The sequence below is a fragment of the Paenibacillus alvei DSM 29 genome (assembly GCF_000293805.1).
Lineage (GTDB): Bacteria > Bacillota > Bacilli > Paenibacillales > Paenibacillaceae > Paenibacillus_B > Paenibacillus_B alvei.
The window spans coordinates 288,358-346,028 of the sequence record NZ_AMBZ01000008.1; the positions used below are offsets into that span (position 1 = coordinate 288,358).

54 protein-coding genes and 4 pseudogenes (2 of these 58 only partly in view) are annotated in these 57,671 nt (G+C 47.2%); all 58 read right to left on the bottom strand.

Translation table 11 applies throughout. From position 1 onward, the window contains the following. On the bottom strand, positions 1-868 hold the 5' portion of the coding sequence (dapA, locus tag PAV_RS24010) for a 4-hydroxy-tetrahydrodipicolinate synthase (RefSeq protein ID WP_005550521.1). It extends 17 nt beyond the left edge of the window; the window shows 868 of its 885 coding nt (coding positions 1-868); the start codon lies at positions 866-868; its stop codon lies beyond the left edge, outside the window. A 59-nt stretch (positions 869-927) separates the two neighbouring features. Next, complete coding sequence (gene dapG, locus PAV_RS24015; protein ID WP_005550522.1) at positions 928-2,145, bottom strand: aspartate kinase; 1,218 nt, start codon at positions 2,143-2,145, stop codon at positions 928-930. 125 nt (positions 2,146-2,270) lie between these two features. Beyond that, positions 2,271-3,311 carry an aspartate-semialdehyde dehydrogenase gene (locus tag PAV_RS24020; RefSeq protein WP_005550523.1) on the bottom strand — a complete coding sequence of 347 codons (1,041 nt, stop codon included), beginning with the start codon at positions 3,309-3,311 and terminating at the stop codon, positions 2,271-2,273. 73 nt (positions 3,312-3,384) lie between these two features. Then, on the bottom strand, positions 3,385-3,978 hold the full coding sequence (locus PAV_RS24025; RefSeq protein WP_005550525.1) for a dipicolinate synthase subunit B: 594 nt from the start codon (positions 3,976-3,978) through the stop codon (positions 3,385-3,387). Further along, positions 3,975-4,874: a dipicolinate synthase subunit DpsA gene (dpsA, locus tag PAV_RS24030; RefSeq protein WP_005550526.1), complete on the bottom strand. Its 900-nt coding sequence runs from the start codon at positions 4,872-4,874 to the stop codon at positions 3,975-3,977. Before dpsA ends, PAV_RS24025 begins: the two co-directional genes overlap by 4 nt. A 158-nt stretch (positions 4,875-5,032) precedes the next feature. Further along, a complete protein-coding gene (gene dut, locus PAV_RS24035; protein ID WP_005550528.1) occupies positions 5,033-5,491 on the bottom strand; it encodes a dUTP diphosphatase in 459 nt (152 codons plus the stop codon). Next, the gene (locus tag PAV_RS24040; protein ID WP_040736661.1) at positions 5,460-6,734 is read right to left on the bottom strand and encodes a M16 family metallopeptidase; all 1,275 of its coding nucleotides are present in this window, start codon (positions 6,732-6,734) and stop codon (positions 5,460-5,462) included. The genes dut and PAV_RS24040 overlap by 32 nt, the downstream gene beginning before the upstream one ends. Positions 6,735-6,810: 76 nt before the next feature. After that, positions 6,811-7,809, bottom strand: a complete 999-nt coding sequence (locus tag PAV_RS24045; protein WP_005550530.1) for a polysaccharide deacetylase family protein — start codon at positions 7,807-7,809, stop codon at positions 6,811-6,813. Between the two features lie 248 nt (positions 7,810-8,057). Further along, positions 8,058-10,262: a polyribonucleotide nucleotidyltransferase gene (gene pnp, locus PAV_RS24050; RefSeq protein WP_005550531.1), complete on the bottom strand. Its 2,205-nt coding sequence runs from the start codon at positions 10,260-10,262 to the stop codon at positions 8,058-8,060. Positions 10,263-10,463: 201 nt separating this feature from the next. Then, on the bottom strand, positions 10,464-10,733 hold the full coding sequence (gene rpsO, locus PAV_RS24055) for a 30S ribosomal protein S15 (protein ID WP_005550532.1): 270 nt from the start codon (positions 10,731-10,733) through the stop codon (positions 10,464-10,466). Between the two features lie 192 nt (positions 10,734-10,925). Beyond that, positions 10,926-11,903 (bottom strand): bifunctional riboflavin kinase/FAD synthetase, encoded by a 978-nt coding sequence (locus PAV_RS24060; RefSeq protein WP_005550534.1) that lies wholly within the window; start codon positions 11,901-11,903, stop codon positions 10,926-10,928. A 172-nt stretch (positions 11,904-12,075) separates the two neighbouring features. After that, complete coding sequence (gene truB, locus PAV_RS24065; protein ID WP_005550535.1) at positions 12,076-12,996, bottom strand: tRNA pseudouridine(55) synthase TruB; 921 nt, start codon at positions 12,994-12,996, stop codon at positions 12,076-12,078. Next, positions 12,993-13,991: a DHH family phosphoesterase gene (locus tag PAV_RS24070; protein WP_005550536.1), complete on the bottom strand. Its 999-nt coding sequence runs from the start codon at positions 13,989-13,991 to the stop codon at positions 12,993-12,995. Before PAV_RS24070 ends, truB begins: the two co-directional genes overlap by 4 nt. A gap of 70 nt (positions 13,992-14,061) precedes the next feature. After that, the gene (gene rbfA / locus PAV_RS24075) at positions 14,062-14,415 is read right to left on the bottom strand and encodes a 30S ribosome-binding factor RbfA (protein ID WP_005550538.1); all 354 of its coding nucleotides are present in this window, start codon (positions 14,413-14,415) and stop codon (positions 14,062-14,064) included. Between the two features lie 53 nt (positions 14,416-14,468). Next, complete coding sequence (gene infB, locus PAV_RS24080) at positions 14,469-17,333, bottom strand: translation initiation factor IF-2 (protein WP_005550539.1); 2,865 nt, start codon at positions 17,331-17,333, stop codon at positions 14,469-14,471. Further along, on the bottom strand, positions 17,311-17,649 hold the full coding sequence (locus tag PAV_RS24085) for a L7Ae/L30e/S12e/Gadd45 family ribosomal protein (protein WP_005550540.1): 339 nt from the start codon (positions 17,647-17,649) through the stop codon (positions 17,311-17,313). The genes infB and PAV_RS24085 overlap by 23 nt, the downstream gene beginning before the upstream one ends. Continuing rightward, the gene (gene rnpM / locus PAV_RS24090) at positions 17,642-17,953 is read right to left on the bottom strand and encodes an RNase P modulator RnpM (protein WP_005550541.1); all 312 of its coding nucleotides are present in this window, start codon (positions 17,951-17,953) and stop codon (positions 17,642-17,644) included. The genes PAV_RS24085 and rnpM overlap by 8 nt, the downstream gene beginning before the upstream one ends. A gap of 88 nt (positions 17,954-18,041) precedes the next feature. After that, positions 18,042-19,139 carry a transcription termination factor NusA gene (nusA, locus tag PAV_RS24095; RefSeq protein WP_005550542.1) on the bottom strand — a complete coding sequence of 366 codons (1,098 nt, stop codon included), beginning with the start codon at positions 19,137-19,139 and terminating at the stop codon, positions 18,042-18,044. A 91-nt stretch (positions 19,140-19,230) separates the two neighbouring features. Next, positions 19,231-19,655: pseudogene (rimP, locus tag PAV_RS24100) on the bottom strand (ribosome maturation factor RimP). A gap of 211 nt (positions 19,656-19,866) precedes the next feature. Next, positions 19,867-24,192, bottom strand: a complete 4,326-nt coding sequence (locus PAV_RS24105; protein WP_051135210.1) for a PolC-type DNA polymerase III — start codon at positions 24,190-24,192, stop codon at positions 19,867-19,869. Between the two features lie 152 nt (positions 24,193-24,344). Further along, positions 24,345-25,793, bottom strand: a complete 1,449-nt coding sequence (proS, locus tag PAV_RS24110) for a proline--tRNA ligase (protein WP_005550545.1) — start codon at positions 25,791-25,793, stop codon at positions 24,345-24,347. Positions 25,794-25,867: 74 nt separating this feature from the next. Beyond that, positions 25,868-27,145: an RIP metalloprotease RseP gene (gene rseP / locus PAV_RS24115; RefSeq protein WP_005550548.1), complete on the bottom strand. Its 1,278-nt coding sequence runs from the start codon at positions 27,143-27,145 to the stop codon at positions 25,868-25,870. A 155-nt stretch (positions 27,146-27,300) separates the two neighbouring features. Then, positions 27,301-28,443, bottom strand: a complete 1,143-nt coding sequence (locus PAV_RS24120) for a 1-deoxy-D-xylulose-5-phosphate reductoisomerase (protein ID WP_005550549.1) — start codon at positions 28,441-28,443, stop codon at positions 27,301-27,303. Positions 28,444-28,522: 79 nt separating this feature from the next. Beyond that, positions 28,523-29,323 (bottom strand): phosphatidate cytidylyltransferase, encoded by an 801-nt coding sequence (locus PAV_RS24125; RefSeq protein WP_005550550.1) that lies wholly within the window; start codon positions 29,321-29,323, stop codon positions 28,523-28,525. A gap of 18 nt (positions 29,324-29,341) precedes the next feature. Beyond that, positions 29,342-30,109, bottom strand: a complete 768-nt coding sequence (locus PAV_RS24130) for an isoprenyl transferase (RefSeq protein WP_005550551.1) — start codon at positions 30,107-30,109, stop codon at positions 29,342-29,344. 97 nt (positions 30,110-30,206) lie between these two features. Next, positions 30,207-30,761, bottom strand: coding sequence for a ribosome recycling factor (frr, locus tag PAV_RS24135; protein WP_005550552.1), 555 nt, complete (start codon positions 30,759-30,761; stop codon positions 30,207-30,209). Beyond that, positions 30,761-31,489 carry a UMP kinase gene (gene pyrH / locus PAV_RS24140; RefSeq protein WP_005550553.1) on the bottom strand — a complete coding sequence of 243 codons (729 nt, stop codon included), beginning with the start codon at positions 31,487-31,489 and terminating at the stop codon, positions 30,761-30,763. The genes frr and pyrH overlap by 1 nt, the downstream gene beginning before the upstream one ends. A gap of 125 nt (positions 31,490-31,614) precedes the next feature. Beyond that, entirely contained in the window at positions 31,615-32,268 is a 654-nt protein-coding gene (gene tsf, locus PAV_RS24145; protein WP_005550554.1) for a translation elongation factor Ts, read from the bottom strand. Between the two features lie 144 nt (positions 32,269-32,412). After that, entirely contained in the window at positions 32,413-33,111 is a 699-nt protein-coding gene (rpsB, locus tag PAV_RS24150) for a 30S ribosomal protein S2 (protein WP_005550555.1), read from the bottom strand. Positions 33,112-33,302: 191 nt separating this feature from the next. Next, positions 33,303-33,491 carry a hypothetical protein gene (locus tag PAV_RS24155; RefSeq protein ID WP_005550556.1) on the bottom strand — a complete coding sequence of 63 codons (189 nt, stop codon included), beginning with the start codon at positions 33,489-33,491 and terminating at the stop codon, positions 33,303-33,305. Continuing rightward, positions 33,484-34,140, bottom strand: coding sequence for a hypothetical protein (locus PAV_RS24160; RefSeq protein WP_005550557.1), 657 nt, complete (start codon positions 34,138-34,140; stop codon positions 33,484-33,486). Before PAV_RS24160 ends, PAV_RS24155 begins: the two co-directional genes overlap by 8 nt. Before the next feature lie 81 nt (positions 34,141-34,221). Next, positions 34,222-34,548, bottom strand: coding sequence for a hypothetical protein (locus PAV_RS24165; RefSeq protein ID WP_238555910.1), 327 nt, complete (start codon positions 34,546-34,548; stop codon positions 34,222-34,224). A gap of 47 nt (positions 34,549-34,595) precedes the next feature. Continuing rightward, positions 34,596-36,002: a DUF342 domain-containing protein gene (locus PAV_RS24170; protein ID WP_040736669.1), complete on the bottom strand. Its 1,407-nt coding sequence runs from the start codon at positions 36,000-36,002 to the stop codon at positions 34,596-34,598. Between the two features lie 61 nt (positions 36,003-36,063). Further along, a pseudogene (locus PAV_RS24175) lies at positions 36,064-36,848 on the bottom strand (FliA/WhiG family RNA polymerase sigma factor). A gap of 15 nt (positions 36,849-36,863) precedes the next feature. Further along, a complete protein-coding gene (locus tag PAV_RS24180; RefSeq protein WP_005550562.1) occupies positions 36,864-37,298 on the bottom strand; it encodes a hypothetical protein in 435 nt (144 codons plus the stop codon). A gap of 1 nt (position 37,299) precedes the next feature. Beyond that, on the bottom strand, positions 37,300-37,794 hold the full coding sequence (locus tag PAV_RS24185; protein ID WP_005550564.1) for a chemotaxis protein CheD: 495 nt from the start codon (positions 37,792-37,794) through the stop codon (positions 37,300-37,302). Then, positions 37,791-38,411 carry a chemotaxis protein CheC gene (locus PAV_RS24190; protein WP_005550566.1) on the bottom strand — a complete coding sequence of 207 codons (621 nt, stop codon included), beginning with the start codon at positions 38,409-38,411 and terminating at the stop codon, positions 37,791-37,793. The genes PAV_RS24185 and PAV_RS24190 overlap by 4 nt, the downstream gene beginning before the upstream one ends. A gap of 4 nt (positions 38,412-38,415) precedes the next feature. Continuing rightward, the gene (locus tag PAV_RS24195; RefSeq protein ID WP_005550567.1) at positions 38,416-38,877 is read right to left on the bottom strand and encodes a chemotaxis protein CheW; all 462 of its coding nucleotides are present in this window, start codon (positions 38,875-38,877) and stop codon (positions 38,416-38,418) included. A gap of 58 nt (positions 38,878-38,935) precedes the next feature. Next, positions 38,936-41,022, bottom strand: a pseudogene (locus PAV_RS24200) (chemotaxis protein CheA). Positions 41,023-41,063: 41 nt separating this feature from the next. Continuing rightward, positions 41,064-42,428: pseudogene (locus PAV_RS24205) on the bottom strand (protein-glutamate methylesterase/protein-glutamine glutaminase). Positions 42,429-42,533: 105 nt separating this feature from the next. Further along, positions 42,534-43,409: a MinD/ParA family protein gene (locus PAV_RS24210; RefSeq protein WP_005550568.1), complete on the bottom strand. Its 876-nt coding sequence runs from the start codon at positions 43,407-43,409 to the stop codon at positions 42,534-42,536. A 4-nt stretch (positions 43,410-43,413) separates the two neighbouring features. Beyond that, positions 43,414-44,799 carry a flagellar biosynthesis GTPase FlhF gene (flhF, locus tag PAV_RS24215; RefSeq protein ID WP_005550569.1) on the bottom strand — a complete coding sequence of 462 codons (1,386 nt, stop codon included), beginning with the start codon at positions 44,797-44,799 and terminating at the stop codon, positions 43,414-43,416. Next, complete coding sequence (gene flhA, locus PAV_RS24220) at positions 44,796-46,829, bottom strand: flagellar biosynthesis protein FlhA (RefSeq protein WP_005550570.1); 2,034 nt, start codon at positions 46,827-46,829, stop codon at positions 44,796-44,798. Before flhA ends, flhF begins: the two co-directional genes overlap by 4 nt. 31 nt (positions 46,830-46,860) lie before the next feature. After that, complete coding sequence (gene flhB, locus PAV_RS24225) at positions 46,861-47,997, bottom strand: flagellar biosynthesis protein FlhB (protein WP_005550571.1); 1,137 nt, start codon at positions 47,995-47,997, stop codon at positions 46,861-46,863. Next, positions 47,994-48,749: a flagellar biosynthetic protein FliR gene (gene fliR / locus PAV_RS24230; RefSeq protein ID WP_005550572.1), complete on the bottom strand. Its 756-nt coding sequence runs from the start codon at positions 48,747-48,749 to the stop codon at positions 47,994-47,996. The genes flhB and fliR overlap by 4 nt, the downstream gene beginning before the upstream one ends. Positions 48,750-48,792: 43 nt before the next feature. Further along, the gene (gene fliQ / locus PAV_RS24235) at positions 48,793-49,062 is read right to left on the bottom strand and encodes a flagellar biosynthesis protein FliQ (RefSeq protein ID WP_005550573.1); all 270 of its coding nucleotides are present in this window, start codon (positions 49,060-49,062) and stop codon (positions 48,793-48,795) included. A gap of 34 nt (positions 49,063-49,096) precedes the next feature. After that, on the bottom strand, positions 49,097-49,849 hold the full coding sequence (gene fliP / locus PAV_RS24240) for a flagellar type III secretion system pore protein FliP (RefSeq protein ID WP_005550574.1): 753 nt from the start codon (positions 49,847-49,849) through the stop codon (positions 49,097-49,099). Between the two features lie 8 nt (positions 49,850-49,857). Beyond that, positions 49,858-50,397 (bottom strand): flagellar biosynthetic protein FliO, encoded by a 540-nt coding sequence (locus PAV_RS24245; RefSeq protein WP_005550575.1) that lies wholly within the window; start codon positions 50,395-50,397, stop codon positions 49,858-49,860. A 4-nt stretch (positions 50,398-50,401) separates the two neighbouring features. Then, entirely contained in the window at positions 50,402-50,764 is a 363-nt protein-coding gene (locus PAV_RS24250; RefSeq protein WP_005550576.1) for a response regulator, read from the bottom strand. 22 nt (positions 50,765-50,786) lie between these two features. Further along, complete coding sequence (gene fliY / locus PAV_RS24255) at positions 50,787-52,043, bottom strand: flagellar motor switch phosphatase FliY (RefSeq protein ID WP_005550578.1); 1,257 nt, start codon at positions 52,041-52,043, stop codon at positions 50,787-50,789. After that, positions 52,033-53,031 (bottom strand): flagellar motor switch protein FliM, encoded by a 999-nt coding sequence (fliM, locus tag PAV_RS24260; protein ID WP_005550579.1) that lies wholly within the window; start codon positions 53,029-53,031, stop codon positions 52,033-52,035. Before fliM ends, fliY begins: the two co-directional genes overlap by 11 nt. Before the next feature lie 48 nt (positions 53,032-53,079). Beyond that, positions 53,080-53,535, bottom strand: a complete 456-nt coding sequence (locus PAV_RS24265) for a flagellar basal body-associated FliL family protein (protein WP_005550581.1) — start codon at positions 53,533-53,535, stop codon at positions 53,080-53,082. Beyond that, positions 53,532-53,756, bottom strand: a complete 225-nt coding sequence (locus PAV_RS24270; RefSeq protein ID WP_005550583.1) for a flagellar FlbD family protein — start codon at positions 53,754-53,756, stop codon at positions 53,532-53,534. The genes PAV_RS24265 and PAV_RS24270 overlap by 4 nt, the downstream gene beginning before the upstream one ends. 96 nt (positions 53,757-53,852) lie before the next feature. Beyond that, positions 53,853-54,674, bottom strand: coding sequence for a flagellar basal body rod protein FlgG (gene flgG / locus PAV_RS24275; RefSeq protein ID WP_005550584.1), 822 nt, complete (start codon positions 54,672-54,674; stop codon positions 53,853-53,855). Positions 54,675-54,818: 144 nt separating this feature from the next. Continuing rightward, the gene (locus PAV_RS24280; protein WP_005550586.1) at positions 54,819-55,217 is read right to left on the bottom strand and encodes a TIGR02530 family flagellar biosynthesis protein; all 399 of its coding nucleotides are present in this window, start codon (positions 55,215-55,217) and stop codon (positions 54,819-54,821) included. Then, complete coding sequence (locus PAV_RS24285; protein ID WP_005550588.1) at positions 55,214-55,753, bottom strand: flagellar hook capping FlgD N-terminal domain-containing protein; 540 nt, start codon at positions 55,751-55,753, stop codon at positions 55,214-55,216. Before PAV_RS24285 ends, PAV_RS24280 begins: the two co-directional genes overlap by 4 nt. Before the next feature lie 47 nt (positions 55,754-55,800). Beyond that, positions 55,801-57,123 carry a flagellar hook-length control protein FliK gene (locus PAV_RS24290; RefSeq protein WP_005550589.1) on the bottom strand — a complete coding sequence of 441 codons (1,323 nt, stop codon included), beginning with the start codon at positions 57,121-57,123 and terminating at the stop codon, positions 55,801-55,803. Positions 57,124-57,150: 27 nt separating this feature from the next. After that, positions 57,151-57,671, bottom strand: partial view of a MotE family protein gene (locus PAV_RS24295; protein ID WP_005550591.1) — the 3' portion only. The gene runs 406 nt beyond the window's last position; the window shows 521 of its 927 coding nt (coding positions 407-927); its start codon lies beyond the right edge, outside the window; it ends in the stop codon at positions 57,151-57,153.

Genomic DNA, 57,671 nt, shown 5'->3' on the forward strand with positions numbered 1-57,671 from the left:
TGATCGATTGTACCAGTTCACGAATAGCTGCCGCTTCTTGTGAAGTCGGTTCTACGAGCGGAAGTCGAACACTTCCTACTTGGAAGCCAGACAATTGAAGCGCATGCTTAACCGCTACTGGGTTCGGACACATGAACAGTCCCTTGAATACCGGGAACAGCTCAAGATGAATACGAGCAGCCTCTTCATGCTGACCAGCCAGATGATTTTCAATCATTGCCTTTATTTGAGCACCAATAATATGGCTGGCCACACTGACAGCACCATATCCGCCTACGGACAAAATAGGCAGCGACAAGGAATCCTCGCCACTGTACACCTTGAATGAGCCAGGAGCGCCAGCGACGATCTGGGATACTTGCTCTAGACCCGCACACTCTTTCGTAGCAACAACATTAGGCAGTTCAGCCAATCGAAGCGTCGTCTCGACTGAAAGGCTGGATGCCGTACGCCCTGGAACATTGTAGAGCATGATCGGCAAAGAAGTAGATTTCGCAATCGCTTCAAAATGTCGATACATCCCCTCTTGCGAAGGACGATTATAATAAGGAACCACGAGTAAAATGCCGTCTACGCCCGCTTCTTCTGCTGTCTTCGTCAAATGGATAGAATGTGCCGTATTATTGCTTCCTGTGCCGGCAATAATGCGTGCGCGTCCGTTGGCTTTCTCGACCGCAAAACGGAACAGCGCCACCTTCTCTTCATCTGTCAACGTAGGAGACTCTCCTGTCGTCCCGCACATAACGATGCTGTCACTCTTCTGTTCCTCAATTAAGTAATTTATCAATCGTTCACATTCAGGCCAATTTACCTCATTCTGACCGTTGAATGGTGTCACCATCGCCGTAATTAATCTACCAAAATCCATAAAGACTCCTCCTCTTGCGACTATATGCGCTCAAGGTTCGCGTTCCTAGCGCTGCGTGATTATCGATTCAGATGGAACTTCGCATGCAGCGCCCGCAAAGCCCGAACCATATCTTCCTTACGTACCAGAACCCAAATCGTTGTATTGGAGTCGGCGGATTGAAGAATCTGAATTTCTTGCTCAGTCAAGGCTTCAACGATGTGCGCCATAATACCTGGCACCCCATTGATGCCTCCACCGATTACAGATACTTTCGCGCAACCCGATAACGATTTCGGCTCGAATCCCATCTCTCCCAGCACTTGCAGCGCTCGCGGCGCGTCACTGTCAAATACCGTATAAACAGCGCCAGATGGGGTTACATTAATAAAATCAACACTAATTTGATTTTGCGCCATTGCCTTGAACACTTTTAATTGTAAATCATACACGCCCTCACGAGATTCCACCGTGATTTGTGTTACATTGCCAACATAAGCAATTCCCGTTACGTAGCGATCAACGATGTCAGGCTGCATATCACGGAATCCTTCCGGATTCGTCACAAGCGTCCCTTCCTCATCGCTGAATGTAGAACGGACACGAACTGGAACCTGAGCTTGCATTGCGATCTCAACAGCACGCGGATGAATAACTTTGGCACCATGATGCGCCATGTTGCATATTTCTGCATAGCTGACGATAGTAAGCGGCTTCGCATCCTCAACAAGACGAGGATCAGCGGTCAATATTCCATTTACATCGGTATAAATATCGACTATTTCTGCGTGCAGCGCCGCACCCAATGCTGTTGCAGACGTGTCACTGCCACCGCGTCCAAGTGTAGTAAAGTCGCCTGTTTCCGTTTGCCCTTGAAATCCAGTTACAATGACAACCTGTACATCTTTCCAGGCATCAATAACTCGATCAGGAGTAACATCCAAAATACGCGCATTATTGAAATGGCTATCCGTCTTAAACCCGGCTTGTGCGCCAGTAAGAACCGTGGATGTGATACCTTCACTATTCAACAAGCTGCATAAAGTGGTAGCGGAGATAATCTCTCCACAGCACAAAATCATATCCTTCTCACGTGATGGCAAACTATCGCCATTCTGACCTATCCAATCAAGCAAAGTATCTGTCGCATATGGCTCTCCCCGTCTGCCCATCGCCGATACAACCACAGCTAATTGGTATCCCTGCGCCAATTCTCTACGGATATGGTGTATGACTCTTTCTCTAGCTTCTGGTGTAGACAAAGAAGTTCCGCCAAATTTTTGTACTAATATTCGCATGTGTTATTTCCCCCAACTAAATGAAAACTGACTGCCAGAACGAATAAAGGCAATTCAACCCATCACATCGTGACCAAGCTGAATACCTTGTCAAGTAAGAAAAAAAGGCAGGAGCGGCCTGCCAATTACTGCCGCTCCGAAGCAATGTACTCTGCGATTTGTACCGCGTTCCATGCAGCGCCTTTCATTAAGTTGTCGGATACGACCCACATATTCAATGCGCGTGGCTGAGACAAATCACGACGCAAACGGCCAACGAATACATCTGGCTTGCCTGCAGATTCGGTAGCGAGCGGGTACTTTTGTTCGGAAGGCTCATCGACGAGCGTCAAACCTGGCGCGTTAGCCAGCAACTCGCGCACATCCTCCATTTGGAAGTCGTCCTTCAACTCAACATATACAGATTCAGAGTGGCCATGTACGACCGGGATACGGACGCATGTTGCCGTCACTTGAAGGCTATCATCATTCATGATCTTTTTGGTTTCACGGATCATTTTCATTTCCTCGAGCGTGAATCCATTATCTTGGAACTTATCGATTTGAGGAATAGCATTGAATGCGATTTGATGCTTCACGGGCAAAGAACCAACTGGAAGAATGTCTGGCTCAACTTCATTGCCTGCAAGCACTTCTGTAGATTGACGCAATAGCTCGTTAATTGCTTTGCTGCCAGCGCCTGACACTGCTTGATACGTAGACACGATGATACGGGAAATACCGTAGCGATCATAGAGCGGCTTCAAGGCTGCTACCATTTGAATCGTGGAACAGTTCGGATTGGCAATTATGCCTTGGTGTTCCTTCACTTTCTCGATGTTCACTTCGGGAACAACGAGTGGCGTGTTCGGATCCATACGGAATGCATTGGTATTATCAATACATACCGCTCCGCGTTCTACTGCAGCTGGAGCCAACTCTTTACTAACATCGCCGCCAGCACTGAACAAGGCAATATCAATACCTTCGAAGCTTTCTGGCTTTGCTTCCTCAACCGTAAATTCTTGACCATTAAACATGATCTTCTTGCCGGCTGATCGTGCCGAAGACAACAGCTTCAAGGATTGAATGGGGAATTGACGTTTTTCTAACAATGCTATGATTTGTTCCCCTACTGCACCCGTAGCGCCGACTACAGCAACATTAAACCGCTTCTGATTCGTCATCTGTCGTTTCTCCCCTCTATACCCACAATCTTTCAACCATCTATATTATGATAATTTGCGTGGTATGCTATGTTCAGTACTGGAACCGTTCAATTAATACCGGTTGAAGCTGCCTGCCCTCTAATGCTGCATAGCAGGCCTCTGGTACCAAGTCCATGCGCGCCACCAATGAATTCGGCTTCTGCTTTGGATTATCTTGGCCGAACGGAACGAAGTATATGTTCTTGGCAACGAGAAGTTTGGCAATATTGGCCGCATTCAAGCCCAGTCCATCATTCGTCGATATCGCCAGCACAAGCGGGCGCTGATTGCGCATCTGTGCCTTCGCCGCCATAAGGACAGGACTTTCTGTCATTGCATTCGCCAATTTACTCGTTGTATTGCCTGTGCAAGGTGCTATGACCATCACATCCAGCAGCTTGGAAGGCCCAAGCGGCTCAGCATCCACAATTGTAGAAATGATATCATTGCCAGTTATTTCTTTCAACTGTTTCTGCCAGTGATCCGATGCTCCAAAACGCGTATCCGTCGTCATCACCGCTTGCGATGCAATCGGAATAACCCGTGCTCCTGCATCTACGAAGCGCTTCACCTGAGGCATTATTTCCTCTAATGTACAGTGAGAACCTGTTACTGCATAGCCGACTGTTTTCCCCGTGAAGTTCATTGTCCACTCCCCCGATTCCGCATGTCCTCAAGCAACAGTTGTGTGATACTCTGTGCCAATATTCGTCCAGCAGATTTCGGTGCGACAATGCCTGGCAACCCTGGTGCCAGCATAGCCTTAATCCCCCGCTTCTCCGCGAATCTAAAATCCACGCCCCCCGGGAAGGAAGCAAGGTCGATAATCACGGCACGGTTAGGGATTTGCGCTATGACCTGCGCTGTGACTATCATAGTCGGTATCGTATTAAAAAGCAAGTCGATATTTGACACCTGTCGTGCGAGATCTGCTATGAAAAAAGGCTTAAATCCCATTTCTACCGCTCTGGCAAAATGTTCGTCTCTGCGCACCCCAATTCGTACATTGGCCCCTAACCCGAGAAGGGTACGAGCCAATGTGAAACCTGTTCTTCCCATGCCAAGGACAACTGATTCAGAACCATGCAGCGTAATGTCTGTGTTCTGTATCGCCATCATAATTGCGCCTTCGGCTGTTGGAATCGAATTGTAAATGGCAACATCGTCCCGATCGAACAGTTCAATTAATGAAATGCGGTATTTTGCGCATAGCTTGCTTAAATACGGTTTGGCCATTCCCGTAAAAATGACACACTGATCCGGAAGTGCCGCAATATGCTCCTCGGTCAGCAACAATTCATCCGACGTAAATATGGCATGAACCTTGCCGCTGTCATCTGTGCCTACCGCAGGAAGCACAAGAGCGTCCGCATGCTTCAGCAGCTCAATAGATAAAGGCTGGCGCTGCACGCCATGGTACGGATTTTGCAGTTGGTCATACCCTACAATCGTGACACTGGCATCTAATTCAGTCAGCTTATGGATGATCTCTAGCTGGCGGGCATCTCCGCCAATAAACACGACCTGAACCCCAGTCAACATCCTCGCTGATCACTCCTTTCACAAACATGCACACAACATATAAAACATCTTATGCCGCCGCCTAAAAAGGGTGCAGCCATAATCGCACCCATCTGCATGCACAAAAAAACGCAGTCGTTTTACCTATTAGGTAAACTCAACTGCGTGATTTATAACTTTTATTTCGTTCCCGTATGTCCGAAGCCGCCTTCTCCGCGCATCGTTTCAGTCAATTCATCCACCTCGACAAGTTCAATAGAAGGAACAAATTGAATGACCATTTGAGCAATGCGCTCATTGCGTTCAATCTTGAAGTGTGTCTGTCCTAGATTGGCCAGCAATACCTTCACCTCGCCGCGATAGTCGGCATCGATCGTACCTGGTGAATTCAAGCATGTAATACCATGCTTATAGGCAAGTCCGCTGCGCGGACGAATCTGTGCTTCTAAGTATCCAGGCATCGCCATGCAGAACCCAGTAGGGACAAGGGCACGATGACCAGGCGCTAATGTAAGCGGTTCTTCTACTGCTGCATATAGATCGAAGCCTGCTGCTAGTTCAGACATTTTCTGAGGAAGCGGGACATCCTCATTGCCTGGCAGGCGCTTAATTTGAACTTGGTGTAATTGCTGTAACAAGTTGATCCCTCCTAAATGCCGATATTGCTTTGTCATTTGCTCCGACCATTGCTCCTGCGAATGAATGGGAAAGCATACGCTTCAATACAAATGTAACATCATCTAACGCGATTGAATCAATGCGCGCGATGATTTCATCCAACGTATAATGCTTGCCAAGCATGAGCTCATTTTTCCCTAACCGATTCATGCGGCTGCCGGTACTTTCTAAGCCAAGAATAAGACTTCCTTTTAACTGCTCCTTGCCCTTGTGCAGTTCTCCCTCAGACAATCCCTTCACCGCCAGTTCGCCTAACATATCCATAGTCAGATCTAGCACTTCTTTCGTCTGCTTCGGCGCTGTACCTGCATAGATCGTAAACAGACCACTGTCTGCATGTGAGGAATGATAGGAGTAGACCGAGTAAGCAAGCCCACGCTTCTCCCGAATTTCCTGGAACAGGCGAGAGCTCATGCCTCCCCCGATCAAGTTGTTAAGCAAGATCATCGCATATAAGCGCGGATCCGTCATTGAACAGCCAGGCAGGCTGAGACAAATATGATTCTGTTCCGTCTTCTTCTTATGATAAATGAATTCACTGTGGAAACTAGGTTCCGATATATTGGCTGCAAGCTCATCATTCGAAAATTGCCCGAAGTGCTTTTCCAGCAGCTCAATGATCGAGTCATCAAAGTTTCCCGCTACAGCAATGACTGTATTCGAAATCGTATAATGGCTCTTCATATAAGCCCGCAAATGATCTGGCCCCATCGGTGTGAGTCGTTCCTTTGTTCCTAAAATCGGATACGCCAACGGATGCGCACCAAAGGCAGCACGAGTAACCAGATCATGTACGGTATCATCTGGTGTATCCTCGTACATCGCAATTTCTTCAAGTATTACATTTTTCTCTTTCTGCAACTCCTCGTCCAACAAAGATGAACGGAAAAACATATCGGATAATACATCGACGGCAATTGGCAAATGCTCATCGAGTACCTTCGCATAGTAACAAGTATATTCTTTGGAAGTGAACGCATTTACATTGCCTCCAATCGCATCAAAAGAGTCTGCGATTGCTTTTGCATCAAACCGTTCCGTTCCTTTGAACATCATATGTTCGATAAAATGGGAAATCCCGTTGGTCGTTTCATCCTCATTTCGAGAACCTGTCTTCACCCAAATTCCAAATGAAACGGAACGGCAGGTTGGGATTTTTTCCATAACGACACGCAGGCCGTTAGACAGCTGCACTTTCTCCACCGGCAATTCCTCCTCGTCCAAGTACATTCCAAGTATGCCTTTCTAATCCTACCAGAAAACTTACTCCCTCTCAACTTCATTTGGAGGGCATTCGCTTCTCCGAAAGCGTCTCCCCAACCGTTCCCGGTGTAATGCCCTTTTCCCTTAGAATCCGTATCATATCGTTCAAGGCAGTACTGGATGGAGCAGTTGGATGCATCAAGATGAGCGACCCTGGCTCCGTCTTCTCTTGAAATCTTCGCAATATTGTAGATACGGCTGGCTTCATCCAATCTCTCGTATCAAATGTCCACAGCACCGTCTTGAGACCAAGTGTACGCGCCGTGCGTACTGTCAGCATATTAAAATCTCCTGATGGAGGAGCAAACCATTTATTTTCTACCCCAAGCGTTTCCTTAAGCAGTTGCTTGGTCTTGTCAATTTGCTGGGTCTGTAGTCCTTCGCTCAGTTCACTCATGTTCGGATGGGAGTACGCATGATTCTCCATCTCGTGGCCAGCCGCCTGAATGCGCTTCGCAATGTCTGGATGTTTTTTCAACCAGCTTCCATCTAAGAAAAATGTCGCTTTCACCTTCTCTTTCTCCAACACGTTAAGCATCGGATCAATGAATTCATTGCCCCATGCAACATTAATCATGAGAGCGGCCATTGGCTTATTCGGATTCCCGCGATATATCGGTTGTGGATCCAGATCATTCAGCGTAATAGCTGGCTTAATCTCCCGCATAACGAATTGAAGCACATCACCTTGCCCCTTACCTTTGTTGGCCGCATAGGTTTGCTCCAGGTCAACTTCTATTCCATTATATCCGGGGATAGCCTTCCATACCCGATCCACGCGGGCATTAATAGGAGCAATATATTGTTTGGCTGCTTCCTGCTTAATTCGGGCCATGAGAGCATCATCTGCAGCCTTATCGTCTTGGTTTGATTGATACGCATAGCTAACGGCGAGCTCAGCCTTTCTTTCCTGTAAATAGCTTCTTACATCTGGCTGCGCTCCAACTGCAAGCACGATGACAATCCCTGCTGTTACGGCAATCCACTTCTTGAAAATTGGCTGCATCAAGTCCATTCCCTTCCATGATAGTCCTTTTGATTCTATGCGTTTTCGGGACGAGTTATGCGGTCAGAATGAAAACCGTTCCATCTTCTACTCTAAAGAAGTTTCTACAGCAGTAAAATTGTCCATAGCCGATGTTGATCACTTCGCTCTGTGATTCATTTTTTGCATCAAAAAAAGAGCCAGAAACCAGTCTGCCTCTTTCCTTGCTACGTATGTTGTGTTGCCTTCTTCAGGCTTGTCTTGCTCTCGTACCCGAATTAGCTTTGCGGCTTAGACGGACGCGGTCCGCGAGGTGGACGATTGCCGCCCCCTTGCGGAGGTCTGCTGCTGCGTGGACGTTCCGTCCCTGCAGCTTCGGAGCTTGCAGAACCTTCTGTCTGCGCAGGCTCAAGCAATACTTTACGGGACAAGTTGATACGGCCCTGTTGATCAATCTCGACAACCTTAACCTCAATCTTATCGCCGATGTTCACGACATCTTCTACTTTCGCTACACGCTCAGTCGACAATTGCGAAATATGCACAAGCCCTTCCTTGCCTGGAAGCACCTCAACGAATGCACCGAATTTCTCAACGCGCTTCACTGTTCCTGTGTATACCTCACCAACGACAACTTCCTTCACGATACCTTCGATAATTTCACGGGCACGCTCGTTGGACTCTGCATTTGTAGATGCGATGAAGATGCGTCCATCCTGCTCGATGTCAATTTTGACACCTGTTTCCTCGATGATTTTGTTGACGACTTTACCGCCGGCACCAATAACATCACGGATCTTATCTGGATTAATATGCATCGTCAAGATCTTAGGCGCATACTGTGACAAGGATTCACGTGGAGTTTGGATAACTTCATTCATTTTACCCAAAATGTGCATACGTCCTGCACGTGCTTGATCCAGCGCTTGCGTCAAGATGCTGCGGTCAATACCATCGATTTTGATATCCATTTGAATGGCTGTAACACCTTCAGCAGTACCAGCAACCTTGAAGTCCATGTCGCCGAGGTGGTCTTCCATACCTTGAATATCGGACAAGATGGAGAAGTGTTCCCCGTCTTTGATCAGACCCATAGCAATACCTGCAACTGGCGCTTTGATCGGTACCCCTGCATCCATCATAGCAAGTGTGCTTGCGCAAATACTTGCTTGCGAAGTTGAACCGTTAGACTCCAACACCTCAGATACGAGACGAATTGTATATGGGAATTCGCTCTCTGGCGGAATAACCTTGGACAAGGCACGTTCTCCAAGTGCACCGTGACCAATCTCGCGGCGTCCAGGCGCGCGAAGCGGACGAGCTTCTCCTACGGAGAATGGCGGGAAGTTGTAATGATGCATGAAACGCTTCGATTCTTCCAAGCCAAGACCGTCCAAAATTTGCACGTCTCCAAGCGCACCAAGCGTACAGATGCTGAGTGCTTGCGTTTGTCCACGTGTGAACAAGCCTGATCCGTGAGTACGAGGCAGCAGTCCTGTATCGCAATCAATCGGACGAATCTCCTCTAGTTGTCTGCCGTCTGGGCGAACTTTGTCATGTGTAATCAAGCGGCGAACTTCTTCCTTCACGATATCGTACAAGGTTTCGTTCACATCGCTCATATTCTCAGGCGTTTCTACATACAATTGTTCGAAATGTGCAACTGCTTCTTGATTGATTGCATCAATCGCGTCTTGACGCGCATGCTTCTCAGGAATACGAATCGCCTCAACAAGACGTTCCTGTGCGAAAGCACGAACAGCAGCATTCACATCCGTATCAACTGCATGCAGCTTTACTTCCATTTTAGACGTGCCCGCGATTGCCGCGAACTCTTCAATCTTCGCAACAATTTTCTTGATTTCTTCGTGACCGAACATGATTGCTTCAAGCATAACCGATTCCGGTACTTCGTTCGCTTCTGCTTCAACCATCATGATCGCGTCTTTCGTACCCGCTACAACAAGGTGAATATCGCTCTTTTCCTCTTGTTCAACAGTTGGGTTAATAATAAATTGACCGTCGATACGTCCAACAATCACGCCCCCGATTGGCCCGTTAAATGGCACATCAGAAACCGTTAAAGCAGCGGATGTCCCGATCATTGCCGCGATTTCAGGTGGGCAATCTTGATCCACGCTCATAACCAAATCCACGATTTGCACATCGTTGCGGAAGCCTTCCGGGAACAATGGGCGAATTGGGCGGTCAATAAGACGGCTGGCAAGAATCGCTTTTTCGCTTGGGCGACCTTCGCGCTTAATGAATCCTCCAGGAATTTTACCTACAGCATATAATCGTTCTTCGTAATTGACAGTCAATGGGAAGAAATCTAGATCTTTAGGTTCCTTCGAAGCCGTTACAGTACACAATACAACGGTGTCGCCGTACTCGACTTTGACTGCGGCATTTGCTTGCTTGGCCAAGCGTCCCGTTTCCAGGATAAGCGTTCTGCCGCCAAGTTCCATCTCGATGCGGTTCATCGGATCCCTCCTTAAGTGATTCACTTTATAATCTTCGGTACTACTCCCATTATTTCCTGCATTTCATTTGAAATACCGTTTCATTGGAAGCTTGTATTCTATGACAATATGTAGCAACTTATGCAATCACTAAAAAGCAACCCGGTTGCATGCCGCTTTATCAGGCGGCGATGAACAACCAGGCTGCTTTGGTTCGTGCTATTAACGGCGAAGACCGAGCTTTGCGATCAATGCGCTGTAGCGTTTAACATCTTTGTTTTTCACATAAGCCAACAATTTACGACGTTGACCTACCATTTTCATCAAACCACGACGGGAATGATGATCTTTCTTGTGTGTACGAAGATGCTCCGTCAAATTAACGATGTTTTCAGTAAGGATAGCGACTTGCACTTCCGGAGAACCAGTGTCCGTAGCGTGCGTCTTATGTTCTTCAATAAGCTGTTGCTTACGCTCTTGAGTCATAGCCATCCTATTCACCTCCTAAAATATGTTAGTTTACGCCATTAGCCTCGTTATCGACGGTGAGATCGAGTAACCAAGCTATGGACAGGTGCCGTTTTCACGACAACGTTATTAGTATAGCATTATCATCTTCAAAAGTAAAACAAGTCTTTGCAATCTATTCATACAAAATAGAAGCTTAGAAAATGGAGCGCAATATTAAACGCCAATTGTTAATGCAGGCGCCTTATCCATCTTGCTCAGACGTTGGCGTGCTTCCTCTGAATCCGCAGTAATCTGCGTAATCAGCTCTTGTATGGAGCTGAACTTGCGCTCTGGACGAATATAGCTCATCAGGGCAACCGTTATGGTCTCTCCATATATATCTTGATCAAAATCAAATAGATGGGCTTCAATCGATTGAACGGTTTCTCCCGTCTTGAACGTCGGCTTTAAGCCGATATTCAGCACCCCATCATACCATGTTCCGTGCACAAGCACCTTCACGGCATATACGCCATTCGCTGGGATGACATATGCTTCTTCTGCCCGAACATTCGCAGTTGGGAAGCCCATCGTACGACCACGGGCGTCACCGTGAATGACCTCGCCACGAATGATATACGTTCGGCCTAGCAGCCGATTCGCATTGACAACATCACCTTGCAATAGACTTTCGCGAATCCGTGTACTGCTTACCTTCACTGCGGTTTCTACGTCGTTATGTGCTGGTATGATATCAACAGTAAAGCAGCCCTTGCCCCATTCCTGCAGCAATTGGGCGGTACCTTCTCCGCCATGACCGAAGCGATAGTCGAAACCGACAACAACATGTTTCACCTTCATACGGCAGATCGCTTCTGCGAACTGCTGCGCTGTTACCTTAGCAAACGACAAATCAAACTGTACAACATACAAGCGGTCAAGCCCAAGCTGACTCAAAATTCGCTTTTTCTCCGACAATGGCGTAATGAATCGTTCATACTCCGGCTTGCCGAATACTCCCTTGGGATGTGGATGGAAGGTCATCAGCCCTACAGGCAATTGTTGCTGCTTCCCATAGTCTAACGCACGTCGAATGACCCTTACATGTCCCTCATGAATGCCGTCAAAATGTCCTAATATTAATACTTGCGGCTGCTCCTGCAGTCGCCAGCTCGAATCATCGAGCGCTGCATGTAATGCTATCGTTTCCATTATAATCAGAGCCCCTGCGTATTATCGATTTGTGATTAAACTACTAATCCAGTTACACGGACAGTCAACAGTAGTGTCTACCTTCTAGTATGTTCTCCCTTTCACAAGAGTAGACAAAAAGCTGGCGCATACCGAGTCACTTGACGCTCGATCTGCGCACTAGCTATGCTTGTTACTCGTTCGGAAGAAATACCTTCACAGGACGCAATACAGTTTGCCCCTGTGGAACTTGGAATATCCCATAGAACGTTCCTTGTTCATCATACAATCGAATCGTACCATTCGTCAAAGGTTTCGGCTGTAAAGCATGAAGGGGAATCGATCGCCCTGTAATTGCATAGTGCGCATACTTCTCAGAAACCTCGATTCTAGGCATATCTGATATCGCATCTTCCACAGATAGCAGCATCTCTTCAAATGTCCCATCCGCGACAGCTTGCTCGATCTGTTCAAAGGTTACACATTGAGACGGCACAAACCCAGCAGATACCGTCCTCGTTAGCTTGGCCATCGTAGATGGAACGCCAAGCTTGCGGCCTATATCAACGCATAGTGTCCGGATATACGTTCCTTTGGAGCACTCGACAAGGAAGCGGATTTCCGGTTCTGCTGCGCCTAACTGCATATCCAGAAGATCAATCTTGTGGATCGTAACCTGCCGCGCTTTGCGTTCCACCGTTTTTCCCTCACGTGCTAGATCATATAGTCGCTTACCATCCACCTTAACGGCTGAATACATCGGAGGAATTTGCTCGATGTCTCCAATAAAGGAATGAACCGCCTCCCGTATCATCTCTGCCGTCAAGTGAGAAGCATCCGATCGCTCCAATACTTCTCCACTCAGATCCTCTGTGTCGGTAGATAGACCAAATCGAAGAACTGCCTCATACTGCTTCGGCATCTCCTGCAAATATTCAACAATTCGCGTTGCTTTGCCAATGCAAAGCGGCAGCACTCCGACAACCTTCGGATCCAATGTTCCCGTATGCCCGATACGCTTCTCCCGAATTAGTCGGCGTACTTTGGCGACTACGTCATGGGACGTCCAGTCCTCAGGCTTCCATACGGGCAATACACCATGATAGTTACTCATAAAGCTTGCTTCACCCGTTCTATTACAATGGTAATGACTTCTTCTAATGTACCAGTAAGCTTGCAGCCTGCTGCACGAACATGGCCGCCTCCACTGAAGGATTGAGCAATCTCAGCCACATTGGCAAGTCCTGCGGAACGCATGCTCACCTTAACTCCTGTGTCATCTACTTGCTTAAATAAGATACCAACTTCTACACCATCGATATTGCGCGGATAATTGACCAAGCCTTCCAGATCTTCATTTAGCGCACCGGTCTCCTGCATATCCTGAGGGGTCACATACAACCAGCCAATTCGATGATCTTCGCTAAATGCCAATCGCGACAGGCCACGCTGTATAAGCTGCATCTGTGCCATCGACATCTTTTCAAGCAATCGATCCGCAATGTCATTACCGTTAACACCTTGCTTCAGCAGCTCAGAGGCTATCGCCATCACATGCGGAGTCGTATTGCTGTACCGGAATCCGCCCGTATCGGTTAACAAGCCGGTATACAGTACTGTTGCTACACCTAAATCGAGTGTGATCCCGTAGGAAGTAATCATATCGAATAATATCTCAACGGTTGCCGCAGCATCCTCGCGGATGACTGCAACTTCCCCATAACGGTCATTCGTTGGATGATGATCAATATTTAAAATACGAGCATCTTTATCGATCCATTCTGCTATTTTGCCGATGCGTGCATAATCCGCACAATCCACACAAATAACGTTATCAAACGGCTTGGCAGCAACGTTCTCGCGATCTTCATGTACATTGATTTGATCAGATCCCGGCAAATAGCTTAGCTTGTTAGGAACTCCATTCTCATTCACCATGACGAAGGATTTGTTCCATTGACGAAGCAGCCAGCCTACTGCCAATGTTGAGCTTATTGCGTCTCCGTCAGGCTGAACATGTGCAACAACAAGAAAATGATTTCCCTCTTGAATAAAGCTTCTAGCTCTCTCGATCTGTTCTGCATAAGATAGCGTCGTTAGTCCTGTCATTAATAACCTCCATACAGACAAGTGAACCGAGCCTAGGCCCGATTCACTTGTGCGTTCTTATGCAGCTGTCTTAGTTATTGTCGCGATCGCGAATTTCACCAAGCAGCTTTTCGATATGGCTGCCGTATTCGATCGAAGAATCGATCTTGAACAACAGCTCTGGAGTATGACGAAGACGAATTCGCTTGCCAATCTCGGAGCGAAGGAATCCGCTCGCCTTCTCCAAGGCTTTCATGGATTGTTCCTTTTGTTCTTCATTACCCATGACACTCAAGTACACTTTGGCTTGTGATAAATCGTTCGTTACATCAACGCCTGTCACCGTTATGAAGCCGATTCGAGGATCCTTAATCTCGGTTTGAATCAACTGGCTAAGTTCCTTCTTCATCTGCTCGCCAACACGTCCGGAGCGAAAGTTCGCCATGGGAAACACCTCATTTCATTTATAACTTACAACATCATCCGAGTGAAACCATTCTATTTGCGTTCGATGGTTTCCATAACAAACGCTTCGATGATGTCGCCTTCCTTCATATCGTTGTACTTCTCAAGCATAATACCGCACTCGTAGCCTTGTGCAACTTCCTTCGCATCATCCTTGAAGCGCTTGAGCGAGTCGATCTTGCCTTCGTGAACAACAATACCGTCACGGACAAGGCGTACTTCTGCAGAACGGGAAATCTTACCTTCTGTAACCATACAGCCGGCAATTGTTCCGACCTTGCTGATCTTGAACGTGTTGCGCACTTCAGCATGACCGATAATAACTTCTTTATATTCTGGGTCAAGCATACCTTTCATCGCTTGCTCGATTTCTTCTACGATCGAGTAGATGACACGGTGCAGACGAATATCAACCTTCTCTTGCTCTGCGGTAATCTTCGCTTGCGCATCTGGACGAACGTTGAAGCCGATTACGATCGCATTGGATGCTGTTGCCAAAATAACATCCGATTCGGTAATTGCACCCGCACCGGAGTGAATGATCTTAACGCGAACGCCTTCCACTTCAATCTTCTCAAGCGAACCGCGAAGTGCTTCTACGGAACCTTGAACGTCACCTTTAATAATCACGTTCAGTTCTTTCATTTCGCCGTCTTTAATATGCTTGAACAGATCATCCAGCGTTACTCGAGTATTCGCACCCAGTTGGCTCTCTCTGTATGTTGTCGAGCGCTTCTCAGCGATGGAACGAGCTTTGCGCTCATCCTCAAACGCGACGAACATATCGCCAGCCTGTGGAACATCTGTAAGACCTGTAATTTCGATCGGTGTGGACGGGCCTGCTTCTTTCAAGCGGCGGCCGCGGTCATTCACCATTGCGCGCACACGGCCGAAGCATGTGCCTGCAACGAATGGATCTCCGACTTTCAATGTACCTTGTTGAACGAGTACACGTGCAACTGGTCCACGACCTTTGTCCAGTTCAGCCTCGAGTACAGTACCGCGAGCATCCTTATTCGGGTTCGCCTTGAACTCGTTCACTTCGGATACGAGCAGGATCATTTCGAGCAATTCTTCTAAACCCGTACGCTGCTTCGCAGAAACGTTAACGAAGATAGTGTCTCCGCCCCACTCTTCTGGAACCAATTCATATTCAGTCAGTTCCTGCTTCACGCGATCGACATTGGCTTCTGGCTTATCGACCTTGTTTACAGCAACGATGATTGGGCAGTTCGCCGCTTTCGCGTGGCTGATTGCCTCAACCGTTTGCGGCATAACACCATCGTCAGCAGCAACGACGATAATCGTAATGTCGGTTACTTGAGCACCGCGAGCACGCATCAGCGTAAACGCTTCATGGCCTGGTGTATCCAGGAACGTAATCTTCTTCGAGTTAAACTCAACTTGGTATGCACCAATATGCTGCGTAATGCCGCCTGCTTCTCCACCCGTAACATTCGTTTTGCGGATCGAATCAAGCAATGTCGTTTTACCATGGTCAACGTGACCCATAATCGTAACAACTGCTGGCCGTTCAACCAAGTCTGCTGCATCTTCTTCTTTTTCTTCTGTTTCCTCGAACGGATCTTCGGATACAGGCAGCTTCAAATCAACTTCAACTTTGAATTCGTCTGCAATCAATTGGATTGTATCCAAATCGACTTCTTGGTTGATTGTTGCCATAACGCCCATGAGCAAGAACTTCTTAATAACCTCGGAAGCGTCTTTATGAAGCAATTTTGCCAATTCACCTACTGTCATTGCACCGCGTACAATAATCTTTTTCGGCGTATTGTCAATTTTCTCACGCTGTACCTGCTGTTGATTATTTCTGCCTCTGTTCTTGCCGCCGCGGCCGCGCATGCCTCCGCCATTACGGTTGTCATCGAAGCGTTTCTTATTATTATTGTTGTTTCTTGATTGATTTCTTCCACCGGAAAAATCATCACTGCGCTCACCGAAGTTTCTGTTCGGACGTTGCTGGCCGCCTTGACCTGCACGCGCTTGATCACCTTGACGCTGTTGACCGCCTTGTGCAAAGCGCGCTTGCCCGCTGCTTTGTTGACTACCTTGACCTGGACGGGATCCACCGCCTTGACCTGGACGCGGAGCGCCACCTTGACCACCTTGACCACCTTGACCACCTTGACGCGGAGCGCCACCTTGACCACCTGGACGCGAAGCACCACCTTGACGTGGTCCGTTTCCTTGCCCGCCTTGACGCGGAGCGCCACCTTGACCTGGACGGGAGTTCCCGCCTTGGCCTTGACGTGGGCCGCCGCCTTGACGCGGAGCACCTTGGCCTTGTCTTTGCTGGCCATTAGATCTGTTACCTTGATTATGCTGTTGTTCACCTGATCGACGTTGTTCTTGTCCGTTCATATTCCCCTGTTGGTTTCCTTGTCTTGTATCCATATTAATGTTTATCTCGCCCTGTCTATTATGGTCTTTTTGACCGTCATGACCTCCACCGCGAGTAATGCGTTCCTGGCGTTCATTACGTCCGCCTCGGTTGCCTTCGCGCTGATGGTCGCGACCGTCACGTTGCATTTGTTGCTGCTGTCCAGCATGTGAGTCACGCTGATCCGCCTGTTGACTTGTCTTTCTTGCCGGTTGGCTAGCAGTTTTATCTGGTACTTCTGATGTTTTCGTCTGGCTAATGTTCACTTGTGGTTGCGAGGTACTATTGCCTTCACGCTTTGCCTGTGCATTTTCCTTAATCGTGCGCATGTACGACTCTACTTTCCCTACAGCATCATTCTCCATAACGCTCATATGATTGTTAACTGGTATGTTAAGACGTTTGAGTATCGTAATAATTTCTTTGCTGCTCATATTAAGCGATTTGGCATATTCATAAACTCTTGTTTTGTCCTTAGTGTTCTCTTGTTTGCTCAATATACTCCACCTCCGACATAGTTTTCAGCCCGTTCGTCATCATGGTCGCAAATCCATCATCCGTTACCGCCAATACTACCCGCTGCAGTTTGCCAATGCTCTCACCGAGCTCGCTGCGCGTAAATCCGATAGCAAGTGGCACTCCGTACGACTTACATTTATCTCGAAACTTCTTCTTCGTGTTGTCAGAAGCGTCCGCCGCAACAATCACCAAGCGTGCTTGCTTATTGCGAATCGCCTTGAGGACAATCTCATCACCAGTCGTCAGCTTTCCTGCCCGCTGGGCAAGACCAAGCTGCGACTTTACCTTACTCATAATCATCCTCCTGCTCCTTCAAGGCGTGGAATTCATCCTCCACCTTAATGAAGTCTTGAGCAAGCTGTTCATAGATGGAAGAATTCACCTGATGCTTCAAAGCCCGATCAAGCGCACGAGACTTATGCGCAAGCTTGAAGCAGGACAATTTCCCGCACAGGTATGCGCCGCGTCCAGACTTCTTCCCTGTCAAATCAATTAAAACCTCATCCTGTGGTGTCTTTACCACACGAATCAGTTCTTTCTTCGGCATCATTTCTTGACATGCGACACACTTCCGAAGTGGAACTTTCCTCGGTTTCATGACTCAATCCCCCCCTTACGATTCGGTCTGACTTCCCCTGCTTGAAAGAAGCGACCGCTTCATATGGCGTTGGTCGCGCCTTCGGTGTTTACTCGCTTACTTCAATGCTGTCGTCAACAGGTCGCTCATCCGAAGTCGCCGGGAATTCTTCCTCATCTGCTTGGGATTCACTCTTAATATCGATTTTCCAACCAGTCAATTTCGCGGCAAGTCGAGCGTTCTGTCCTTTAATCCCGATTGCTAGCGACAACTGATAGTCAGGCACGATAACACGAGCCATCTTCTCAGCCTCTCGCACTTCGACATCAACAACTTTGGAAGGGCTAAGTGCATTTGCTACATACTCGCTCACATCTTCAGACCATCGTACAATATCAATCTTCTCACCACGAAGCTCGTTGACAATCGTTTGTACGCGCATTCCTTTTGGCCCGACGCAGGAGCCTACCGGATCGACTTCCTCGTTGCGGGAGTATACTGCAATTTTGGAGCGTTGACCCGCTTCACGAGCAACTGACTTGATTTCAACGACGCCATCAAAGATTTCTGGTACTTCCAGTTCGAACAGGCGCTTCAGAAGCCCTGGATGCGTACGGGACAAAATAATTTGCGGTCCCTTCGTTGTGTTCTCCACTTTCGTAATGTATGCTTTGGTACGATCACCGTGCTTGAACTTCTCGTTCGGCATCAACTCGTTCAAAGGAAGGACTGCTTCCACTTTGCCCAAATCTACATAAACATTGCGCATATCCTGACGTTGCACGATACCTGTGACGATATCATCGGACTTGTCGATGAACGCGTTATAGATAAGGCCGCGCTCCGCTTCGCGAATACGTTGTGTTACGACTTGTTTCGCCGTTTGTGCAGCGATGCGGCCGAAATCACGCGGTGTAACTTCAATCTCGCAAATATCATCCAGCTGGTAGTTCGGATTATGTTCACGGGCAGCATGAAGTGAAATTTCAAGACGCGGGTCCAACACCTCGTCCACTACGTTTTTGCGTGCATATACCTTAATTACTCCAGTTGCCCGGTTAATATCTACTCGTACATTTTGTGCAGTATTGAAGTTGCGCTTATAGCTCGAAATCAGAGCCGCTTCAATTGCATCAATGAGTACTTCCTTGCTAATTCCTTTTTCTCTTTCGATTTCCGACAACGCGTCAATAAAATCCATACTCATTTGGTGAGTTCCCCCTTTCAGCCGAATCCGGCTTCATTCCAATAATGTTAAAATTCAGCAGGCCGATTCCCAATCTAAGATCACGATCGTCCTAAAAAACGATAGCAAGACGTGCGCTTGCTACCTTCTCAAACGGAATTGCATGTTCTTTTTGCCGACTTGAACAACGACCGTCTGTTCATCGAAGGAAGAGAGAACTCCTTCAAATTCCTTCAATCCGCCTATCGGTTCGTATGTAGTCACATACACATGCTTGCCCACCGCTTTGACGAAATCCTTCGTCTTCTTCAACGGACGTTCCGCACCTGGAGACGAAACTTCCAAGAAGTAAGCGTCTGTAATCGGATCGTTCTCGTCCAGCTTCTGACTCAATACTTCGCTGATGCGGCCGCAATCCTCGATGTCAATGCCGCCTTCCTTGTCCACAAACACGCGCAGGAACCAACTGCTGCCTTCCTTTACGTATTCCACATCGACAAGTTCGAAGTTGTTCTCTTCCAAATAGGGTGTGATCATATTCTCAACTGTCGATTTGATATTGGCTGAGCTCAAATTCAAGAACCTCCTAGAATGTTAGGAATAATGATGTTCCTCTATGTTAGAACCCGATACTAAACATGAAAGAGTGGGTTTCCCCACTCTTTACGTAACGGATTTATCCACATGATTACCAAAAAAATTATATCATAGCCATCTACAATATGGCAAGGGCAACTCCGATCATGCCTTAGAACAGAGACAATTGGTTCGTTTCCGGCAGTCCGCGGAAGCAGCCCATCTGATTAAGCAGCTCGACAATTGTCTTTGTAGCCTTTGAACGCATTTGGAAATCCTCAATGGACAAATACTCCGCCCCATCGCGAGAAGCTGCGATATTGCGAGCCGCATTTTCACCAATCCCCTGCACAGCAGAGAATGGCGGAATGAGCGAGTTGCCATCAACGAGGAATTTCGTCGCATCGGAACGATACAGATCAATCGGCTTAAAAGTGAAGCCCCGTGCCGTCATTTCAACAGCCATCTCCAAAATAGAGATCATCGCCTTTTCTTTCGTTGTTGCTTGGAAGCCCTTCGCCTCAATCTCATCGATCTTCTTATTGATAGCCTCGTATCCTTGGCAGCACAATTCGATATCAAAGTCCTCAGCACGGACGGTAAAGTAGGTCGCGTAGAACTCGATCGGATGGTAGAGCTTAAAATAAGCTGTCCGCACCGCGGAAATAACATAAGCGGCAGCATGGGCTTTCGGGAACATATATTGAATCTTTAAGCAGGAATCGATGTACCACTGCGGCACATTGCAGTTTTTCATTTCTTGAATCCATTCATCACTCAAGCCTCTTCCCTTACGAACGCTTTCCGTTATTTTAAAGGCAAGACCTGCATCCATGCCTGCTTTGTAGATCAGGAACAACATAATCTCGTCACGACAACCAATAACGGTCTTGATCGTACAGATTCCATTCTTAATCAGTTCTTGCGCATTACCAAGCCATACGCCGGTACCATGAGATAACCCGGATATTTGCAATAAATCAGCGAACGTGCTTGGCTGTGCTTCCACAAGCATCTGTCGCACGAAGCGGGTTCCCATCTCAGGAACACCATAGGTCGCTACTGGTGTCCGGATTTGCTGCGGCGTTACGCCAAGAGCATCGACGGAGTTGAACATACTCATAACCTTCGGATCATTCATTGGAATCGTTGTCGGATCGACCCCTGTCAAATCCTGCAGCATCCTCATCATCGTCGGATCATCGTGCCCAAGAATATCAAGCTTCAATAAATTATCCTCGAACGCATGATAATCGAAGTGCGTCGTCTTCCATTCGGCACTTGTATCGTCCGCTGGATATTGAACAGGCGTTACATCTTCAACTTCGATATAATCCGGTACAACGACGATACCGCCTGGGTGCTGTCCTGTACTGCGCTTCACGCCCGTACAGCCTGCTGCAAGGCGGTTAAGCTCTGCCCCTCGCCATCGCTTGCCATGGTCTTCTTCATATTTCTTTGCGAAGCCGTATGCCGTTTTTTCCGCGACCGTACCAATCGTACCTGCACGGAACACACTCTTCTCACCGAACAGCACCTTCGTGTAGTTATGCGCCACAGGCTGATAATCACCTGAGAAGTTCAAATCGATATCGGGAACTTTGTCTCCCTTAAAGCCGAGGAATGTTTCGAACGGAATATCCTGTCCATCCCCCTTCATCGGCTGGCCGCATTCTGGGCAATCCTTGTTTGGAAGATCGAAACCGCTCGGTACACTTCCGTCCGTAAACCATTCGCTATGCTTGCACTCCGGATTGCGGCACACATAATGCGGCGGAAGCGGGTTAACTTCTGAAATGCCAAGAAACATCGCTACAACCGAGGAGCCTACCGATCCCCGCGAACCAACAAGATACCCATCTTCGTTCGACTTCTTCACAAGACGCTCTGAGATCAGATAGTTCGCGGAGAAACCGAATTTAATGATTGGAATCAGTTCCTTCTCAAGACGCTGTACAATAATGTCATTTAACGGTTCCCCGTAAATGCTCTTCGCCGTATTGTAGCATTTATCACGGATTTCTTGATCCGCTCCCTCAATATTCGGCGTAAACAGCTCTTTCGGGAATAAATCGAAATCCTCAAATCGTTCCAGCAACGCATTCGTATTCTCTACAACAAACTTATGCGCCTGCTCTTTACCCAAAAACTCAAATTCCTGCAGCATTTCATTCGTCGTCCGGAAATGTGCATCAGGCTTGCGGAGATCCTTGAGCGGACTGAAGCCCGTGATCCCATGGATAGTTATATCACGGAACAGCTTGTCTCGCGGATGCAAGTAGTGCACATTACCTGTTGCGACAACAAGCTTGTTCTGCTTTTCACCGATCTGAACGATTTTGCGAATTGCGCCTTCGATCTCAGCCGTCGAACCAACCAAGCCCTTCTCCACCAAGTGCATGTACATCGTCAGAGGCTGGATTTCAAGCACGTCATAAAACTCTGCTACCTGCTCTGCTTCTTCCATTGATTTGTTGAGCACCGTCTCGAAGAACTCACCCTTCTCACAACCTGACATGATCAATAAGCCTTCACGCATGCCGACGAGCTTGCTCTTTGGAATACAGGCGACGCGCTTAAAATACTCCGTGTGGGACATCGAAACGAGCTTGTACAAATTTTTCTTACCCACCGCATTAAGCGCGTAAATCCCGCAATGGAACGGACGAGCATTTTGCAGGTTCTGACCTACATAATCGTTCATCCGATCAAGTGTTTCAATCCCGATAAGCTGCTGAGCGTCTTGAAGCAAGCCATTCAACACACCACCGAGAGCTATCGTATCGTCAATCGCACGGTGATGGTTCTCCAGCGATACTTTATATTTGTCCGCCAATGTATTCAGACGGTGATTTTTGAGCGTCGGGTGCAGTAGCCGCGCCAGTTCTAACGTATCTAGTACTGGATTGTTCATCTCAGACAAATTCATAAGCTTCAAATTATGCTGTATAAAGCCAATATCGAACCTTGCGTTGTGCGCAACGAGGATCGAGTCCTGTGCAAACTCCACAAATTTCGGCAGCACTTCTTCAACATCCGGAGCTTCTGCCACCATTTCGTCCGTAATATTGGTGAGCTGCTGAATGTTATACGGAATTCGAACATGCGGATTGACGAATGTGCTGTAGCGATCAATCTCTTTCCCCTCTTGCATTTTTACAGCAGCAATCTCAATAATCTTATTGTTCGTTACAGACAAACCGGTTGTCTCGATATCAAACACCGTAAAAATGGCATCTTTCACCGAGCGATTGTCCGCATTCAGAACAACCTCCATATTATCATTCACAACATTCGCTTCTAAGCCATAGAGCATTTTAATGCCGTTTTTCTTTGCCGCTTTCGCTGCTTCTGGGTAACACTGCACGTTGCCATGGTCAGTCACCGCGATCGCCTTATGTCCCCATTTGGCTGCCTGCTTCACGTAATCGCTAATCGAAGTTACTGCATCCATCGCACTCATCGTAGAGTGAAGATGAAATTCAATACGCTTCTCTTCAGCGGTATCCTGCCGTTCCGCTGGAGCCTTGACTTCATTCAAATCATTTGGCATCATCACCAGCTCAGGCACCTGCATGAAACGATCATATTCTACCCGACCGCGTGCTTTCAGCCATTGACCATCCCGAATAAGGCTAAGCATTTTGACATCTTCCTTCGTCTTCGCGAACATCTTCATTGCCATTGAGTCCGAGAAGTCCGTTAGGTTAAAGGTGAACAAGGTACTGCCATTGCGCAGTTCCTTCATCTCGACACCAAAAACGGCCCCTTGTATCGTGACACGCTTCTCCTCATCCTGTATGTTCATAATCGGAGTTGGATCATCCTTAATATCGTAACCAACATGCAGACGCTCAGGCGCTTCTCCCTCTTCTTCCACCACTTCACGCGCTGAATCTTCCATCATCTGCTGAATGACTTGACGTTCTTCCTCCATAAGCTTCTGCTGGAATGCTTCATAGGCTTCCGTATCATGGCTGCCCTGCTGCATGGTCACACGCAATGTACGAGTGAAATACGTTTCAAAAAACGTCGTGCAATATTTATCGATTTGCTTCTTCTTCGCAAGTTCCAACGACGTCGCATCAGGCAGAGAAAGCTTAATCAGATCCTTTTCAACCTCGTACTGCCCTTTATGCAGCCATCCGTTTACCGACGCCACCTCGCGCTTAACCCATTCCATGAACAATCCCCAATAAGCATCAACGACATCCTTATTTGGAAGCTGCTCTTCATAATGAAAAATGATTTTGATCTTGGCAATGTGGGACAGCTTATCCTGTACACGCAGGCAGAACGTACGATAAGCCTCCGCCGGGACGACTGTCGACTTGCCGATGTGAATCGTCCACTCTTGATTCGAGCGGCTGCACTCCACCTTGTCAATCCATCCATCATTGAAAAAGCTATCTAACAGTTCGACAGGAACTTCCACCTGTCTCATCAACACTTCAAATCGCTGCCTTTTATCCGTCATGTAGATTGAAGCACCTCCCAACTCCATACTGCTGCCGAACCCACAGGTAAAGTGGCAGTGTGTGAACAAAGAGAAGCCTCCCTCAATCGAGCCATCGTCCGGTGTTCCGTTGGATGTTCCAATGATGGAAGCTTCCCTTCATTGTGCTCCTTGAGCAAGGAGCATGTATCTAATTAATACGCTCGTGCAAATACGACCGTATGCTTGGCATCTTCTCCGCAGACAAGGCATTTCGTTTTTGTCGTTTGCGGATCAAATGGAATGTTGCGGCTCGTTGCACCTGTCTCGTCCTTAACATGCTTCTCGCACGCCTCTGATCCACACCAGCCAGCCAGTGTAAATCCTCGCTTTTCTTCCATTTGCGCCTTCATCTCGTCAATTGTCTCTACCGAGTAGAAGTGCTCGTCGCGGAAGGAACGCGCGCGCTCGAACATTTCTTGATGAACGTCAGCAAGCATGCGGTTTACTTCTTCAACCAAATCCGCCTGCTGTACAATGCGTTTCTCACCCGTTACGCGAGAAACTAACACGCATACTCCATTTTCCATATCACGAGGGCCAATCTCCAGTCGAACTGGCACACCACGCATTTCATATTCGTTGAACTTCCAACCCGGACTAATATCAGAACGGTCGTCCATGCGAACACGCACACCTGCTTGTTTCAATTCGCTGAACAGCTCATTGGCCCGTCCTACAACTTGCTCGCGCATCTTCGCAGGGCCAATAGGAATCATAATAACTTGTGTAGGGGCTACCTTCGGCGGCAATGCAAGTCCTCTGTCATCACCGTGTACCATAATCATGGAACCGATTAGACGAGTGCTGACGCCCCAAGAAGTAGTGTGAACGAATTCCTGTTCGTTCTCGCGACCCAAGAATTTAATATCAAAAGCAACCGCAAAATTCGTACCCAAGTAGTGAGATGTTCCGGCTTGAACCGCTCTGCCGTCCTTCATCATCGCTTCAATGGAGAATGTATCTACGGCACCGGCAAATTTTTCAGAAGGCGTCTTCTGCCCTTCGATTACCGGAATTGCCAAGTAGTCTTCTACGAATTCACGATAAATTTTCAGCATCTGCATCGTTTCTTCGCGTGCTTCCTGCTCTGTTTCATGCGCCGTATGACCTTCCTGCCACAAGAACTCACTTGTACGCAAGAATGGCAGCGTGCGCTTCTCCCAGCGCACAACGTTCGCCCACTGGTTAATTAACACAGGCAAGTCGCGGTATGATTGAATCCATTTCGAGTACATATGTCCGATCATCGTTTCCGATGTAGGACGAATCGCCAACTTCTCTTCCAGTTGTTCGCCGCCTGCTTCAGTTACCCAAGGCAGCTCAGGATTGAAGCCTTCCACGTGCTCCTTCTCCTTCTGGAAAAAGCTCTCTGGGATGAACATTGGGAAGTATGCATTGCGATGGCCAGTTGCCTTAAAGCGGCGATCCAGTTCGTCACGAATATGCTCCCAAATTTCGTACCCATCCGGGCGAAATACGATACATCCTCGAACTGGAGAATAATCCATCAAATCCGCCTTCTTAATCACATCAATATACCAACGGGAGAAATCCTCCTGCTGTGGGGTAATCTCCGTAACAAACTGCTTCTCTTTCGACATAACGGTACATGTTCCTCCCGACAGACACGGTTATTTGTACTCTAGTATAAATGAAATGAACCGTGATATAAATGTTAACCTTTAACCAATCGTAATATATCATTGTAGGTTACAGCAAGCATCAATAACATGAGCATTGCAAAGCCTACAAAATGAACCATGCTTTCCCTGCTCGGATCAACAGGCTTGCCTCTAACAGCTTCCAGCCCAAGGAATACGAGACGGCTTCCATCCAGCGCAGGAATAGGAAGCAAGTTGAAAATTCCTAAATAAAGGCTCAATATCGCCGTCCATAGCGTAAGCTGTTCGATTCCCTTCTTCGCAATTTGGCCAGTCACTTCGAACGTACGAACCGGCCCGCCCAAATCATCCAGCTTGAATTGGCCAAAGATAAGCATGCGAAATCCTTCAAAAATCTTCTCCGTCGTATTCACCATAGAAGTTGAGGCGAACGACATCGTCTCACCGAATGAGGCCGTTCGTGTCGGCAGTACCGGTACAATACCAACCTTCCCGCCTTCTTGACCTTCCACCTTCTGCGGAGTCAGTATCGTAGTGAAGCGTTCTTCACCGCGTGCAATAAGGAATGTCATCGGCTTGCCTTCGGAGTCAGCAATCAGCTTAATTAACTTGTCACGATCGCCGCCGATATGCTTGCCGTTTACTTCCTCAATAATGTCTCCCTTTTGCAGTTGAGCTTGTGCTGCTGGAAGCCCTGGTGTTACATCGCCTATTTTCACAGTTGTGGGGTTTTCTACTGGAACGCCGGATAACGATACGGACACGCCAAATAGAATAAATGCGAGCACAAAGTTCATAAAAGGACCTGCAAAAATAGCAAGTGCGCGTTGCCCCACTGTCTTGCTGCCAAACTGCCGATCATGCGGGGCGATTTGAATTTCATCACCCTTCACAATCATCTTAGCCTGCGGATGAATGTCGTAAGTTGTGTCTTCCCCTTCAACATCCAAAGTCAGCTTCAATGAATGCTCCAAGTCAATCGATTTCACTTCTCCACGAACAACCTGCTTGCGCATATCCAGCTGATCTAGGTACAATTTCGTCACCTTATTGTCGCCTGATATACGTACAGCTATGGTCTGTCCGGGATTAACTTCGACGATTTCAGGATCTTCTCCGGCCATCCGTACAAAGCCGCCGATCGGCAGAAGCCGAAGTGTATATCTTGTTTCTCCACGTGTATGGGAGAATATTTTCGGTCCGAATCCAATAGCGAACTCTCTAACGAGAATCCCTGCCCGTTTGGCGAAAATAAAATGTCCCCATTCATGAATCGTTACAATAACGAAAAAGACGAGCACGGTTAAAAATACGATTTGCACCATCTGCACTGCGTAGAATCCTCCTTTTTGTGCGTGTTCACTCCTCCTGACATGTCTCTTGGAATCATGAACGGCCCCAATAACAATCGGACAGCGGTTTGTCTATATAGATTATCATTATTCTCCAATCCCGCACAAGAGAATCCGTATCTAGTGAATGGTTGTTATAAAATGGACAGAGCTTCTGCTCGCGTACGCATGTCCGTCTCTTGGATCGCCTCCAAGGATGGATGCGAAATCGTCTGATGCTTCGTGATGAGCGTGCTCACAATACGTTCAATATCTAAGAAAGAAATTTCACCGCGAAGGAATCTAGCAACAGCCACTTCGTTGGCCGCATTGAATACGGTGGTAGCCGTGCCCCCTGCCTTACCGCAATCATAGGCGTATCGAACCATAGGGAAGCGTTCTGTGTCCAGCTCACGGAAATGAAGCTTTGCGATTTCTGCCAAATTCAATGAAGCTGAAGTATTCGAAAGTCTCTCTGGATAAGCCAATGCATATTGAATAGGTACGCGCATATCAGGTACACCCAATTGCGCAATGATGCTGCCATCCAAATATTCTACAAAGGAATGAATAATGCTTTCAGGATGGATAAGTACACGGATTTGCTCGTAAGGCAGATCAAATAGCCAGCGTGCTTCTATTACTTCGAGACCTTTATTAGCCATCGTTGCAGAATCAATAGTTACCTTTGCTCCCATTGACCAGTTCGGATGCTTGAGTGCATCCTCAACCGTAACATTTTCCAGTTCATCTCTCGTACGATCCCGGAAGCTGCCGCCAGATGCCGTGAGTGTAATTGTCCGCACCCCACGCATCGGTTCCCCGTTTAAACACTGAAAGATAGCAGAGTGCTCACTGTCTACCGGCATCAGCGCAACACCTTTTGCCCGTGCTCGTTCCGTAACCAGGTGTCCCGCTGTTACTAACGTTTCCTTATTCGCAATTGCTATTGTCTTCCCTTCGTCAATCGCTGCAAGTGTCGACTTCAAGCCGATACTTCCAACAACAGCTGTAACGACGGTGTCCGCCTCGCTGCCAGCAGCCACTTCAACCAACCCATCTTCTCCATAATACAGTTCAACACCCTGTGGCAGTCGTTCCCGCAGGCGATCAGCCGCAGCCTTGTCTTGAACCGATACTTTGCTAGGCTTGAACTCATGAATCTGCTCAAGCAGCAATGATGTATTGTTCCCAGCTGCTAATGCTTCTACCTTAAACTGCTCAGGATGCTGTCTGACGATGTCGAGTGTCTGTGTCCCGATTGAGCCGGTTGACCCTAGTATAGAGATCCTCTTCATGGCCTCACCTCTTCACCCTATTCATAACTATATCTATTACATGATAACGTCATCGCTGCTCTTGTCGACAACGTTCGATTTACAACGTTAATAGTCCGATCAGATGAACGAACGGGAACACGACCAACCAGCTGTCGCAACGATCTAGAACACCACCATGGCCTGGAAGCAATGTACCCGAATCCTTCACACCTCGAACCCGCTTATAGGCCGATTGGATCAAATCACCGAACTGACCGACAACGGCAGACGATAACCCAATGCCTAGCGCAAGCGGCAAGCTAACAATATCAGGTCGACCAATAGCAAATAATAGAGCGACTACAATCGACGTCAGAACTCCACCAATTGCCCCTTCTATCGTCTTGTTCGGACTGATAGACGGCCAAAGCTTATGATTGCCGATCGCACGGCCAATGAAATACGCACCGATGTCTGACGACCAAATGACTGCAAACAACATGAGCGTCCAAAATAAACCATCAATCCCCATTGATGTGCGTGTCAGCATCATGTATTTAAAACCAATTCCAATATAAAACGCCCCTAGCCACAACTGTGACACTGCCTCAATCGACACTTTATTTTTGGATAATACCGTCATGCCAAGCATCAGCAGCATGCTGATCCACACGACTGCTTCTAACGGTACATCCCACCCTATTGACCAGCTTGTCCAAGGAATCGCAATTAAGGCCATCGTTGCATACCCAATCAACGACGCCAAATCGAACGGAGATACATGATGCATACGTGCAAATTCATAATAGCCCACAAAGGCAAGTGCGAGGAGCAGCAGCTCATACGGCAGACCGCCAATGATGCATAATGCGCCGAACAATAGTCCTGCTATAAGCCCTGTAACGATGCGCTGTTTCATATAGACTGTTCCTCCAACCTATTGTAATCCACCATATCTGCGCGTTCTGCGCTGATACTCCATAACGGCCTCCATCAGATGTCGCTCAGTGAACTCTGGCCAGTAATCATTGGTGAACCACAATTCGCTGTACGCGATTTGCCAGAGCATGAAGTTGCTCAGTCGCATTTCCCCGCTAGTTCGAATGAGCAAATCAGGATCAGGCAAGCTGCTTGACAAAAGATGATCATGAATCAGGCCCTCATCAATGGAGTCGACTGCAATCTCACCTGACTGTGCTTTGCGTACAATTTCACGAACACCTTCCACGATTTCACGCTGACTACCATAATTCAAAGCGAAATTCAAAATAAGTCCTGTATTATGCTTCGTTTTTTCAATGGCTTCCTCAAGCGCTTGTTTCGTATGTTCAGGCAAACGGTCACGGTACCCCATCATTCGCACTTGGACATTTTTCTCAATCAATTCATCGAGTTCGATCGCCAAAAATTCCTGTGGCAATTTCATGAGAAAATCGACTTCTTCTTGCGGGCGCTTCCAGTTTTCGGTCGAAAAAGCGTACATCGTAAGCACTTTTACGCCCAAATCATTCGCTGCGATGGTTACGCGCTTAACGGCTTTCATTCCTGAATGGTGGCCAGCAATGCGCGGCAAGCCCCGTTTTTTAGCCCAGCGGCCGTTGCCGTCCATAATAATCGCCACATGCTGTGGGATATTATCTGGCATCAGTTCCAGCTGGTTGTGGCTTCCTCGCTGCTGTAACCACGCTTGGAATCGCTTAATCATTCGGTCTCCTCCAACCCGGTGATGAAAAAAAGACAATAAACCCCACCGTTCGGAGGGGCATGAAGAACAAAAAGAATAGGTTCTATTCGTCTTACTTTTATACTTCCATAATTTCTTTTTCTTTAACAACTAATACTTTATCCACTTCAGCGATGAATTTGTCAGTCGTCTTCTGAATATCTTCTTGATGACGACGAGACTCATCCTCTGAAATGTCTGTTTTCTCAAGCTTCTTGATGTCATCATTCGCATCACGACGAATGTTGCGGATTGCTACCTTCGCTTCTTCACCGAACTTCTTCGTGTGCTTGACAAGCTCTGCACGACGCTCTTCTGTTAACGGCGGAATCGATAGGCGGATCAACGAACCGTCATTTGCTGGTGTCAATCCAAGATCCGACTTCAAAATCGCGCGTTCAATATCAGCCAAAGAGGATTTGTCCCAAGGCTGAATCATGAGCGTACGCGGATCTGGCGTGCTGATGTTCGCCAATTGGTTAACTGGCGTCATCGCGCCATAGTATTCTACTTGAACACGATCAAGCAATGCAGGTGTTGCGCGTCCAGCGCGCAATGTTGCCAGTTCCCGTTTCAAAGCGGCAATCGCTTTTTCCATGCGTTCTTCTGCGTTTTTCTTTACTGCTTGTGGCACTAGTCTACACTCCCTTTTACAATCGTTCCAATCTTCTCGCCGAGCACGACGCGCTTGATATTGCCTGACTCCGTAATTGCAAATACAATAAGTGGGATGTTATTGTCCATACACAACGAGGATGCCGTTGCATCCATAACACCCAAGTTGCGGTTCAACACTTCCATATATGTCAATTGCTCGAACTTTTCTGCTGTTTCATCCTTAAATGGATCAGCTGAGTATACACCATCGACTTTATTCTTCGCCATCAAGATCACATCGGCTTCGATTTCAGCAGCACGGAGCGCAGCTGTCGTATCCGTCGAGAAGAATGGATTCCCGGTTCCTGCTGCAAAAATAACAACACGTCCCTTTTCCAAATGACGTATTGCACGACGACGAATATATGGTTCTGCGATTTGCTGCATCGCAATCGAAGTTTGTACACGAGTCGGCACGCCAATTTGTTCGAGGGCATCCTGTAAGGCAAGCGAGTTCATAACCGTTGCAAGCATCCCCATGTAGTCTGCTGTTCCGCGGTCGATTCCTTTTTCACTTCCCGCAATACCGCGCCAAATGTTGCCCCCGCCGCAGACAATTGCGACCTCTACGCCAAGCTCTACAACCTCTTTTACTTGCTCGGCAATGGAGTTGATCATTTCGGATTCGATGCCGAAGCCAGCTTGCCCGGACAACGACTCTCCGCTTACTTTAAGTACGATACGTTTATAAACCGGTTGTTTCAATGTATACCCTCCACTTTTCCATAACGGCCGCTAAAAAAGAAGGAACACGATGTGTTCCAACTTTTAAGCGCGTCTGTTGATTACGTAGTAGCCGCGTTCGTATGTCCTCTTTTCAAATGAAAAGATTACTTCATGTTCGCTTGAGCCATAACTTCTTCAACAAAATTATCTTCTTTTTTCTCCAAGCCTTCACCAAGCTCGAAACGAGCGAAGCGACGGATAGAAATGTTTTCACCGATTGTTGCGATTTTCTCTTTCAGCAACGTTTCGATTGTTTTGTCTGGGTCTTTAATGAAGGATTGCTCCATCAAGCAGTACTCTTCATAATATTTACCGATGCGGCCTTCAACCATTTTTTCAACGATTTTTTCAGGCTTGCCTTCGTTCAATGCTTGTGCTTTCAAGATTTCTTTTTCTTTTTCGATTTCCTCTTGTGACACTTCTTCGCGACGAACATATTTTGGAGCTGTCGCTGCGATTTGCATAGCTACATCACGAGCGAATTCTTTGAAGTTGTCAGTCTTTGCTACGAAGTCAGTTTCGCAGTTGATTTCAACCAATACGCCAATGCGTCCGCCAGCGTGGATGTAAGACTCAACCACACCTTCTGTAGCGATACGATCGGATTTCTTAGCCGCTGCTGCAAGACCTTTCTCACGAAGCAATTCAGCTGCTTTCGTCAAATCGCCGTTAGCCTCTTCCAATGCCTTTTTGCAATCCAGCATACCTGCGCCTGTTTTTTCGCGCAATTCTTTTACTGCACTCGCATTTACTGCCATCTCGTATTTCCCTCCATCAATAAATTGGTACCGACGTATTATGTACGATTAACGGCACCGAACGTTATACAGCTTAAAAAAAGGGCGGCGAGAGGTGAACCACCTGCCAACCACCCTTTTGTTCATCTAATTAGTATTCCAAACTTACGCTGTTGTTTCTTCGCCTTGATGTGCTTCAACAATTGCATCAGCCATCTTGGAAGTCAACAATTTAACTGCACGGATTGCATCGTCGTTACCAGGGATAACGTAGTCGATTTCGTCCGGATCACAGTTTGTATCAACGATACCTACGATTGGGATACCCAGTTTACGAGCTTCCGCAACAGCGATGCGCTCTTTGCGTGGATCGATAACGAACAACGCGCTAGGCAAACCTTTCATATTTTTAATACCGCCCAAGAACTTCTCGAGACGATCTTTTTCCTTGCGAAGTATGATAACTTCTTTTTTAGGAAGAACTTCGAATGTTCCGTCTTCTTCCATCGTTTCGAGTTGCTTCAAGCGATCGATACGTTTTTGGATCGTTTCGAAGTTTGTAAGCGTACCACCCAACCAACGTTGGTTGATGTAGTACATGCCGCAACGCTCAGCTTCTTCCTTAACGGAATCTTGAGCTTGCTTTTTCGTACCTACGAACAAGATTGTTCCATTTTCTTCGCCGACGGATTTTACAAAGTTGTAAGCTTCCTCGACCTTTTTCACTGTCTTTTGCAAGTCAATGATGTAAATACCGTTACGTTCTGTGAAGATATATCTGTCCATCTTCGGATTCCAACGACGTGTTTGGTGACCGAAGTGTACCCCAGCTTCCAAAAGCTGTTTCATGGAGATAACTGCCATCTTCACTACACCTCCTAATATGGTTATTTATCCTCCGCCAGTATCCTCTTTCGATGAGACTTCCCGCAGTTGTCCCGACAAAAAGCACCCTCACTGAAATACACTGACGTGTGTTCTTAACACCGTCATTTAATATACCATAACGCCTACCCAGTTGCAACCACTTTATCCATTGTTCTGCCTATGCGCATCTACTTCGTTTTTGGGTTCGTAGATTGAAGAGGAACAAGCTTATATCCTGCTTGCTCTGCAGCACGCTGCAGCTCCGTATCGGATATCGGCTCCATTGTCCGCTGACCGATCATACACAACTGAAGCAGAAGTCCTCCGAGAACAATCCCAGCTCCAAGTCCGATAAGAAAGCGTCGATCCTTAATCATGAGATCCCTCCTGCTGACCCAATCGGATAATAAGCTGAAGTTCGCCGATAGGCATTCCCACTTTCTCCGCTATAGCCTGCTCTGACCAACCGTTTTGGATAAGCTTGAATATTTCTGCATACCGCTTCTGAATTTGAGGATTAGTTTGCGTTGCAGGCTCTATTTCATCAACTGCATGACTCTCTTCTATTTTATTAGCTTCAAGTAAATCTGGGGCAGCAGCAGATATCCAATTTGAATCAATAGCTGATTGTTCAGTCTCATCTTCCGCATGAATACCTTCAACCGGTTGCTGCTTGCTGTTATCATCCACCAGAACAATACCGCTGCTCTTTGCAACTGAGGATGCTCGTATAGATAAGTCCGCAGCGTGCTGAAAGTTGTTCCACCTGGTGTTCGACTCCTGCTCAAGCTTGTCCAATCGCTTGCGCAGCGCTTCATCTCGATATTCTCCCTCTTGCTTCATTCGCTCGATTACCGTCAGGAGCTTATCATTTTCTGTTTCCAGCTCAGTCATATAATGTTCAAGTGTCTCTTCCATATTACGGCGCATCTCTGTGCTATCCGTTATCTGCTGTGTTCGAGGACGGAGCATGCCAATGGCAACAATGACACCACCTAATAGTACAATATAAATCCAGGGCTCCATATGAGCACCTCCTTATGTCGTCACGCATCCTAAATGCAAGCGCCGCGATCCACACATAATGCGGGAACCCGGCGCCACCATTTAACACATGAAATCAATATGTTTACCTTTGAAGGGATGTTGGGCCGGAACCGATGCTTGCCCAGCTTCATCTTGATTGTGCTCCGATTGATTGTTATCGCTTCCATCTCGATCTGCATGGTTCTCACCTTCATGCTGTTGATTGCGAATTCGAGCATCCTGTGATGATTCGACCTGTTCATTTCGCTCTCGTGACTTTGCCATCAACTTTTGCGCTTGCGTATTTAATATTGCTTGTTCCGTTGATGGGCGCTGCTGCTGTTGATGCTGCACAGTCGATGTTTCCTGCGTTCGCGGCAGCGCGATTTGCATTTCTACAGGCTTCATATTCATCAAATCACCCCGATTAGGCTAGTAACCCTCCACACGATCGATTATCGGTAAGGCGTCATCATGATGTCGCCTTCAACGATACGGAAGGAAATTCGCTGTGCCATATCCTTGATGAACCGTACATTGCGGCCAATAACCAGCTTGGCACCGCCGTATATCGTATGAGTTACATCTATGGAAGATACAGCAGTGTCCTCGAGCATTTTTTCGATTTCCAGCATACGCTCACGCATTTCGGTCTGCTCTCCAACAAGCTGTTTTTTCGTTGAATTCAATTTAATGCGCATTCCTAGTTTTTCTCCTGTCAACTGTCCAGTTGCAGCTAGTTGATCCAGAATACGAAGTGCTTTTTCGGTCTTCTCTACATTTTCAACATTGTATTTAAGCTTCGTTCGCAAATCTGTTAATTCATTACGCAAATCCGGTTGGACTCCCACTTCAATAATGGTGGCAGTAGACATCGTATTGCCGATCGTACGAGCGGTTACACGCTCGCCTGCCTGTACAATTCCGCCTACAATAAGTCCCTTCGTGCCTTGGCAAACGACACGCTTGCCTGCTCGAATGTTGGAATGCATAATGCTTTGCGACACATTGACTTCTGTGCCTGCAATAACGTTCGCCTCTTGAATGAACGAACATTTCACATGAGTTCCAGCTTTGACGAGTCCTTTATTGCTGGCAATAATTCCGCCGCTTACCTCAATGCAGCCTGCCGCAGTGAGCGTAGCACCTTCTACTCCGCCATAGACGCGGATATCCCCTGCCGCCTTAACCGTAAATCCAGTCAGTACATTACCACGAATGACGATTGTGCCGACAAAATCAATATTACCTGAGCGATAATCCACGTCTCCATTGACTTCAAATACAGGAAATACACTAATTCGATCTGGTTCAATTCGGGATACTAGTCCATCAATCGCTGAATAAAGTGCTTTTTCATCCTCATCAAGAACAACATTCTTACCTTGCTTGAAACGTGCCTCACGTCCATTGATTGCTTTCAGTTCCTCACCAAGAACGGACATGCCGGGTATCCCTTCTTGGCTTGGAATCCGCTTGGCTATCAATTGACCTTTCTTAACGTTGTCTAACTGCTTCACTTCACGAAAATCAATCGTACCGTCTTCTCTCTCAGCTGGCCTTGACTCGCTTCCGCTCTGCGGAAGCATTAATTCGATTCGACCATCTACACCGTGTACGGGTGCTTTTCCATGAGCGACCATCGTTGCACCACGAGCAAAATTGATCGGATTTGCAGCGATATCCTTCAGAACCTCAGGCTGTACTCCATATCGAACGCCATAAGAGCGCAGAAATTCGTTCAATTGTTCCACCGTACACTTGAGATCTTCGGCAGACTTCTTAAAATAGAGATGCGCCTGCATCTTATCTTCAGATATTGCGACATCCATATACTCTTCCAATGCCAATGTCATACTCACGAAAAACCCCCCTTTCTTTTTCTTCATTCAGCGTAGTCTCTCAACTATTCCGTATCTATTTTTAATTTTCCATTAACATAGGTTTCTGCTTCTCCAATACGGTTCGCAATCTTAATATCGCCTTGGAGTGCAGCTGCGAAATTCGGGAAGGTGATAAAGACATGACTTCCGCGATTTCACTTAAAGACAAGTCCTCGTAATAGAACAAGGAGATTACCGTTCTCTCTTTATCGGTTAATTTATCAATTCCTTGAACAAGGGCTTCCTTTAAATAATACTCATTGACCTTGTACTCTGGATTCTTCGCAGTCTCATCAATCAATAGCGATATTCGAGTCTCCGAGTCATCCTCTCGAATCGGATCTTCCAATGAACAAATCGACATAATCGATACATCTTGAAGCATTCCATGGAATTCCTTTTCGCTGACTTGCAAATAGGCGCTTACCTCTTCATCTGACACAGTACGCAAGTATTGCTGCTCCAATTGTTGATAAGCCTCTTCTATTTTTTCGCCTTTTCTCTTACCGAGCGAGGCACCCAATCTCCAGAGCGAAGTCCATCAAGGATTGCTCCCCGAACACGCCATGAGGCATAAGTTTCAAATTGCAATCCTCTTCGGTGATCGAATTTTTCAACAGCATCTATTAATCCAATAACACCATGGCTAGCCAGATCGTCCTTACTAACATTGCGAGGCAACCCTGCAGCAAGTCGATTCGATACGAAGTCGACGATGGATAGGTGGTTCTCTATCAATTGCCGCTTCGCATCCTGATCACCATGATCCTTCCAGCGTTCCCAAAGCCCCTCTTGCGAGCCAGGTTGTAATTTCTGTACGCTCACCGACAGTCAACCTCCTTACTTTTGTACGAAGTGACGAACAGCCTGTGCCAATTTCTCCGCATCTGGTTGCGGCTTGGTCACGAGCTTGGGTGGTTGCAGCGGTTGGAACGAGCCGCCATTATCATCTTCCGGATTCGTTTGTTTCGAATCTGGGCCAGACGGCCGCAGCAAGTCTCGAATAGCATCCTCTTCATCCGGAGTTGTCATATCCAACAGTGACCCTGCATTCGGGTTCTGATAAGAGCCTGATCCAGCCAGTACGGCATCAGCTTCTTTATGCAGCATGCCTAAGGCATATCTGACTCCATATGCAAGCCCAAACCATATCGCAAACGCAATGATTCCACGGAGCATACTCGTCGTCCAGACATTATTGCTCCAGGATACCATCATTGCAAGGAATGCTCCGACGGCACCAAATATGTAATTCCAACGTATTGTTCCTCTCATGCTATATATCCTTTTCACCCATCTGCACACTGCGAATGTGTAGTCTCCCGTCATCGCAGTACAGCTCAATCGTTCTCCCATAATTGCCGCCTGTATCTTCTGCGTGAAGCGGGATACTGTATTGCTCCAACATTACTTTGCAGGAATCAACATTACGTGGGCCGATGCGCATCATGTCGTTATTGGATGAAAAAGCGAACATTTGTGCGCCGCCGGCCATTTTCGCATGCATCCGGGACATGGAGGCCCCGGCTTCTGTCATGCGGCGTATTAGCTCTGGAATAGCAGTATCCGCATATTTGGCAATATTGCGATTTCCCTCTCTTGCTATATCGGAAGAGGGCAACATGACATGCGCCATCCCCGCGACTTGGGCAACGGGGTCGTATAATGTCAATCCAACGCACGATCCGAGACCGGTCGTACGTAAGGAACCGAAACGGCTCACCTGCAAATCGGCCATTCCGACTTTTACAACCGTCGACTCTTCTATCATTCGAATGGCACTCCCAATGCAGCAAATATTTTGTCAAAAGAGTCCGGGTCAGGTATTAAGAAAAAGGTCCCTTGCACTTCATCGCAATCCTGTAAAAACTTCGTATCGATTAACAAAGCGCTGTCTCCCATTTCCCCATACTGCAATATTCCGTAGTTGAGCACTGCACCTGCCATATCGATGGCAAGCTGAGGAACAGTTGGAGACATCGCCAGATGTGTGAAGTCTGCCAAGGAAGACAAGTACGAACCCGCTAATATATTTCCAATCTCCGACAAGGCGGACAATTCCATGTCATTGAACCATTGGTTAGTGTCTGAAGGAAGAGCTTCCAAATGTGACAGAAGGCGCTTAGCGGCATCGGTATCAAACATGAAGAATAAATGGCTTGGCGCATCTCCCTCGACGCGAAAATAAATCGCAATTACAACATGCTCTGCTCCACCGACCTCGTCCGCAATTTCTTCAAACGGCAGAAGCCGTACCTTAGGCACAGCCATGTCAATTGGCCGGTTGAGAAGACGGGATAGTGCCGTTGCGGCGTTGCCGGCACCAATGTTCCCGACTTCCTTCAGAACATCCAGCTTGAATTCTCCGAGACGTTCAAATAAATGCACGCTGCTACGCCTCAAGCTGCTCTAGTCGAATAATTTCGCTCTTATTCAGCACTTCGGCCAAATTGAGCATAATAAGCAAACGGTTATCCCCAATCTTAGCTACGCCGCGCAAGTATTTGGCTTGAATTCCGCCAACAACCTCTGGTGCCGGTTCGATATCCTCATCAATAATGTCGATGACATCATTGGCGCTATCGACAATAAAACCAACTTCCAGATCTTCATAAGCTACGATTATAATGCGGGATTGTTCAGTCACTTCCGCTGACGGCAAACCGAATCTGCCACGAAGCTCGATGACAGGAACGACAACACCGCGCAAGTTGATAACACCTTTAATGAAGTCATATGTTTTCGGAACTCGTGTAATAGGAAGCATGCGCTCTATCGTTTTTACCTTTTCTACTTCAATACCGTATTCTTCTTCTCCTAACGTAAAGACAACGACCTTTAATTCCTCTGCCATGTCGCGCCCTCCTTCATTTGAATATGGCTGTATTGCTATCATGAATAGATATTGATGATTACTTCAGTAAGGCATTCGGGTCTATGATCAACGCCACTTGCCCATCTCCAAGTATCGTTGCACCAGAGAAGCCCGGCGTGTTTTTCAAATAGGTTCCGAGCGGCTTCAGCACAATCTCGCTTTGACCGATAAAGTCATCTATAGCGAGTGCAGCCAAGCGTTCGCCTTTACGCACAATGATGATTTCTATCTCTTCTTCTTCCATATCCGAATAATTCGGACAATCGAACAATGTGCTTAGGGACAGCAAAGGAATTACGCTGTCTCGGTAATCGACCATTCGAATTCCACCGTGAACGCGGCGTATTTTCTCTTTCTTAACCAAGCTGGTTTCCACAATAGAGCTAAGCGGAATTGCATATTTCTCGCTGCCCAAACGGAAGAGCATTGCTGATAAAATCGACATCGTAAGCGGAAGCTGTACAATGAACTTCGTTCCTTGTCCCAACTTGGACTCTACGATAACATGTCCGCCAAGTGAAGTAATCTTCGATCTTACGACATCAAGTCCTACGCCCCTGCCTGAAATATCAGAGACTTTTTCCGCCGTACTAAAGCCGGAGGCGAACAATAACATATAAACTTGTTCATCGCTCATTTGAACTGCTCTCTCTGCAGTCACTACCCCATTCTTGATGGCTTTCTTCAGAACCATCGCGCGGTCAATTCCATGACCGTCTTCTTCAATTTCGATGAAGACATGGTTGCCGCTGTGGAACGCCCGAAGATGGACAGTTCCGGTTTCTGATTTGCCCGCTGCGATACGTTCTTCGATGGATTCAATACCATGGTCAACTGCATTACGCAGCAAATGGACAAGAGGATCACCAATTTCATCAATTACCGTGCGATCAAGCTCAGTCTCAGCACCTGTAATAATGAAATCTACTTTTTTATCTAGTGATTTAGCCAAGTCCCGCATCATCCGCGGGAATCTGCTGAATACTGTATCAACTGGCACCATGCGCAGCTTGAGTACGATATTTTGCAGATCGGAACTCACACGTGACAGATGCTCCACAGTGTCTGTCAAATCATGATTTTTCAGTTCTCCGGACAATTGTTCAAGACGAACACGGTCGATAAGCATTTCGCTTAATAGATTCATTAATACGTCAAGTCGCTCAATGTCCACTCGAATTGTTCGATTTCCAACTGGTTTTCCCGTAGCAGCGGCTGCTGTATTTGCCTTTCGAGCTGGAGCAGAAGGCGATTCCGAAGCCGCAGACTGCTCTTGCTTTACGTCGGGCTTGGATGGCGCTGCTGTTGCCGCAGCTTCCTGCTTTCCAGCTTGTATCTCATCAATCTGACTGTTCCAATTCCGAACATCATCAAGCGTGAATGGCTGCACCTGCACACTGTCCAGCTCTGAAACCTGTCCGATTTCTTGCTGTAGACGCGATTCCTGTTCGCTACTGACATAGAACACAGAAAATCCATTTTCGAACTTGTCCTGCTCGATGTCCTGTGCTGGCGGGTTCGACTTCACAACTTCTCCGTACTGCCCTAATACTTGGAACACCATATAAGCTCGAGCAGCCTTAAGCACGCAATCTTCACGCAATCGGATATGAATATGGTATACATGCATGCCTGCTTCCAGCGATTGCTCCAGTATACTTCTTTGGAATTCATCAAGCCGTTCGTTTTGCTCTTCTTCACCAGAAGCAGAGCTGCCGTCTTCAGAAGCTGCTTCTTTTTGTAGTCGCCCTTGACTATGGACTGAAGAGATGCAACGATTGCCGTCACATCCGCCTTCCCTTCACCGCCATTGGTGATATCGGAAACCATTGCTTCCAAAGCATCCAAGCTTCGGAATAACGTATCAAAAATGAAGGAGTCCATTGCAAGTAGGTTATTTCTCACAAGATCCAATACATTTTCCATCTGGTGGGTTAGTGAGGCCAAGTCCTCAAATCCCATCGTTGCCGACATCCCTTTGAGTGTGTGGGCAGACCGAAAAATAACTTGCACAATCCCAACATCGTCCGGCTGGTTCTCCAACTCTAGCATGTGCTCGTTCAACGCTTGCAAATGGTCGTTCGCTTCGTCAATAAACATGGACAAATATTGATTCAAATCCATGCTCGAACACCTCCTTTAACGATTTGCACAACAGTATCTGATCATTTCATCGCATGTGTGATGGACTTAGCCATCTGCTGAAGTGGAATGACTTGCGATACACATCCCAACTCGATTGCCGCGCGCGGCATGCCGAAGACGACGCAGCTTTCTTCACTTTCGACAAAGGTAGAAGTCACGCCCTCGTCGGCCAACCGTTTCATCATTTTTGCACCATCACTGCCCATCCCTGTTAACAGAACAATATGTCGTTTTAGCTCCTTCAACGGCAAAAGCGACTCGAAAAGGGTATCTACCGAAGGACGATGCCCGTTGCGAGGCTCTCCTTTAGAAAGAGCAATTGAATATGTCCCCTCCGGGTTGCGCACAGCCGTCATATGCATGCCGCCTGGCGCTATATAGGCTACTCCGGTATGAAGCACTTCGCCATGCTGCGCCTCTCTCACTTCGATATCGCTATAATTGTTCAATCGTTCAGCTAATGACTTCGTAAAATTAGGCGGCATATGCTGAACCACCAATATCGGCGCAGGGATTTGCTTAGGGAGCGATGATAACAGTTGCTTCAATGCACGCGGTCCGCCTGTTGATGTCCCGATGGCAATGATTTGATCGAATTTGACTAGTTGGGTCGCACTTACAGCTTCATGCTGTCCTGTGACCCGGGAAGACATCCCATCTATTTGCTCATCGCGACAACGTGGTTGTACTTCAGCATCTGAGATTGGAACAGGTGGCTTGTCCTCTCGAGAACGGCTAGTAACAGCCTTTTCGTCCGGAGTTCGACGTGTCTGCTTTTCATTAGCTGCCAATCTTGCTGCGGCTCGAGATGCCAATGGACTTTTAGCCTTTGGCTTATGCCCCTCCTCTTTACGAGGTTTCGAAGCAGATTGATTCGGCGGCAAAGCATGATTTTCTTCTGTCTGAGAAGCTGTCGCCGCATACTCCCTTTTAAGACGCTCCCCTTGTTCCCGCAATCGCTCAAGCTGACGCTTCCTTTCTTGAGAAGCGATAGCAGTATGCAGCTTCTCTCGAAGCATTTCTCCTACATTATGTATATCTTACGATCCGCCCGCTGGACTTGGCTTGCATACGAAGTCAAATGCTCCATATTCAAGGGCGGATAATGTTTCCGAACGCCCTTCCTCTGTCAAGCTTGACAGCATAATTACTGGAGTAGGACATTCTGTCATGATGCTCTGAAGTGCTTCTAAACCATTTCGAATCGGCATTTCAACATCAAGCGTCACAGCATCCGGTTTCAGTTCCATCACTTTATGTACAGCATCCACCCCGTCTGAGGCTGTCCCTACAATTTCAAAGGAATGATCCTGGATGATTAAATCAGAAATAATCGTTCGCATGAAGGCCGAGTCGTCCACAACAAGCACTTTCTTAGTTGTCAATTTCTCATCACGCTCCCTGGCAGCAATTTGTGAATACTGCGTCCTTCATTCCATTATGCGTTCATTTAGGAAGACCATTTGCCCAGCCATTTGCGCAAGAAATGCTTAACACCACCAGTTTGGCCCGCCTGCCCTGCTCCGTGCATATAGGCATTGGCTAGTTCGCGCAGTTGCTTGGCAACTATACATTGTGGATACAAAATGGTAAAACGGGATTTGCTTCTTCACAGCCTGCATGACATGAGGATCATCATACAAAATGCCAAGCGTGGGAATCGGGCGATGTAGGAATCGCTCCGCTACTGAGGATAGTCGCTCAGCAGTTTGGCTTCCCTCTTTCCAGTCAGATGCACGATTAATTACGAGACGGAACGTATGATCAGGTCTAGCTGCAGTCACAACCTTAATCAGTGCATAGGCGTCCGCAGTGGATGTTGGTTCTGGTGTGGTTACGACAAGTGTTTCATCCGCTGCAGTTAGAAATTGCATCGTTTCCTTACTTAAACCCGCTCCCGTATCGAACAATATGACATCATATTGTTCTGACCATTTTTCCATTTCCTGAATGAAGTGTTCAATATGAACAGAAGGCATATCCAGTAGTTCTTGAAACCCTGAGCCCCCAGGAATGTAATGCATCCCGCGAGGGCCCACCTGAATAATATCCTGCAAGGAACGCCCGTCACGCAGCACATGCATTAGGCTTACCCCCGATGTCGCACCAAGCAGTACATCGATGTTCCCCATGCCAATATCTGCATCGAATACTAGTGTTCGATATCCCGCCTCCTGCAAGGAGAGTGCAAAGTTCAACGTGAAATTGGATTTCCCCACTCCACCTTTGCCGCTCGTAACCGCAATAATGCGTGCCGTTGAAACCTGAGCGCGTTCCTGCGGCTTTCTGCTTACCGGCATCATTCGAGCTTTCTCATGACGGGACTCTACCAGTTGTCTTAGCCCTTCTGCTTGATCATAGCTCATCTCGTCATGCACCTACTATTCGTCTTACCGCATCATCCACTTGAAATGGCTCGATATCATCAGGTACGTTTTGCCCTGTCGTCACATAGCTGAACGGAATTGTCGTCCGCTCAGCAAGCTCCAATACTGAACCGAATGTATCTGTTTCATCCGCCTTCGTGAAGATAATCCGGTCGATACGCTGTCTCGAGAAACGCTCCAATATAGCTATCATATCTTCCGTCTTGGAGGTTAAGCTCAAAACGAGAAATGTCTCGCTGTCTGGATACGGTCTGAGCATCGTATTCAACTCATTTACATACATGTCATTGCGGAAGTTCCGCCCAGCTGTATCCATAATGATGAGATCACAGCCCTGCAGCGCGCGAAGCGCCCGCTCCGTGTCATTTGGTGAGGTCACTACCTCCATTGGTACGTTCAGGATTGATGCATACGTTCGCAACTGTTCAACCGCAGCAATTCGATACGTATCCGAAGCAATAAGCCCTACCTTGCGCTGATGATGGAACATTTGATCCGCCGCCAGCTTCGCAATCGTTGTCGTCTTGCCTACTCCTGTTGGCCCTACTACGTACAAAATACGGGTAGCCGGTGTCAATCCATGAACAACATGCGACTGCAGCTTTTCCTCCACAATGTCTTTCACATAACCTCTCAGCACATCGGAGTCAGGTTCCTCTTCACGGTTTAATTTGCATTGCTCCCAAGCTTGTTGAACATACCCGTAAGCAGCCTCTTGTGACAGTCCCTGCAAACGAAGATGGCGCTCTACTTCCTGCGCGCTTTCTGACCATGAATCATAGTTGACACGCTCCATAACTTTACGCATCATCCGTTTCATTTCAGCCAATTCCTTTTGCAAATGCGGATCTGCCTGCTCTTCTTCAACCGATGTTATCGGAACAACGGAGCGCTCAGAACGTGCAAAAGGAAGCTGTGCCGGGGGCTCAGTCGTATTTTCCTCTACCGACTCAACCGCCGCCAAATGCAAGGATGTCGGAGGATAAGCTGCTCCGTTGGAGGTTATAGATTGCTGTACACGGTTGGCTGCATCAGCATGTCGCTGTGCTATTCCTTGCTCCGCTGCATCCCTAGTAAGAACGCTTCCTCCAGTTCCTCCGTACATTGAACGGGCAACCGATGAAGGGATATATGATTGCATCCCTCCATTGCCAGAAATCTGATTCGATTGTGTGGGAGTCTTCACAGCAGGCTTGGTTTGTTCGTCGACAGCTGCAACTACCTCAATGGCCCGTTTGCGGAACATGCCAAGAATACCGCCTGTCTTAACCTCTTTAGTGCTGACAATGACCGCATCCTTGCCCAGCTCTTGCCTGATTTGACTCATGGCCTCCGGCATCGTTTCGACGAGGTACTTTTTCACCCTCATACATTCACCACTCCGACGCTTTGAATTTCAACATTTGGTTCAAGCTCATTGTAGGACAGCACCGGCACATCCTGCATTGCACGCTCCATCAACTGGCGCAAATACATGCGAATATTCGGAGATGCAAGCATAATCGGCGAATGTCCGGATTGAAGGAGCTTCTGAATCTGTTCGCTCATGCGCTGATATACTTGCTGTGTCGTATTCGGATCCAGAACAAGGTAAGAACCATGCTCATTTTGCTGCACATTCTCCGCAATTTTCTTTTCCAAGCTAGGCCCAATTGTAATAACACGCAGCGTCTCGCCTGGAGTTGAATATTGCTGTGTAATTTGTCGTGCTAGCGCTTGACGTACATATTCCGTCAACACATCCGGATCCTTCGTGTATGTACCGTAATCGGCCAGTGTTTCGAATATCGTTACGAGATCGCGAATCGATATTTTCTCTCGCAGCAACTTAGCCAAAACTTTTTGAACATCACCGATCGTCAATACATTTGGAATCAGTTCATCCACAAGTGCAGGATATTGTTCTTTAACAGTTTCAACAAGCGATTTTGTTTCCTGACGACCAATAAGCTCGTGTGCATGCTTCTTAATGATTTCGGTCAGATGCGTAGCCACGACGGAAGGCGGATCTACAACCGTATATCCTGCCAATTCGGCACGCTCCTTCATTGCATCATCCACCCATAACGCAGGCAGTCCGAATGCCGGCTCTACCGTTTCGATTCCTGATACCGATTCATCATCATAACCAGGGTTCATCGCCAGATAATGATTGAGCAGAAGCTCGCCGTGGGCTACCGCGTTGCCCTTGATTTTGATAACATATTCATTCGGCTTCAGTTGGATATTGTCCCGAATCCGGATGACGGGAACGACTAATCCAAGCTCCAATGCACATTGGCGTCGAATCATAATAATGCGGTCGAGCAAATCCCCGCCTTGCTGTGTATCCGCTAGTGGAATGAGTCCATAACCGAACTCAAATTCAATCGGATCAACCTGCAACAGATTGACTACACTTTCTGGACTGCGCACTTCTTCAATTTGCAGCTCTTCTTCAAGCTGTTCTTCTTCGATTTGCCGTTCATCAATGTTCTTCTGCATCCGATACCCAGCAATCGCGAGAATAACGGCAAAAGGAATCGTAGAACCAATTCCAATTGGGGTAAGAAGACCAAGCAAAGCGATCGTTCCTGATACAATGTAAAGCAGCTTTGGATAGGCAAACATCTGCATTCGCAAATCTTCTGCCAAATTACCATCAGATGCTGCTCTTGTTACGATAAGACCTGCTGCAGTCGAAATGAGAAGCGCTGGAATTTGGCTGACGAGACCATCACCGATCGATAAAATCGAATACGTGGATGCCGCATCGCCAAAAGATTTGCCATGCATCGCCATTCCGATAATGAAGCCGCCAATCAGGTTAATAAGTAGGATGATGATACTTGCGATCGCATCCCCTTTTACGAATTTGCTGGCACCGTCCATGGCGCCATAGAAATCCGCCTCTCGACTAATCTTATCGCGGCGATCACGGGCCTGCTGCTCGTTGATAAGTCCTGCATTCAAGTCTGCGTCAATTGCCATCTGCTTACCGGGCATCGCATCGAGCGTAAAGCGTGCTGATACTTCAGCGACCCGCTCTGAGCCTTTCGTAATAACAATAAACTGTACAATGACAAGAATGAGGAAGACGACAAGACCAACTGCGATATTTCCTTGCGTTATCCACTCACCAAAGGTGGCAACTACGTCACCAGCTTCGCCATTCGTAAGAATTTGCTTCGTAGTGGATATGTTCAGCGCGAGTCGGAACAATGTCGTAATGAGCAGCATAGCCGGGAAAATCGAGAAGTTCAACGCTTCCCTCGTATTCATGGCAATGAGCAAAATCATGAGCGCGATCGATATATTGATTACGAGTAAAATGTCTAGCAACCATGTCGGTATGGGCAAAACCATCATGAGTACGATACCGATAATACCGACCAAGACGAATAAATCCCTCGTTTTCACGGAATGCACCCTCCATCCTTGAACAAATCAATCAATTGACTTTGCCTTTTAATTTGTATACGTATGCCAGTACCTCAGCCACGGCTTGGAACAAATCGGCCGGAACGGTTTCGCCAATATCGGCCCTTTGATACAAAGCACGGGCGAGCGGCTTGTTTTCCATCGTTATGACGCCGTGTTCCTTGGCAATCTGCTTAATACGGAGCGCGACGTAATCCTGTCCCTTGGCGATAATCTCTGGCGCATCCATCGCGCCGCCATCATATTTCAATGCAATGGCAAAGTGCGTCGGGTTCGTAATGACGACATCCGCCTTTGGCACCTCCTGCATCATGCGCATGAGCGCCATGCGTCGCTGACGTTCACGAATCTTACCCTTAATGAGAGGGTCGCCTTCGGTCTTTTTGAATTCGTCCTTAATGTCCTGTTTCGACATCCGTAAGCTTTTCTCGTATTCGTACCGTTGGTACATGTAATCCAAAGCAGCAAGCACGCATAACGCTGCTCCAATCTTCAATCCGAGCATAAGCGTCAAGTGACCCGTAAATGACATAATGTCATTCAATGGAACATGGGACAGCATGACAATCGTATCTCTCTCTCCCCACAATGAGGTGTAGACGATCACGCCGATCGTCGTAAGCTTCAAGATCGATTTCAGAAATTCAACTACGGAACGCATGGAAAAAATGTTTTTGAACCCTTTAATCGGATCAATCTTCTCTAATTTCATCTTCAACGGCTCGCCAGTAAACAGGAAGCCAACCTGCATATAGTTAACGACCAGTGCAATGACAATTGCTGCAATGAACAACGGTGCCATTATGATCATTAGCTTCATAAAAATAGAGCTAAAGTAACTAAGCACATTGTTTGCCGTTACATCCATGGTAAGCCGGTTTTGCAATACATCAGAGAATAATTCGACAATCCGATCCTTCATAAAGCCGCCGAGTGCGAACAAGCAAGAGAACCCTGCCAAGAGAATGAATGCTCCTGAGAGATCCATACTTTTGGCAACTTGCCCTTTCTTGCGTGACTCCTGTCGTTTCTTCGGCGTAGCTTTCTCTGTCTTCTCTTGCGAGAAAAGCTGCAAGTTCAGCTCATAACGTAGTGCATACGCGTGACGATTCGACTCATCTGTACGTATCTCGTGAAGCTGCTTCATCCTCTCGCCCCCATCATGCGTAACAACTGATCGAGCGCTTCGAACAGCGTAGAGAACAATTGCTGCAGTACGTATACAAGGCCTGGTACGACTAGCAGCAACATAAGAAGACCAACAATTAGCTTCAGTGGGATGCCCACGACGAAAATATTAAACTGTGGCGCTGTACGCGCTAGAAATCCCAGTGCTACATCAGTTAAAAACAATGCAACGATAAGTGGCGCAGAGACCTGAAACGCAATGATGAAAGCTTCTGTGAATGATTTCATAATGAAATCTGTAACATTCCCATTTGCAATTTGTGCGAAAAAAGCATTTTCATCCAGCGGAAGCCACTTAAAACTTTGCATAATTCCGTCGATAAAGTAATGGTGGCCGTTCATTCCAAGAAACAATAACACGACAAATATGTATTTAAAGTTGCCCATCACAGGTGAACTTGTCCCGGTCAAAGGATCAATGACATTAGCTATGCCGAATCCAATCTGCATATCAATGAATGATCCTGCTGTCTGCACAATGGAGAAGAACAGTTGAGCCAAATATCCAATGAGCAAACCTATTAATATTTCCCGGACAATATATACGATATAAGTTCCATCTGTTGGTACACTCTTGCCAAGCCCAAACAACAAATAGGCGATAACACTGACGAAGAATGCGAGCCCAATCTTGAAACGAATCGGCACGCCTCGGGAAGAAAAGACAGGGACGGCGACAAAGAATGCCGCAATTCGACACAGCGAGAGCAAAAAACAGGGAAAGCTTGTACGAGCATTTCCATGGCTTCACTGCCTAACCGATATAATGATGCAAGTTATTTAAAATATTGTGCGTAAAATCCACGAGTGTCGTTAAAATCCAGGGTCCAAATAGCAGAATTACGATCATAACCGCCACAATTTTCGGCACGAATGCAAGTGTCTGCTCTTGAATTTGTGTCGTCGCTTGAAATATGCTTATCAGCAATCCTACGACTAAGGCTACTGCCAGCATGGGCGCGCCGACCTTAAGAACAGTAAACACAGCCTGTCCAGCCAGCCCCATTATAAATTCTGCACTCATGTTCATTCCTCCCGTTCGCCATGTCCCACTCGCGTCATGTATTGAAGCTCATGAGCAATGATTTCACTACGAGATACCAGCCATCGACGAGCACGAACAATAAAATCTTGAACGGCAGCGATATCATGACTGGCGGCAGCATCATCATCCCCATGGCCATTAGCGTACTGGCCACTATCATATCGATGACCAAGAATGGGATAAAGATCATAAATCCCATTTGGAACGCCGTCTTCAACTCGCTGATCGCAAATGCAGGCACGAGTACGGTTAACGGAATATCTTCATATGTTTTCGGTTTTTCCGTTTTGGTGTATTTCATAAATAAGAGCAAATCTTTCTCACGTGTATGTGAGAACATAAACTTCTTCATCGGAACAGATGCCTTCTCGAGCGCTTGGTTTTGATTCAACTCACCCTTTAAATACGGCTGCAGGGCAGTTTGGTTCACTTCACCAATGGTCGGGGACATCACAAACAAAGTAAGAAAGAGCGCCAGACCAATCAACACCTGATTGGGCGGCATCTGCTGCGTCCCTAGGGACGTTCGAACAAATCCCAAAACAACCACAATACGTGTAAAGGATGTCATCAGTACGAGTATTGCTGGAGCTAAGCTCAATATTGTAATAAGCAGCAATATCGATATCGATGATGCTCCCGGCTGTCCTCCGCCACCAACTTTAATGTCGATGTCTGGAATGATGGGAGATGCCATTGCCCAATGAGCTGACATGCTGGATACAAACAGTGCGACGGTTACAGATAGTAACAATTTTTTGTTCATGAATCCATCTACCGATCTTCTTTAATATCATCTTTTAATAGTTGCTCCACTTGCTCGCTGCGCTTCGGCATGCGTTCAAGCTTCTCGTGAAACATTTCATGAAATGAGACTGTGTCCGTCTCTTCTAGCTTCGTGTTACTGTCAACGTTGCGTCCATTGCGTCCAACCCGCAGACGCTCCTTCCACTCCGACCAGGAGGTTGGCCATGTCGCTGTCGGCTGCTCGCGTTCAAGCGCCGCGATGAAGCGTGCCGCTTGGGCCGGATCGGATATTTTATCAATGAGTGTAATATCTTCCCCGATGCCCAATACATAGACGACATCGCCAACTTCTACGATTTGCATCGACTTGTTCGGTCCGAGGCCGGTGCCGCCCAACGTCCGGATACTCTGGTTCAATTGCCACATTCGATTCTTGCGGCTCAACAGCTTGATGAACAGCACGATAAGCACGATAATGACGGCAAGCGACAACAACACGGTCAATAAGCTCGATAAATATCCATCGACACCAGATGATTGCATCAGTTGACCGCTGTCATTTTTCATACAATTACCCTAGCGTCTTCTTGATAGCTTCGATTACGCGATCAGCTTGGAACGGCTTCACGATGAAGTCCTTCGCGCCTGCTTGAATCGCATCGATTACCATGGCTTGCTGCCCCATAGCGGAGCACATAATGACTTTGGCGTTTGGATCGGATTTGCGAATTTCTTTAAGCGCTGTAATTCCGTCCATTTCCGGCATTGTAATGTCCATTGTAATCAGGTCAGGTTTATGTTCTTTGTACTTTTCGATCGCTTGCGCACCGTCCGATGCTTCCGCGACAACATCATAACCATTTTTAGTTAAAATGTCGCGAATCATCATTCGCATAAACGCTGCGTCATCTACGATCAAAATACGGTTTGCCATCGTTGAGAATCCTCCCCAAATCTTATTGTAGTTTTTGAATTCGATCCCACTGATTGATAATATCTGTGACACGCACGCCGAAATTCTCGTCAATAACCACAACTTCACCTTTAGCGATCAGCTTGTTGTTGACAAGAATGTCGACAGGTTCGCCTGCCAGCTTGTCCAGCTCGATAATGGAGCCCTGGGAAAGCTCCAAAATGTCTTTGATCTGTTTGTGTGTCCTACCTAATTCTACTGTGACTTTGAGTGGGATGTCCAACAATAAATTTAGATTTGATTCATCCGGTTGTTGGTATGGAGCCGACTGGAAATTTGCGAATTGCACAGGCTGCACATTCACATTCCGATTAGGCGCTGTCCCATATGCTGCAGCTTGATCTCTATGCATATCCACACCCGGCGTATGCATTGGAGCAGATGTATAAGGTTGCTGCATTGCGTGTCCTCCTCCCATTGGATCATAATGGCCCTGCATCGGCGGAACGTGAGATTCCATAGTTGGTGCAGTCATTGGCGGTTCATAAGCTGATTTTGCTTCTGGCTGCATTTCTGCAACTGGAGCTTCTGCAGCAGCCGCAGGTTCATCTGAAGCTGAGTCAAGAAGCAGAGAGATCATATTACGTGCAAATGGAACCGTTAATATTTGCATGATCGTGGAATCGATCAGGTCACTAATTGTCAGGCGGAATGAAACCTTAACGAGCACGTTATCATCAGGCAATGTGTCTACACCAGTTCCATTGGACATGTCCAAGATCCCGATCCCCGGAGGGGAGATATTTACCAATCGGTTAAATATCGTGGACATCGATGTTGCAGATGATCCCATCATTTGGTTCATCGCTTCTTGTACAGCACTAATATGAATTTCTGTTAAATCATGGCTTGTGTTTGTGCCGTCTCCACCCAGCATCAAGTCTGCAATTACTTGCGCATCCGATGTTTTAATAACGAGTGAATTTACACCCTCAAAGCCTTCCACATAACGCACGTGAACAGCTACATGCGGCTTAGGAAATTCATTTTCCAAGTTTTCACGCTGCAGCAGCGAAATGCGAGGCGTTGTGATCTCGACCTTTTTACCGAGCAGTGTGGACAATGCTGTCGCTGCACTACCGAATGTAATATTGCCGATCTCGCCCAACGCGTCAATTTGAATCGGGTCTAAAAACTTTTCAATGGAAGGAGTACCGGCTTCTTCGGCAGACGGTTCATCCGATGATCTCTTCAGCAACGCGTCAATTTCCTCCTGTGACAAGTAGTCCTTACTCGTCATGCTCTTCCACTCCTTCATCTACAACTTGCTCGATTTGTACTGAAATTCGATCCTTGTATACACCAGGTGTTCCTATGTATTTCTCGCGTTCGCCGACCCGGATCGATAATCCGCTGTCAACCGGCTTGTTCAACGCGATTACATCGCCAACGGCAAGCTGCATCAGCTCATGTACCGTAATTTGGGATGTCCCAAGCTCCACCGATATAGGCAGTTTTGCTTTTGTTACGCGCTGGCGCAATTTTTCGACTTCAATCGGTTCCCTTGTCTTCTTCTCCGACACGAACCAATGGTGTACGGAGAGCTTCGGCATAATCGGCTCAATGACGACATGCGGAATACACAAGTTAATCATCCCCGTCGTATCTCCAATTTTTGTGCTCAAAGAGATGAGCGCAATTGTTTCATTGGGCGATACGATTTGCATAAATTGTGGATTTGTCTCCAGTGCTTCAAGTCTTGGTTCAATATCAAGGACATTTTTCCAAGCTTCTTGCAAACTGTCGAACGCGCGGCTGAATATCCGCTCCATTACCGTCGTTTCAATCTCTGTCAACGCATTGATCTTCGAAGGAGACATACCAGTACCACCCAGCATGCGATCCAGCATTGCAAAGGCTACGTTAGGGTTCACTTCAAGAACCATCCGTCCCTTGAACGGTTCAGCCTCAAAGATATTCAAAATGGTCATTTTCGGAATAGACCGAATAAATTCGTCATACGGCAGCTGCTCCACCTGTACGACATTGATTTGTACAAATGTCCTGAGTTGCGCAGAAAAATATGTTGTTAAATATCTGGCAAAATTCTCATGGATGCGTGTTAAGCTGCGAATATGATCCTTAGAAAATCGAACAGCCCGCTTAAAATCATAAGAGCGAATTTTTCGCTGCGTTTCCTCTTTTTTCAGCTCTTCGGCATCCATTTCTCCAGAGGACAACGCCGCGAGCAAGGCGTCAATCTCATTCTGTGACAGCACGTCAACCAATCGTTTCACCCCCTTACAGGAATCAACTACAACAGATGTAAGCGCCCCTTAGAGGCGTTGCATAATGAAATCAGTCAAGTCGACTTGGACGACCTTGCCTTCCGGCAACTGCTTATTAATCAATTCAAGCAGCTTGGAACATAATTGATCCTGTCCCTTCATGCCTTGCAGCTCTTCTGGCTTCATATCAGCGAGCGTGCGCAGTATGAGAGGCTTAATGCGAAGGTCTTTGATCTTGTCGAACTGTTCCTTGGTCTTCTTGCTGTCCAATTGAAATGCGAATCCTGTCAGCACAATATAGTCGTGATCCGCCAGGTTCGTCTTGATTTCATTCATACTGGACGTCATATCTACAATTTCATCGGCAGACAGTCTAGGTACGGCAATGTTCCCAGTTGGGGTTGCTTGTTTCCCTGGTGTTGTGTTCCATATTATAATGACTACCACTGCAATTAACGTGAGCGCTAGCAGCACCGTAATCATCCACGGCAGCATTCTTTTCATGGTTGACCCTCCGATAATTCTGTCTTCTTCGTTCCTGCAATAATGCCTACAGAACGTATGTATTGTTCAATACGGGTAATAACTTCTTGCCCTTTCTCCAGCACAATTACCTTTTTACCTGTCGTTAGGGTGATGTACGTATCTGGCGTCTCTTCAACGGACTCGATAAGAAGGGCGTTCACCCAAATAGGCGATCCATTCAATCTCGTAACAGATATCATTCTATTCCTCCTTTCGAGCGCCGCCCGTCATCCCGCAAGCTTGGCCATTACAGACACGGCTACCTGCGGGATTCAGGAAGCATTATCTGCTAATGCTTATCGCTTCAAATTAACAACCTCTTGCAACACTTCATCTGAAGTGGTGATGATGCGAGAGTTCGCTTGGAAGCCGCGTTGTGCAACGATCATTTCTGTGAATTCAGAAGTCAGATCGACGTTCGACATTTCCAATTGACCTGAAATGATAGCGCCTGTACCTGCTTCCGGATCGTTCGCCTCCGAAAACTCATCAAGAGTGCCGCCCTCGATCGCATTCGGTGTCAAGCGGTACAAGTTGCCCCCAACCTTTTCCAGACCTTCAGGATTCGGAATTTTTGCAATACCGATTTTAACACCGGTTGCTTCCGTCGTACCGTCATCCTTCTTTGCTACGATTTCACCATTTTGCCCGATAGTGAAGGCAACGATCTCTTCATCCAGCGTAATTGGCTCACCACCTGCATCCAATACCCGCAAGCCGTCAGAAGTAACGAGTTGGCGATTGGCATCCAGATGGAAGTCACCAGCCCGTGTAAAGAAGGTAGCCCCATCTTCCCCCATGCGAACCGCGAAGAATCCATCTCCATCAATACGCAAGTCTAGCGGACGGTTCGTCGTCATCGCACTGCCGCCTGTATGAATATTGTCAATCGAAGCAACAACAGAGCCGAGTCCGATCTGCTTGGCATTGACGCCTCCTGTACCATCATCACCTGGTGCAGTTGTTCCTGATACCGTTTGGCTCATAATATCCTTAAAGGTTACACGTCCAGCCTTGAAGCCAGCTGTGTTCACGTTCGCAATGTTATTGCCGATTACGTCCAGCTTGGTTTGAAAGCCGCGCATCCCGGATACACCCGAGTACATGGATCGAATCATTTTTTTACCTCCGACTATTCATTATTCCGCTCACTTCAGTCGTTCCATGAGCGAAGGCCTCCTTAACGGTCCAGCCTTGTTATACAGCGTTCTTACCGCGTGTATAATCTTTCATCTTTGTTTCCTATTCACAACCAGTGAACATTAATTCATAAGAACAGCACTGTCTATTTGTGTAAAGATGTGATCCTGTTGAGATGCCTCGTCCAAAGCAGTAATCACCGTTCGAGATTGAACATTCACAATAAACGCCTGCTTATTGACTACAACCAACGACTGCTTAGCCCCTTTGGATTCTGCTTGTGAAATAGCCTGCTTCATTTTTTGCATGAGATCCGGCGTCATGGACATCCCGCGCTCCTTCATTCGAGCTTGCGCATGATGACTGAACCGAACATCCTCTTGCTTATGAAGCTCCTGACTCAGCAGCTGCTGGAACGGAGGGAGAGCATTGGTCTTTCCGTTCAAAGCCGTCCGCGAAGTTGAACTTGCCTGTACAGGACGAATCGGCGGCAAGTGTCCTAGCGGCCCATGGATATTCATGAGTTTTTCTCCACGGCTTGTTCCGGCTTGCTTGTCTTATTTCCATCCTCTTGTTCGCCCGATGGCATGCGAATTTCCGTAATGTACTTCATTTCGACTTCGTCCTTGCCTACTTTGGCATACATTTTATTATCACGGACTAATATTGAATCCACGATACCTGACTTGATTTGAGTCGTGCTTTCATTACCATCCGTGTCCGCTGCATCTTTTTGAGCGATCCAATTAATTTGCTTTCCAATCATATTGGAGGACATTCCAAGCGTCTGCTGCATCGTATTCATCTGCGTCGAAATATTCATCAACTGCTCAACAGAACTGAATTGCGCCATCTGTGCGATAAAGTCGCGATCCTGCATTGGCTGCATCGGATCCTGGTTTTGCAATTGCGTGATTAGAATTTTAAGAAATTCATCCTTGCCCAGCTTCTTCTCTTCCACACGTCCTGCCAAAGCCATATTGTCCTTGTGATAGTTCGGGAACGTTACGACTTTATGCAACTGATTGTTCGTGACACCATTAATTTCTCCCGGCACTTCCGCCCCTCCCTTCTCAATGCTTGCTGTTCTACATTGCGTACGATTTATACCGATGCTGAGAAGGTAGATTGACCATGAGCACGCAGTGCCTCTTTCACTTGCTCTTCATCTTGTATTAGCGCTGCTGCTTCTTCAATGGAAGCTGCTGCTGAACGCTGCTTTGATTGACGTTCTGACGACTGTTGTCGGTTAGCATTGGACTCTCTTTGTTCTTGGAACATCGATGAAGTCAAGGATGAAGCTGGCTGCTGCGCAACTTCAATCTTCTCAACTTGGATGCCTTGTGTCTGCAGCGCTCCGCGCAGCATTGACATCTGTTGCTCCAGCATTTCCTTCGCTAGTCCATGCTCCGTCATAAAACGAGCTGTCAATTGTCCATTATGCATCGTTAAGCGAATATCAACTTGTCCCAAATGCTCCGGATACAACGAGATTTTCGCTTCGGAAACACTTCCTAGCTTGCTGAAGCGAAGCTGCTTCACAATGAATCCAGACATTTCATTTGCAAATCGATCAGCATGAACAACAGGTGTAGATTTCGCTGTATTCAATCCGTCCTGTTTCATTGCCCATTGACCCGCCAGCATGACTTGTTGAACAGGCTGTCCTTCGTTGCTGTCCAATGTGGTTGGTTCCACAACAGCTCCTGATGCTGCTTGATTCGCTGTAGATGGACGAAGCAGTGCATTTAATTCGTCGATCCTTTTCACGACACCCTGCAATTGGCCATCCTCTTGCCCAGCGGCCTTAGATGCAGCCGCTTGATTCGCTCCATTTCCAGTAATGAACCGCAAAAGATCCTGATTCCCATCAACTTCTGAGCCAGTACCATTAGCAAGAAGCGCAGCACGCAGCATATGAGTGAATTGATGCGGTTCAGCATTGCCCTTTGGTGCTTCCAAATACGCCGCCAATTGAGCCAATACATCACGAACCGCTATTGTAATCGTCTCTGGCTGTGCAATCAAATTCTGAAACTGTGCTGAGTCTCCTTGCTGTCCTGGATTCTGCTGTTGTAGCCACTCGTGCGTCTGCAGAAGCCACTGCTGCAATGCAGCCATTAGTGCAGAGTCGGGATTTGCTGCAAGCTGCTCATCCAGCTGCTTAAGCGGCTCATCGAACCATTGATCAATGACCGCCGTTAACGCCTCCCCGTCTTCGGAGCCCAGCGCAGACAGAAGCTCATTTGAAGACATCATCGAGCTAAGCGAAGAAGACATCGTCGCTTCTCCTTCAGCCCCAGCACCGCCCATGCACTGAGCAAGGGTAGCCCAGAATCCACTGGCGCCAGTATCGCCTTTTGATTGAACACCGCTGAAAAAGGATGCTGCATTACCAGCTGATACGTTCGTAACCGTTCCTGACATGTTATCACCTCCTTCCGTAATTTACGGTTATTGGTTCGGCAATAATTTTGCAACTAATTTGGCAGTCTTTGTCTTGTCCAAATCAGTCATCGCATTGATTAATTTCGAGCGCGTCGCATCATCGACCGAGCTCAATACCGTCAATGCTTTGTCCGGGTTGATTTTTGCTGTTTCAAGCAGGAAGCTTGCCCCACTCTTCGGAGTCATGCTTGAGAATGTTTTGCTAAGTTGTGAGCGATCCAGCCCCGTTTGAGCCTCTTTCGTACTTTCGTTCTTCTTCAGTCTTGCTTGCAGAGCGCGTACTTCGAGATTGTCGGACGGCTTGATATTCTTCAACATCATGGATGCCTCAGCTGCCACCTTCGGATTCATCTTCTCTAGAACCTTGACTCGGTTATCCTGCTTCATCGCATTTAATACAAGCACAATTTCTTCCGTCGCCATGTTTTCTAAAATGGGCGCTGCCTTACTTGGCATCATCTTCGCATAGATATTCGCCAAATCCTTAATTTGTCGATCTGACTGCTCTTGGTTGGTTTGTTCTTCTT

What these genes read in the sequence shown, in the direction of transcription:
- nusA (WP_005550542.1), bottom strand. Translation starts at nt 19,139, where the DNA reads ATGAGTATGGATTTTATTGACGCGTTGTCGGAAATCGAAAGAGAAAAA.
- PAV_RS24195 (WP_005550567.1), bottom strand. Translation starts at nt 38,877, where the DNA reads ATGGCAGAGGAATTAAAGGTCGTTGTCTTTACGTTAGGAGAAGAAGAA.
- truB (WP_005550535.1), bottom strand. Translation starts at nt 12,996, where the DNA reads ATGAGTAACTATCATGGTGTATTGCCCGTATGGAAGCCTGAGGACTGG.
- fliQ (WP_005550573.1), bottom strand. Translation starts at nt 49,062, where the DNA reads ATGAGTGCAGAATTTATAATGGGGCTGGCTGGACAGGCTGTGTTTACT.
- PAV_RS24165 (WP_238555910.1), bottom strand. Translation starts at nt 34,548, where the DNA reads ATGAAGCCTGTAGAAATGCAAATCGCGCTGCCGCGAACGCAGGAAACA.
- PAV_RS24025 (WP_005550525.1), bottom strand. Translation starts at nt 3,978, where the DNA reads ATGAACTTCACGGGGAAAACAGTCGGCTATGCAGTAACAGGTTCTCAC.
- PAV_RS24120 (WP_005550549.1), bottom strand. Translation starts at nt 28,443, where the DNA reads ATGAAGAGGATCTCTATACTAGGGTCAACCGGCTCAATCGGGACACAG.
- PAV_RS24130 (WP_005550551.1), bottom strand. Translation starts at nt 30,109, where the DNA reads ATGATTAAGCGATTCCAAGCGTGGTTACAGCAGCGAGGAAGCCACAAC.
- tsf (WP_005550554.1), bottom strand. Translation starts at nt 32,268, where the DNA reads ATGGCAGTAAATGCGAGTGCAGTAAAAGAATTGCGCGAAAAAACAGGC.
- PAV_RS24180 (WP_005550562.1), bottom strand. Translation starts at nt 37,298, where the DNA reads ATGAGAGGAACAATACGTTGGAATTACATATTTGGTGCCGTCGGAGCA.
- PAV_RS24250 (WP_005550576.1), bottom strand. Translation starts at nt 50,764, where the DNA reads ATGGCAAACCGTATTTTGATCGTAGATGACGCAGCGTTTATGCGAATG.
- pnp (WP_005550531.1), bottom strand. Translation starts at nt 10,262, where the DNA reads ATGAACCGCATCGAGATGGAACTTGGCGGCAGAACGCTTATCCTGGAA.
- flhB (WP_005550571.1), bottom strand. Translation starts at nt 47,997, where the DNA reads ATGAAGCAGCTTCACGAGATACGTACAGATGAGTCGAATCGTCACGCG.
- PAV_RS24155 (WP_005550556.1), bottom strand. Translation starts at nt 33,491, where the DNA reads ATGATTAAGGATCGACGCTTTCTTATCGGACTTGGAGCTGGGATTGTT.
- flgG (WP_005550584.1), bottom strand. Translation starts at nt 54,674, where the DNA reads ATGATTCGATCCATGTACTCGGGTGTATCCGGGATGCGCGGCTTTCAA.
- PAV_RS24245 (WP_005550575.1), bottom strand. Translation starts at nt 50,397, where the DNA reads ATGAAAAATGACAGCGGTCAACTGATGCAATCATCTGGTGTCGATGGA.
- proS (WP_005550545.1), bottom strand. Translation starts at nt 25,793, where the DNA reads ATGTCGAAAGAGAAGCAGTTTGTTACGGAGATTACCCCACAGCAGGAG.
- PAV_RS24070 (WP_005550536.1), bottom strand. Translation starts at nt 13,991, where the DNA reads ATGACAGGACTAACGACGCTATCTTATGCAGAACAGATCGAGAGAGCT.
- dpsA (WP_005550526.1), bottom strand. Translation starts at nt 4,874, where the DNA reads ATGTTGACTGGGGTTCAGGTCGTGTTTATTGGCGGAGATGCCCGCCAG.
- rpsB (WP_005550555.1), bottom strand. Translation starts at nt 33,111, where the DNA reads ATGGCAGTTATCTCCATGAAACAGCTTTTGGAAGCTGGGGTACACTTC.
- PAV_RS24210 (WP_005550568.1), bottom strand. Translation starts at nt 43,409, where the DNA reads ATGAGCTATGATCAAGCAGAAGGGCTAAGACAACTGGTAGAGTCCCGT.
- flhF (WP_005550569.1), bottom strand. Translation starts at nt 44,799, where the DNA reads ATGAGGGTGAAAAAGTACCTCGTCGAAACGATGCCGGAGGCCATGAGT.
- PAV_RS24060 (WP_005550534.1), bottom strand. Translation starts at nt 11,903, where the DNA reads ATGGAAACGATAGCATTACATGCAGCGCTCGATGATTCGAGCTGGCGA.
- PAV_RS24085 (WP_005550540.1), bottom strand. Translation starts at nt 17,649, where the DNA reads ATGAGTAAGGTAAAGTCGCAGCTTGGTCTTGCCCAGCGGGCAGGAAAG.
- PAV_RS24290 (WP_005550589.1), bottom strand. Translation starts at nt 57,123, where the DNA reads ATGTCAGGAACGGTTACGAACGTATCAGCTGGTAATGCAGCATCCTTT.
- PAV_RS24280 (WP_005550586.1), bottom strand. Translation starts at nt 55,217, where the DNA reads ATGAATATCCATGGGCCGCTAGGACACTTGCCGCCGATTCGTCCTGTA.
- rnpM (WP_005550541.1), bottom strand. Translation starts at nt 17,953, where the DNA reads ATGAAACCGAGGAAAGTTCCACTTCGGAAGTGTGTCGCATGTCAAGAA.
- fliP (WP_005550574.1), bottom strand. Translation starts at nt 49,849, where the DNA reads ATGAACAAAAAATTGTTACTATCTGTAACCGTCGCACTGTTTGTATCC.
- PAV_RS24160 (WP_005550557.1), bottom strand. Translation starts at nt 34,140, where the DNA reads ATGGAGCCCTGGATTTATATTGTACTATTAGGTGGTGTCATTGTTGCC.
- fliY (WP_005550578.1), bottom strand. Translation starts at nt 52,043, where the DNA reads ATGACGAGTAAGGACTACTTGTCACAGGAGGAAATTGACGCGTTGCTG.
- PAV_RS24020 (WP_005550523.1), bottom strand. Translation starts at nt 3,311, where the DNA reads ATGACGAATCAGAAGCGGTTTAATGTTGCTGTAGTCGGCGCTACGGGT.
- rbfA (WP_005550538.1), bottom strand. Translation starts at nt 14,415, where the DNA reads ATGGCGAACTTTCGCTCCGGACGTGTTGGCGAGCAGATGAAGAAGGAA.
- PAV_RS24185 (WP_005550564.1), bottom strand. Translation starts at nt 37,794, where the DNA reads ATGATAGAAGAGTCGACGGTTGTAAAAGTCGGAATGGCCGATTTGCAG.
- PAV_RS24270 (WP_005550583.1), bottom strand. Translation starts at nt 53,756, where the DNA reads ATGATATCTGTTACGAGATTGAATGGATCGCCTATTTGGGTGAACGCC.
- PAV_RS24265 (WP_005550581.1), bottom strand. Translation starts at nt 53,535, where the DNA reads ATGAAAAGAATGCTGCCGTGGATGATTACGGTGCTGCTAGCGCTCACG.
- PAV_RS24045 (WP_005550530.1), bottom strand. Translation starts at nt 7,809, where the DNA reads ATGGACTTGATGCAGCCAATTTTCAAGAAGTGGATTGCCGTAACAGCA.
- rpsO (WP_005550532.1), bottom strand. Translation starts at nt 10,733, where the DNA reads ATGGCTATGACTCAAGAGCGTAAGCAACAGCTTATTGAAGAACATAAG.
- PAV_RS24125 (WP_005550550.1), bottom strand. Translation starts at nt 29,323, where the DNA reads ATGAAACAGCGCATCGTTACAGGGCTTATAGCAGGACTATTGTTCGGC.
- dapG (WP_005550522.1), bottom strand. Translation starts at nt 2,145, where the DNA reads ATGCGAATATTAGTACAAAAATTTGGCGGAACTTCTTTGTCTACACCA.